The sequence below is a fragment of the Rhodococcus sp. RD6.2 genome (assembly GCF_001040705.1).
GTDB lineage: Bacteria > Actinomycetota > Actinomycetes > Mycobacteriales > Mycobacteriaceae > Rhodococcus_G.
The window spans coordinates 170,036-226,770 of sequence record NZ_CVQP01000009.1 but is presented as its reverse complement, the minus strand read 5'-3'; the positions used below and the strand labels follow the sequence as shown (position 1 = coordinate 226,770).

The following is a 56,735-nucleotide window of genomic DNA, read 5'->3' as shown; positions in this document are numbered from 1 at the left end:
GAGGACAGCGGTTTCGGAGTATCGGGCCGCCGCCTCGGCGCCCGCCGCCTCGGCCAGGCGAGCGGACCTGGCCGCCAGCGCGGGCGCGAGGACGCCGGAGACGGCGAGCGCGACCGCGAGGACCAGCGCCGCGGCGGGCGAGATCAACGCGAGGCCGACGACGGCCGTCAGCGCCATCACTACGGCGACGGCCATCGGGACCAGCGCCCGGATCACGACGTCACCGAGCGCGTCGACGTCCGCACCCGTGCGGGCGAGGAGGTCGCCGCGGCGCAACCCCGCGGGCGCGGCCGGATCGCCGGTGGCGAGCCTGCGATACAGGTTCTCCCTGGCCGAGACCGTGCCGCGAAGTGCGGCGTCGTGGGTGGCGAGACGCTCCAGATAGCGGAACAGGCCGCGGGAGATGCCGAGGGCACGAACGGCGACGACGGCGACGGTCAGGTCGAGCACCGGGGGCATCTGCCAGGCGCGCGTGATGAGCCACGCGGACAGCGCCGCCAACGCGAGCGCACTGCCGAGCGTCGCGACGCCCGCGAGGACGGCGTACAGGACGCGGCGCGGATCGAGGTCGAGGAGCGCCAGTGCGCGGCGCAGCGGGTCGCGGCTCACACCGTCACCTCCGCGGCGACGGTGACGACGCTGTCGGCGGCGGCGAGCACCGACGCGCGGTGCCCGACGAGGAGCACGGCCGGACCCGACGCGGCGAGCGTGCGGATCGCCGCGAGGACCCGTGCCTCGGACGCGGCGTCGAGGTGTGCGGTCGGCTCGTCGAGCAGGACCACGGATGCGTCGGTGAGCAGCACTCGGGTCAGGGCGAGCCGCTGCCGCTGCCCGAGCGACAGGCCGAGGCCACCCGCGCCGACGACGGTGTCCCAGCCGTCCGGGACGTCGCGCAGCACCTCGTCGAATCCCGTTGCGCGGCACGCGGCATCGAGCTCGTTCGGGTCGGCGTCGACGGGTCCGGTGAGTTCGAGGTTCTCGCGCAGCGTGCCGGGGACGAGGACCGGATGCTGAGGGAGCCACGCGACCGTCTTCCACCACGCCGCCGGGTCCAGGTCCCGCACGTCGGTGTCCCCCATCACCACCATCCCCTCGTCCGGATCGGCCAGTGCGAGGATCGCCTGCAGCGCGGACGACTTCCCGACCCCGTTGGGTCCGGTCAGACCGGTCACCCGACGCGGCTCCAATGCGAGATCGAGACCTCGTGGGGCCCAGCCCGATCGGCTGCGCATCCCGAGTCCGCGGACGGTGACCGTCCCGTCCGGTACGGCGGCGCTGCCGCGCCGGACCGCGTCACCACGATCGTCCAACACGCCGAACGCCTTGTCCGCAGCGGCCATTCCGTCCTCCGCGGCGTGGAACTGCGCACCGACGGCACGCAGCGGGAAGTACACCTCCGGTGCCAGCACCAGCGCGATCACGCCGGCCTGCAACGGCATCTCGCCGAACACCAGACGCAGACCGATGCTGACGGCGATCAACGCGACCGACAGCGTCGCGAGGAGTTCGAGCACCATCGACGACAGGAACGCGATGCGGAGCGAGGCCATCGTCGTGCGGCGATGATCGTCGCCGAGTTTCCGGACCCGATCCTGCGGGCCACTTTCCCGGCCCAGTGCGCGCAGCGTCGGCAGGCCCGCGATCAGGTCGAGCAACTGGGCGGAGAGCGCAGTCATGGTGCGCAGCGACGCGGCCGCCTTCCCGCGGGTCAGCAGACCGATCAGGATCATGAAGATCGGAATCAGCGGCAGGGTGATGACCACGATCACCGCCGACGTCAGGTCGGTCAGCACGATGACCAGCAGTGTCAGCGGCGTGACGGTCACCGCCAGGAGCAGCGCGGGCAGGTAGCCAGTGAGATACGCCCGCAGACCCTCGATTCCCCGCGTCAGAACGGTGGCCGTCTCGTCGCGTCGGGGGTCGAGGTCGCGGGGCGTCATCTCGGTCGCCGCCCCGAGCACCTCGGCGCGCAGTTCACCGATCACGCGCGACGCGGACCGGTGGGCGTACCTCGAGTGCACCCAGGTCGCCCCCACGCGTACCGCGACCGCGGTGGCGAGAACCGTGAGCTCACCGGACCAGTGTCCGATGGTGCGGGAGTCGGATTCGGTGATCACCCCGGCGAGGACGGTGCCGATCATGATCGCGGAGACGATGACGGCGGCCGCGACCACCAGCGACAACGTCACCGTGAGCAGCAGGTAGCCACGCGCGGACCGCGAGTACCGCCACAGCCGGGGATCTACCGGGCCGCGCCTGCTGCGGGCAGACGCGGCCGGGGTGTCGGTCTCCATTCAGCTGGTCTTGATCGGCAGCCCGATCGACGGCGGAATGTGCTTGGTGGAGATCCGCTGCCGGAACACCCAGTACGTCCAGCCCTGGTAGAGCAGCACGACCGGGGTCACGATCACCGCCGCCCAGGTCATCACCTTCAGGGTGTACGGACTCGACGACGCATTGTGGATGGTCAGGCTGTAGGCATCGTTGATCGTCGACGGCATCACGTTCGGGTAGAGGCACGCGAACAGCAGGACCACCGCCCCGACCACGGCGACCGTGGTGAGTACGAACGCCCACCCTTCCCGTGCGACCGCGGTCAGCGCGACGACGCCGAGCAGAGCGGCCGCCGCGATGCCGACGAGGATCCAGGTCCAGCCCTTGCCGTAGGCGAGCTGGGTCCATAGCACGAACGCGCCCGCGACGACGACGGTCGGGATCGACAGCCGGGAGGCAAGCTTCACGGCGTCCTCGTGCACCTCGTCGGAGGTCTTGAGCGCGATGAAGACGGCACCGTGCAGCGCGAACACGATGGCGGTGGTGGCGCCGCCGAGCAGTGCGTACGGGTTCAGCAGGTCGAAGAACCCGGACACCACCTGACGGTTCTCGTCGATCGCGACGCCGCGGACGATGTTCGCGAACGCGACACCCCACAGGATCGCAGGCACCCAGGAGCCGAGGATGATCCCCCAGTCCCACCTGGACCTCCACGTCGCATCGTCGATCTTGCCGCGGTACTCGATCGCGCAGACGCGGACGATCAGGGCCACGAGGATCAGCAGCAGCGGCAGGTAGAAGCCGGAGAACAGCGTTGCGTACCACTCGGGGAAGGCCGCGAACATCGCGCCGCCCGCGGTGAGGAGCCACACCTCGTTGCCGTCCCAGACGGGTCCGATGGTGTTGAGCACGACGCGACGCCGGGTGTCGTTGTCTGCGGATCCGTTCTTGCTGCGGCCGAGCACCGGCATCAGCATGCCGACACCGAAGTCGAAGCCTTCCAGGACGAAGTACCCGGTGAACAGAACCGCGATGAGGATGAACCAGAGTTCCTGAAGTCCCATGTCGCCTCTCCTAGTACGCGAACGACAGCTGCTCGGGCTTGCCGGTGTCGTCCGGCTCGTCGGGCTTGTCGCCCGGCGGGTGCGCGTCGTGCGGGAGCGGTCCCTCGATCGTGTAGCGCCGGATGAGCCAGAACCAGACGACGCCGAGCGCCGCGTAGAGCAGGGTGAACACGATCAGCGACGTCCAGACGGTGACCACCGAATGGTTGGACACGCCCTGGTCCACGGTGAGCCGGATCATGTCCACGCCAGTCGGATTCGGGTGCACGACCCACGGCTGGCGGCCCATCTCGGTGAAGATCCAGCCGGCACTGTTCGCGAGGAACGGAGTCGGGATCGCGATCAGGCTCAGCCAGGAGTACCACTTCTGGTCGGGGACGCGTCCGCCTCGGGTGACCCAGAGCCCGACGACGGCCAGCAGGGCCGAACCGGCGGCCAAGCCGATCATGGCGCGGAACGACCAGTAGGTCACGAAGAGGTTGGGCCGGTAGTTGCCGGGCCCGAACTGCTCCGAGTACTGCACCTGCAGGTCCTCGACACCCTGCAGGGTCACACCCGAGAAACTGCCTTCCGCAAGGTAGGACAGGATTCCCGGCACCTCGAGGACGCGGGTGACGCTGTCGCAGTTGTTCTGGGTACCGATCGTGAGGATCGAGAAGTCGGGGTCGGTTTCGGTGTGGCACAACGATTCCGCGGACGCCATCTTCATCGGCTGCTGTTCGAACATGAGCTTGGCCTGGATGTCGCCGGTCACGATGAGTCCGACGCCGGAGATGATCATCACCCACAGGCCGAGTCTGGCGGCGGGCCGGAACATGGTGCGGGCCTCTGTCTCCATCCGCTCCGCCTCGACGGGCTCGGCAGCCTTGGCGCGGCGCATGTTCCGGACCATCCACCAGCCGGCGATACCCGCGACGAAGGTGGCCGCGGTGAGCAGCGCACCCGCGATGACGTGCGGGAAAGCGGCGAGCGCAGTGTTGTTCGTGAGCAAGGTCCATATGCTGGTCAGCTCGGCACGGCCGGTTTCCTCGTTGTAGACGGCACCGACCGGGTGCTGCATGAACGAGTTGGCCGAGATGATGAAGAACGCAGAGGCGTTGACGCCGATCGCGACCAGCCAGATGGTGGCGAGGTGAACGAGTTTCGGGAGCCTGCCCCATCCGAAGATCCACAGGCCGAGGAAGGTGGATTCGAGGAAGAAGGCGACGAGCCCCTCGAGCGCGAGTGGTGCACCGAACACATCGCCGACGAAGCGGGAGTACTCGCTCCAGTTCATGCCGAACTGGAACTCCTGCACGATGCCCGTCGCCACGCCTAGGGCGAAGTTGATCAGGAACAACTTCCCGAAGAACTTGGTGAGCCGGTACCAGTGGTCCTTCTTCGTGACCACCCACATCGTCTGCATGATCGCGATCAGCGGTGCGAGACCGATGGTCAGCGGGACGAGAATGAAGTGGTAGACCGTCGTGATTCCGAATTGCCAGCGCGACACATCGAGTGCGTCCATGTCATCTCCCGGTCCGGGCCCGTGGGGCAGGCTTACCGGAACTGCAGGTGTGGGCTGACACATGCAGTCCGTTCAAAAGGTAACCCCCGCAGCACGAAACCGCAGGCCTTCGTCTACTACGAACAGTAGTAAAGAAGTTCCCAAGCGCCTACCCGTGACACGCAACCGTGCGGGGCATCACATTTCAGTCACGCGGCGTCTTCCTCGACTCCGACCGTTCCGACTGCGAGATCCACCAGCTCGGACAACTCGTCGGCGATCGCAGGCACCGGCAGAACCAACCCGTCGAGCGTGTGAACCCGCGCAGCCAGAGTAACGCTGGACAGCAGCCAAATACCGTCCGCGGCAATCAGATCCACCGGACGCAGCGCGGCCATCTCGCATCGGAACCGATGCGCGCCCGCCACCTCGAACAGCGCCTGCTGCGTCGTGCCGGGGAGGATGCCGTGCTCGACCGGAGGAGTGATCAGGGTGCGACCGCGCGCGATCAGCACCGTCGACCGCGGCCCCTCGAGCACCCGGCCCTCACTGCTGGTGAAGATCACGTCGTCGAAATCCCGGGCCTGCGCGTACCGCAGCGCCGCCATGTTCGTCGCGTACGAGAGCGTCTTGGCGCCGAGCAGCAACCACGGCGCCTTCTCGACGACATCCACTGAGAACCCGCGGTCGAGCGTGCACACCGACACCCCGTCGCGGCGGGCGACGGCGACCCGATCCGCGACCGGGCCGACCGAGACGTACGCGGTCGGCCCGCCACCCGACTCGCGGCCCCGGCTGAGCACCAACCGCATCGCACCCTCCCGCTCGGCGCCCCATTCGCCGAGCGCGATCGCGATCGCCGACCGCCAGGCAGCGAGGTCGGGACGCGGCAGATCCAGCATCGACGCGGAGTTCGCGAACCGGGACAGGTGTCGTTCGACCACGCACGCCGCGCCGTCGCGGACGAGGATCGTCTCGAAGATGCCGTCCCCCCGCACCGCGGCCAGGTCATCGGCACGCAGCAGCGGAGCGTCCGCGTCCCGCACCGCGCCGTCCAAGGTCACCAGCACCTGATCAGCCATGCCCCCACACTACGACGGGCCGCCCCACCCGCCCCGCGGCGGCGACGCGGCAGCACACCCACCCGGCCGTCACTCCTACACTGGGAGCGTGTCCGAGTCCGTGCGCACCACGTCGAGTCCACTTCTCACCACCGCCGGGGCGGTTCCCAACCCCGACGACGCCCCCGATGCGGGCGTCGCCTGGCATTACGGTGATCCGCTCCGAGAGCAACGCACCGCGGAACGCGCGGTCGCCGTCGTCGACCGGTCGAACCGGTTCGTGCTGTCCATCACCGGAGAAGAACGCCTGTCGTGGCTGCACACCATCTCCAGTCAGCACGTCGCGAACCTCGGCGACGGCCACAGTGCCGAGAACCTCAGCCTCGACCTCAACGGCCGCATCGAACACCACTTCGTCCAGACGGACCTCGACGGCGTCACGTGGATCGACACCGAAGCCACCTCCGGCGCCGACCTGCTCAGCTTCCTGCAGAAGATGGTGTTCTGGGCGAAGGCCGAACCGAAGCCCGCGCCCGACATGGCGGTTCTGACCCTGCTCGGACCCGACGCCAGGCGCCCCCGATTCCTCGAGGCCCTTGGCGTCGCGGAACTCCCGGGCACGTACGCCGCGACCGCGCTGCCCGGCGGCGGCTTCCTGCGCACGATGCCGTGGCCCGGCGAACACGCCTGGGACCTGGTCGTCCCCCGTGACCGTCTCGTGCACTGGTGGCAGGTCCTCACCGACGCGGGCGCCGCGCCCGCCGGAACGTGGGCGTTCGACGCCCTGCGCGTGACTGCCCTGCGCCCGCGCCTCGGGGTGGACACCGACGACCGCACCATCCCCCACGAGGTCGGGTGGATCGGCGGCGTCGCCGAGGAGGGTGCGGTCCACCTCGACAAGGGCTGCTACCGCGGCCAGGAGACCGTCGCCCGCGTGCACAACCTCGGCAAGCCGCCCCGTCACCTGGTGCTGCTGCACCTCGACGGTTCGGCGGACACCCGCCCCGCCCCCGGAGACGCCGTCACCGCGGGTGGTCGCGCAGTCGGCCGGGTCGGGACTGTGGTCGACCATCACGAGCTCGGCCCGATCGCGCTCGCCCTGGTCAAGCGGGCCGTTCCCGCCGACGCCACCCTCGAGGCCGGCAACACTCCCGCCGCGATCGACGCCGACTCGATGCCCCGGCACGACGAATACCAGCCCGGCCGCGCGGCCGTCGACCGTCTGCGCGGCCGATGAGCACACCCGGCACGGCGACCGGCCGCGTCGACGCCGTCTGCAGGCTGTTCGCCGAGCGGGATTCGGGGACGCGCCGCGTGACCCGCACCGCCATCGACAAACGAGCCGTCGACGGCCCCGTCGACGTCGACGCGACCGGGCTCGACGGCGACCGGGTCTGCGACACCGAACACCACGGCGGACCCTTCAAGGCGGTCTACGCCTACTCCGACGCCGAGGCCGAACGCTGGGCGACGGAACTGGGCCGCGAACTGCACGCCGGCTGGTTCGGCGAGAACCTGCGGGTGAGCGGCGTCGCGACGAGCGACGCCGTGATCGGCGAACGGTGGCGCCTCGGCGACACCCTCGAACTGGAGGTCACCGGGCCGCGAACCCCGTGCGGGACCTTCGGTGTCTGGGCCGCCGAACCCCAGTGGGTCAAGCGGTTCTCCGAGCGCGGCGACACCGGCGCCTACCTGAAGGTGGTCCGTCCCGGCCGCGTCGCGGCGGGCGACCCGATCACGGTCGTGCACATCCCGGAACACGGCGTGACGGTGCGGGATCTGTTCACAGGTCACGATCCGGCGCGGCTCGCAGTGCTCCTCGAGCAACAGCCCGGACTCTCGCCTACTGTCGAGGACAAGGCACGCAGGCGGATAGCCGGGCTGAAGGTGCAGGTGGGGTATTGAGCGTCGAGCTGGTCGAGGTCGTCCGATCCGGTTTCCGCGAGTGCGTACACCGCGGATCCCTGGTGGTGCTCGACCCCTCCGGTGAGACCCTCCTCGCGGTCGGCGAGGTGAACACCCCGATCTTCCCCCGCTCGGCGAACAAGCCGCTGCAGACCGTTGCGATGCTGCGCAACGGCTTCGTCCCGGCCGACTCCCGCGAGGTCGCGCTCGCGAGCTCCTCACACGGCGGCGAACCCGAGCACGTCGCGGGGGTGCTCGGCCTGCTCGAGCGCAACGGCCTCACCGAACGCGACCTGCGCTGCCCTCCCGATCTGCCGTGGAACGACATCGCCCGGGCCCGCGTGCTGGCCGTGGGCGGATCACCCCGGCGCGTGTTCATGAACTGCTCGGGCAAGCACGCCGCGATGGTGGCGGTCTGTGCGGCCCGCGACTGGCCGCTCGAGAGCTACCTGGACGCGGCGCACCCGCTGCAGCAGGAGATCCAGGAGACCATCGCGGACCTGTCGGGTGAGGACGAGTACGAACTCGGCATCGACGGGTGCGGACTGCCGATCGTGCCCCTGTCGCTGACCGCGCTGGCCCGGGCCTTCGCCAGGCTCGTCACGGGTGGGCCGGCCACCGCCGAACGCGCGGTCGCCGACGCCGTCCGCGAGCACCCGTGGCAGGTGTCGGGAACCGGGCTCGACGACGAACGCCTGATGTCGACGGTCCCCGGCCTGCTGTGCAAGGTCGGCGCCGACGGCGTCCACGCCGGTGCCCTGCCCGACGGACGGGCGTTCGCACTGAAGATCGACGACGGCAGCGAACGCGCGCGGATTCCCCTGACCGCGGCGATCCTGCACCGGATCGGGGTGGAGTGGACCGAGGATCTCGCCGAGCTGGCGTCCGCGCCGGTGCTCGGCGGAGGCGTCCGAGTCGGCACCGTCCGGGCGATTCCCGAGGTGCTGAGATGAACGAAACACCACTCCTGGGCAGGGGAAGGAGCGCTCGCCCCGTTCTCAGGCTAGAGTGTCAGTCAGGAAGACACACACACTCAAAACGGGGCCGCCAAAAATTCCCAGGCCGCCCCGCTTAAAGCGCGAGGGGGTTGGCCATGGGCCGCGGCCGGGCTAAGGCAAAGCAGACCAAGGTTGCACGCGAGCTCAAGTACAGCTCGCCGTCCACTAACTTCGACAGCCTCCAACGTGAGCTGTCGGGTGCGCCGTCCAACTCCCACCGGAACGGGTCCTACAGCGACCAGCGTTCCGAGGACAGCGCGTCGTCGCGCTGGGACGACGAAGACAACGACGACTGGCGTCGTTGACGCCCGCCGTCACCGGCACACACTTGCGCAGCACCGAATGAGGGGGAGCCCTACCGGCTCCCCCTCATTCTCCGCGTGCGCACCACACGTGCGCCAGGGCAGCAACCGAAAGACGAACCGCCCGAACCCCTGAGGGGCTCGGGCGGTTCGTCTTGTGTTCGGAAGTCCTAGAAGCGCGGGTGCTCGCCGACCATGCGAACCGTATCGGCGCCGTCGTGCTTGTCCGACGCCTTCGCCACGGTCCCGAGGGTCCAGCAGTCGATGTGCCGGGCCGTGAGCACGGCGAGCGCGCGGTCCACGTCCTCGGGCGCGACGATCGCGACCATGCCGACGCCCATGTTGAACGTCGCCTCCAACTCGGCGCGCTCGACGCGGCCGCGCTGACCGATCATGGTGAACACCGGTGCAGGGGTCCACGTTCCGCGGTCCAGCTCGGCGACGAGGCCCTTCGGCATGACGCGGGCCAGGTTGTTGGCGAGGCCACCGCCGGTGACGTGGCAGAAGGTGCGCACATCGGTCTCGGCGATCAGCGCGAGGCAGTCCTTCGCGTAGATCTTCGTCGGCTCGAGCAGTTCCTCACCGAGGGTGCGGCCGAACTCTTCGACGTGCCCGGTCAGCGACATCCGGTCGATCTCGAGCAGCACCTTGCGGGCCAGCGAGTAGCCGTTCGAGTGCAGACCCGACGAGCCCATCGCGATCACGACGTCGCCCGGACGCACCCGATCCGGCCCGAGCAGGGCGTCCGCCTCGACGACACCGACACCGGTCGCGGAGAGGTCGTAGTCGCCGTCCGCCATCACGCCGGGATGCTCGGCGGTCTCGCCGCCCAGCAAGGCACAACCAGCCAGGATGCAGCCCTGCGCAATGCCGCCGACGATCTCCGCGACACGCTCCGGGACAACCTTGCCGACTGCGATGTAGTCCTGCAGGAACAGCGGCTCCGCGCCGCACACCACGAGGTCGTCAACGACCATCGCGACGAGGTCGAGGCCGACGGTGTCGTGCTTGTCGAGGGCCTGCGCGACCGCGAGCTTGGTGCCGACGCCGTCGGTGGACGCCGCCAGCAGCGGCTCCTTGTATCCGCCCTTGAGGGCGAACACTCCGGCGAAGCCGCCCAGTCCGCCGAGCACCTCGGGACGGCTGGCCTTCTTCGCGAGCGGGGCGAACAGCTCCACTGCCCGGTCGCCTGCAGCGATGTCGACCCCCGCCGCAGCGTAGGACGCGCCGGCGGCGTGGGGCTTCTGGTCGTCGGTCATCGGGTTACTCAGCTCCAGCTGTGATCTCGTCAGTGCACCTGGCACTGCCTGGGTCTACGTGGTGTCGAAGTCATCGACACGAGTATGGGTCCTCGCGCGGCCGCTCAGGGCCGACTCAGCGCACTCGCGTTGTCGTTGTCCTGCTTCGTCGCCGTGCCTGCGGTCTGCTCGAGCATCCCCTCGAGCACGTTCTTGCCGATCTCCGTCGGCAACTCGATCGGGTACTCGCCGTCGAAGCAGGCCATGCACAAGCGCGACGCCGGCTGTTCGGTCGCCGCGACCATCCCGTCGACCGAGATGTAGCCGAGCGAGTCCGCCCCGATCGAGCGGCGCACCCCCTCGATCATCTCCTCGACGTTGCCCGGCTCGTGGTTCGTTCCGCCCGCGCCGTTGGCGATCAGCTCCGCGGGCGACGCGAAGTCGATGCCGTAGAAGCACGGCCACTTCACCGGCGGCGATGCGATCCGCACGTGAATCTCGAGCGCACCGGCCTCGCGCAGCATGCGGATCAGCGCGCGCTGCGTGTTGCCGCGGACGATGGAGTCGTCGACGACGATCAGCCGCTTGCCTCGGATGACGTCACGCAGCGGGTTCAGCTTGAGCCGGATACCGAGCTGGCGGATGGTCTGCGACGGCTGGATGAACGTCCGGCCGACGTACGCGTTCTTCATCAGGCCCTGGCCGTACGGGATGCCCGAGCCCTGCGCGTAACCGACCGCGGCAGGGGTGCCGGACTCCGGAACCGGGATCACCAGATCGCCGTCGATCGGGTGCTCCTTGGCGAGTCGACGACCGATGTCGACGCGCGTCGCGTGCACCGACCGACCGGCGATGGTCGTGTCGGGCCGGGCCAGATAGACGTACTCGAAGACGCAGCCCTTCGGCGTCGGGTTCGCGAAACGCGAGGAGCGCACGCCGTCGGCGTCGATCGCAAGCAGCTCACCGGGCTCGATCTCCCGGACGAACGAGGCGCCGACGATGTCGAGGGCGGCGGTCTCGGACGCGACGACCCAGCCACGATCCAGTCGACCCAGAACCAGCGGGCGGACGCCGTGAGGGTCACGCGCCGCATACAGGGTGTGCTCGTCCATGAAGGTCAGGCAGAAGGCGCCGCGCAACGTCGGCAGCAGTTCCATCGCGGCCTGCTCGATGGTGCGGTCGGCCGCCGCGTGCGCGAGCAGCGCTCCGACGATGTCGGAGTCGGAGGTGGCGCCTCCCGGCCGCTTGCTGTTCATCAGGCCCGCGGCGCGTGCCCGCTCGGCGAGTTCGGCGGTGTTGACCAGGTTGCCGTTGTGGCCGAGCGCGATGCCCGTGCCCGCGGCGGTCGTGCGGAAGATCGGCTGGGCGTTCTCCCAGGTGGTGGACCCGGTGGTCGAGTAGCGACAGTGCCCGACGGCGACGTGGCCCGGCATCGCGCCGAGGGTCTGCTCGTCGAAGACCTGACTGACGAGACCGAGGTCCTTGAACACCAGTACCTGGGAGCCGTCGGCGACGGCGATACCCGCAGCTTCCTGCCCGCGATGCTGCAACGCGTAGAGCCCGTAGTACGTGAGCTTCGCCACATCCTCACCGGGGGCCCACACACCGAAGACGCCACATTCCTCGCGGGGCGGCTGCTCGTCCTGATCGGACATGTCTGCGGGTGCGAGAAGATTCGGGCTGCTGACCGAGAGATCGGCTGAAGTCACCGGGGTTGCTCCCTTTGAAGGGTGGGTGCGGGGGGCATGCTCAGTCTACGGCCAGTGAGGCAGTGCTCTCACCACGGGTCGCTGCGCCTGTCGTCGCGGTCACACCGCAGATCACACGGGCATCAGCGGCAGCCAGTGCGCGATCTCCCCCGCCCGGCTCCCCGACGCCGTCACAGTTCCCGCCGCGACCGCCCCGTCGAACGTGACGCGCCCGGTGACCAGCTCCAGCCAGGTGCGCGGGTCCGTCTCGACGACGTTCGGCGGGGTCCCACGCGTGTGCCGGGGTCCTTCGATGCACTGCACCGCCACGAATGGCGGCACCCGCACCTCCACGGACGACCCCGGTGCGACGTCTTCGAGGGTCCGGGCACTGAGCCGGACCGCGGCCGCGAGCTCGGCCCGCGCGGGGGCCGCGGCGTCCACGTCGGACAGCCACTCCCCCACGGCCGTCACCGCGGACCGCATCTGGGCGGGGTCGATTCTCTTCCGGGCAGGCACGCCGCCAACCTACCGGCCCAGGTCTGAGGGGATTCGTTCGATAGGCAGCCACAGCTCGCCACGGCCGGATTCCCCGCCCGGGTCCGGGTGGATGGTCAGCAATTCCGGTCCCTCGATCCACTCGTACGGATTCGCCGGGAACCATTCGGTCGCTGCATCGGCCCACAGATGTTGCAGTGCCTCCGGGAACTTTCCGTCCGCCTCGAACACCACCCACAGCCCGGCGGGAACGTCGATCCGGGCGAGATCTCCGCAGTCGGCGGCTGTGGTCGCCACCGCGCGCCAGTACTCGACCTCGACTCCTTCGGAACGCGATTCGGCCAGCCGCACCGTCACCGCCAGCGGGCCCGCCGGCTCGGTGTTCGACAGAGACAGCAGCAGGGCGCGAGCGTCGCCGTCGATGCTCTTCTCGAATTCGACGATCGCCGGATTCGGTCCCTCGTGGACGACCGGAACCGTGGTCCGGTAGCCGACCAGCGCGAACGCGTCCTTGTCGACGATGCGATGACGCATGTCGCTCCTTCCCTCCACACGCAGGTGGAATCTCAACGGGGGTTGGGAACGAAGGACCGAGCCGGGCTGTCGAGCCTGGCCGGGCGTCAACCCGTGCATCGATTTGAACGCGCGGGTGAACGCGGCAGCCGAGCCGTAGCCGAAGCGGACCGCCACATCGACGACCGGCTCACCGGCGAGGACGTCGGCCGTCGCGACGGTCATTCGACGCCGACGGACATACTCCGACAACGGCATTCCCGCCAACGTCGAGAACATGCGACGGAAGTGGTACTCGGACGTCAGAGCGACCCTCGCGACGTCCGAGATGTCGAGGTCGCCTTCCAGTCGCTGCTCGATCAGGTCGATCGCGCGGTTCCATTCCTGCACGTCTGCCTCCGTTCCGCGTGCGACGCTACGGGCCCGGCGATACCCGATGCGCACCGTTTCATGCCCGGAAATGTGCACTTCCGATACATCCGCGCGGCTTCGCCCGATGGCAGCTGTGCCGGCGATTCCCCCGTCGGCAACCGCAACCTCGGGTGCATCGGAAAACCCCTGATTCGTGCGGTCCGCCCGGAGCCAGGCGTCGTCCTCCATTCGACCGACAGCCGATGTGAGCTGGTAGAAACCAGCATTCGTCAGCCGGTGCCATCGATGGCCCGTCGAACCCGACCCACCGAGGTGTCTTCCGTGTCCGTGCCGTTCGATTCGAATCAGTCGTCCCAGGGTCTCCGCGGTCCTGTGGCTGCCGCCCCTGCCCCGAAGAAGCGCACGAAGCGGCTCTGGATCACCGGTGGGATGGTCGGCCTGCTGGTGCTCGTCGGGGCGTGCGGCGGCGAGAACGAGAAGACCTCGGAGCCGACGCCGTCGCATCCGACAACCACATCGACCGCCCGGACGACGACCCCGGTGCCGTCGACCACTCCCGCTGCGACCTCCCCGGCTTCGCTGCCGACATCGAACGTGGTCGCGCCTGCCTCGAATCCTCCGGTACCGCGGGCAACATCGGCGGTCGTTGCTCCTGCACCGGTCGATGTGTACACGCCGCCGCCGACGACGCCGTACGTGGCGCCCGCACCCGTCCCGTTCGTTGCTCCCGCACCCGCACCCGAGCCGGCTCCCGCACCCGAGGTTGTGGCGCCGAAGCCGCAGACCGGTGGCGCAAGCTACGGGAGCTGTGCCGCTGCCAGGGCGGCCGGTGCTGCACCGCTGTATGCCGGGTCGCCGGGCTACAGCTCCAAACTGGACCGGGACAACGACGGCGTGGCGTGCGAGAGCTGACGTAGCGAGGCACACCGAGGTTCGGCCTCGGGTGCCACGTCGGAACAGGTTCGGGCACCGACCACGCCACTGTCACCGCCGGGTCAACCGTCGGAGGACGCGGACATCGACCTTCCTCTCACCGTCCGCCCGGCAGCCGTCTCGGCCGCCACCGCCCCACCCGCGTTGACGGCCAGGTGCAGCAGCGCGGGTGCGAGCACGCTTCCGCTGCGGTCCCGCAACCCGTCGAAGAGCAGCGACGCCGCTGCGGTCAGTGCGACGGTTCCGACGATCGAGTCACCCGCATGCCGCGCGGGGGTCACGTGCCACAGACCGAACGCCGCCGCGCCGAGGACGGGCGCCCAGCGCGGCGATGCCCGTCTGGCCAGCGCGTAGAGCACCGAACGGAACACGACCTCTTCGGCGAGCACGGTCCCGAGGGGGATGTGCACGAACACCCATTCGGTGTGGTCGGCGCGACGCGCACCCGATGCCATCCGTGCGCGTACCGGTGGGATCGCGAGCATCGCCGGGTACGCGAGCGTCGGCAGCGTCGACGCCGCCACACCGACGAGCAGCCCATGACGCCAGGCGGTCCATCCGAGTTCCGCGAAGGTCACGCCGCCCACGACGGCTGCTCCCCCGACGACGACCGCCGTCACGGTGTTCGCCGCGGCGCGGCCCCGCGCGCCCAACCCCAGCCGGGGCAGCACGACACCGTTCCACGCGACCAACGCCGCCGCGCATCCCACCGCTGCGGCGCCGGCCGTGCGCCTCATTTCTCGGGGCCCTGCGAGCCCGCGATGGCGTTCAGGGCCGCGCGGACGCGTTCGGTGTCGGTGGATGTCCAGCCGTCGGGTGCGCCCACCGCGGCGAAGCCGTCGACCATGACGGTGCCGTAGTTGTGCCCGTGCCCGTCGGGGACGCCCGCCGCGTTCGCGAGGTCGGCGGCGACCTGCCAGAACGTGACGAACGGGAACCAGCGCATCGACGGCAGGCGGTCGTAGCCGGGCGGCTCGGACAACCAGTCGGGGCGGTTGAAGATCAGGTCCGGGCTCCACCACACCACGGGGTCGGACGGGTGCTGGATGTACAGCACGCGCGGGTGCAACCACGGTCCCTGTTGGGCGTCGAGAGCGGCGGCGTCCTCGGCGAACCGGACGACGAGGCCGTCGGAGTACTCGGGTTGGACTTCGGGGCTGCCGGGGTCGCGGCGGTCTTCGAGGGTGCTCCACAACCGGTTCGAGTTGGGTGGCCCCACCCACAGCACCCCGTCGACCATGTCGCGGATGTCGGCGAGCCCGTCGAACGCTCCCTCACCGGCCTGCGTGCCGAGGGATTCGCCGTAGACGAGCAGTTTCGGGCGTGTTGCCTCGGGTTCCTGCAGCCACCGTTCGTGGACGCGGTGGACGAGGGCACGGCCCGCGTCGGCCGCCTTCCCGCGGTCCGCGAGGAACGACACCCAACTCGGCAGGTACGAGTACTGGCTGGCGACGAGGGCGGTGTCGCCGTTGTACATGAGCTCGATTGCGTTCGCGGCCGTCGGATTGACCCAGCCGGTGCCGGTCGTGGGGATCACGACGAGCGCCTTGCGTTGGAACGCCCCGGTGCGTTCGAGTTCGTCGATGACGATGTCGAGGCGAGCGTCGGTGTCCTCGGCCGTCTGCAGTCCGGCGTAGACGCGAATCGGTTCCTTCGCCGGGGCGCCGTTGTTGAACTCGGACAGTTGCTCGGCGTGCAGTCCGCGGTAGACGAAGTCGCGTCCCTCGTAGCCGAGGGTTTCCCACGGTGCGTACGACTCGGGACTCCCGGAGCGTTCGGCGCGCATGGGCCGCACCACCTCGGCGCGGGTTTCGTCGTTCTGCAGGCTGAAGGCCGAGTTCATGAACGAATACACGCCGTTGAACAGGACGTCGGTGACGAGGGTGTAGCCGAGGAACGCCACGAGGACGGCACCGATCGGCGCGGCGGCGGAGCGGGGAACGCGCAGCCACTTGTTCAGGTAGCGGGCGATGAGGAGCACGAGGTCGCGCAATACCCGCCACAGCGAAATGAGCAGTGCCGCAACGGCTGCACTCAACGCGAGGGTCCGGAGGTAGCCGGTCGTCGTCGTGCCCTCGGCACCCATGAGTGCGGCCAGTTCACGCTGCCAGCCGGCGGCGTACACGAGCATGATCAGCGCCGCGGCGAACGAGAGCACGGGCACCGCGATCTTCGTGATCTGCTGCAATCGCACCGGCGGCGGCCACCACGTGAGCCTGGAGAGCCAGTAGCGGTAGGTGGCCCAGCCGACGATGCATCCGAACGCGTAGCCGATGGCGGCGGTGATACCGCCGATCAGACCCTGGTACAGCCAGTCCCGGGGCAGCAGCGACGGCGTCAGCGACCAGCAGAAGAACAGGGCACCGAACGCGATACCGGTGAAGTCGAGGCTGAGCAGCCCCCACGCCCACGCGACGAACGGGTGCTTCTCCGCGAGTCGCTCCGAGGACCACGGGAGGTGCAGATCGTCCCCCTCGAACCAGAGGGCGATCTTGCGGCGCAGACCAGGCCCGTCCGTCTCTCCCGGCGCAGGCGATTCGGCGCCCGAACCCACCGGAACCCGGGACCGATCGGCGGAGGCCTGATCCGTCCCGGGTTCCGGGGTCGTGTCCGTGTGGGTCACATGGCTATCCAAACAGCGCGGGCAGCGTTCCCTCGGAGGTGGCGCGCAGCGTGTCGAGGGTGACCGAGAAGTGACCCTGGACCTCGACGGAGTCGGAGCCCTCGTCGACGACGCCGATCCGCACCCACGGCAGGTTGCGTGCGGTGCACATTCCGGTGAAGCGGGTCTCCTCGGTGCGCGGCACCGCGACGAGCACGCGGCCTGCGGACTCGGAGAACAGCGTCACGAACGGGTCCGCGCCCTCGGGAAGCAGGATGCGGCAACCGGTTTCGCCTGCCAGTGCCGCCTCGACGACGGCCTGCGCGAGGCCGCCCTCGGAGAGGTCGTGGGCTGCGGAGACCAGTCCGTCACGCGAACCGGCGAGCAGGATGTCGGCGAGCAGACGCTCACGCTCGAGATCGACCTTCGGCGGAACACCGCCGAGGTGGTCGTGCTCGACCTGCGCCCAGATGGAACCGTCGAACTCGTCGTGGGTGTCGCCGAGCAGGATCAGCGTCTCTCCGGGCTCGAGGCCGAGGCCGGTCGGGATGCGACGGTGCACGTCGTCGATGACACCGAGGACCGCGACGACCGGCGTCGGGAGGATCGCGGTGGCGCCGGTCTGGTTGTAGAAGCTAACGTTGCCGCCGGTGACCGGGATGCCGAGCTGCGCGCAGCCGTCGGCGAGGCCGCGAACCGCCTGCTGGAACTGCCACATGACACCCGGATCCTCCGGCGAACCGAAGTTGAGGCAGTTGGAGACGGCCTTCGGGGTGGCGCCGGTGACGGCGACGTTGCGGTACGCCTCGGCGAGCGCGAGCTGTGCGCCGGTGTACGGGTCGAGCGCGGTGTAGCGGCCGGACGCGTCCGTCGCGAGGGCGATGCCGCGGCCCGACTTCTCGTCGATGCGGATGACGCCGCCGTCGGCGTTCTCCGCGAGGACGGTGTTGCCGCGGACGTAGCGGTCGTACTGCTCGGTGATCCACTTGCGGCTGCACAGCGCGGGCGAGGCGATCATCTTGAGCAGGGTCGCCTCGAGCTCGGCGTCGGTCTCGGGACGCGTGAGGCCCGCGGTGGTGTTCGCGATCAGGGCGTCCTGGCTGTCGGGACGCTGGACGGGACGCTCGTAGACGGGGCCCTCGTGCGCGATCGTGCGGGCGGGCGCGTCGACGACGGTCTCGCCGTGCCAGTCGATGACGAGGTGCTCGCCGTCGGTGACCTCACCGATGACGGTGGCGAGGACGTCCCACTTCTTGCAGACGGCCATGAACGCGTCGACGTTCTCCGGTGTCACGACCGCGCACATGCGCTCCTGCGACTCGCTGGAGAGCACCTCGGCCGCCGTCATGCCCGTGGCGCGCATGGGGACGCGCTCGAGGTTGATGTGCATGCCGCCGTCACCGGCCGCGGCCAGCTCGGACGTGGCACAGGACAGACCGGCGCCGCCGAGGTCCTGGATGCCGACGACGAGCTTCTCGCGGTACAGGTCGAGACAGCACTCGATGAGCACCTTCTCGGTGAAGGGGTCGCCCACCTGCACGGCGGGGAGCTTCTTCGGGCGGCCGCCCGACGATTCGTCGAAGGTCTCCGACGCGAGGACGGACACGCCGCCGATGCCGTCGAGGCCGGTACGGGCACCGAACAGGATGATCTTGTTGCCGACGCCGGACGCGAACGCCAGGTGCAGGTCCTCGACGCGCATCGCGCCCGCGCACAGCGCGTTGACGAGCGGGTTGCCCTGGTAGGACGCGTCGAACACCGTCTCGCCGCCGACGTTCGGGAGGCCGAGAGAGTTGCCGTAGCCGCCGATGCCGCGCACGACGCCGTCGACGACGCGACGGGTGTCGGGGTGGTCGGCCGCGCCGAACCGCAACTGGTCCATGACCGCGATCGGGCGGGCGCCCATCGCCATGATGTCGCGGACGATGCCGCCGACGCCGGTCGCGGCGCCCTGGTACGGCTCGATGTACGACGGGTGGTTGTGGGATTCGACCTTGAAGGTGACGGCCCAGCCGTCGCCGATGTCGACGACGCCTGCGTTCTCACCGATGCCTGCGAGCATCGAGGACCGCATCTCGTCGGTGGTGGTCTCGCCGAAGTACTTCAGGTGCACCTTCGACGACTTGTACGAGCAGTGCTCGGACCACATCACCGAGTACATCGCCAGCTCGGCGTCCGTGGGACGGCGACCGAGGATCTCCCGGATACGGGCGTACTCGTCGTCCTTGAGTCCCAGTTCCCGGTAGGGCTGGGCGACATCGGGGGTCGCGGCGGCTTGGGTGACGGTATCGACCTGCGATGACACGAGGAGTCGGGTCCTTCCCTGGAGGATCGAATGGGCAGGCACGTAGGGCACTGCCAGCACAAAGTCTAGCCGGGCGGCGGCGACGTGGCCGCACTGGTCACCCCGGGTGGGCTCGGTCACTCACCACCCGGGGTCGGCGCCCTCGGTTCACCGCGTTCCGTCAGTCCCCGTCGCCCGGCAGCACGTCGAGCGCCTCGGTGAGCTGCCGCTCCAGGTCGGCGCCGATCTTCTCGAAGACGAGCTTGATCGCGGGGGAGGCGAGTTTCGCCATCCCCCGCATCTCCACCTCGTTGGTGTAGGTCAGTTCGGCACCCCGCGGATCGGGCCTGGCGACGATGGTTTCGGTCGACGTCGCGGTGTCGTTGTGGCCGACCAGGACCACGCGGTCGGCGGTCCACTCTTCGAGTGTGTAGGTCAGTTGGGTGCCCACGCCGGCGATCTTGGTCTCGTTGTGCCACTGCGATCCGACGCGGACCGGCCCCTCGTCGAGGCGGGTGCAGCGCACCGTGCCCGGATCCCACGTCTCCGCGTTCGAGAAGTCGGCCAGATAGCGGAGTGCCGGCGCGGGGGCGGCGGTCACGGTGAACGTGCGGGACACCCTGGTCATCGTGGTCTCCTTCGACGTCGTCGATCGGGGGCGACGGAATTCAGTTTGCCCGGTCGGCGAATCCGTCAAACGCGGATCCGGGCCCGCTGAGGCCGGATGGCCCCCCTTCTGCCGCGCCGAGTGGCACGTCAGGTGAGCACGAGCCCCTTGGTCTCCGGCACGGTGCGGGCAGTGAACACGAGCGCCGCGACGGCGAACGCGGTGTAGATCCCGTACGTGAGCGGCAGGCTCACGTCGGCGAGGGTCGGGAACGTGCGGGTGACCAGCCAGTTCGCCAGCCAGTTGACCATCACGGTCAGCGACAGTGCGACGGTGCGGGTGCGGGTGTCGAACAGTTCGCCGAGGACCACCCACATCAGCGGACCCCAGCTGACACCGAACGCGATGACGAACAGGTTGGCGGCGACGAGGGCGATCGTTCCTGCGGGCTGCGGAAGCGCAATCGCGTCGCCCTCCCCCGTCGCCGACGCGAAACACACGGCGAGGACACCGAGACTGACCGCCATACCCGCCGCACCGCCGAGCAGCAACGGGCGCCGACCGAGCCGGTCGACGAGGCCGATCGCGGCGACCGTCGCGGCGATGTTGACCAGCGCAGTGAGGAGGCTGGTGACGAAGGCGTCGTCCTCGGAGAAGCCGACGGACTTCCACAGGGTCGTCGAGTAGAAGAAGATCACGTTGATTCCGACGAACTGCTGCAACGCGGCCACGACGATGCCGACCCACACGATCGGCTTCAGGCCGAACACCGCGCCGCGCAGGACGACGAAACCGCCTCTGGGTGCACTGTCACCGGTGCGGATCGGCTCGGGCAGCCGCGACGCGATCAACAGTTGCACGATCGCGGCGAGCGCGATCACCACGAACATCCACCGCCATGCCGCGCCACCCCACAGCAACTCCGCGTCGGCGGCGCCCGCCCGTTCCCGCAGTAGGTAGTCGACGACGAGGCCGAGGAAGATCCCGAGCACGATCGCCAACTGCCACAGCGACGCCAGGCGGCCGCGGATACTCTCCGGCGAGATCTCGGTGATGTAGCCGGGCACGACGACGGACAGCAGTCCGATTCCGAACCCGACGACGAGCCTGCACACCGACAGTGGCAGCGCCGCGGGCACCAGCGCGGCCGCGACCGATCCCGCCGCGACGACGGCGCCACCGAGTCGCATCGTCCCGACGCTCCCGAACCGGGCGGCGATCCTGCCCGCGGTCAGCGCGCCGGCCGCGCAGCCGAGGATCGAGATCGCGACCACGAACCCGACAAGCGAGGTCTCCAACGCGAATTCGGGCCGGATTCCGTTGATCGCCCCGTTCATGGTGGAGGTGTCGGCACCGAACAGGAGACCTCCGACGGCCGCGCCCCCGGCGGCGAACGCGGCCGAGCGGTTCGCGGTCATCATCCGATCCTGCACCCAACCGCCGCGGCCCGCCTCACGGGCGGCACGGCGACCCGATGTCACTCGGCGATGGGGACGACCTCGCCGCTGGGGAGTTCGGTGCCGATGCGTTGCGCTTCACCGGTGGTCGCGGGGTCGGGGCGGTCCGCCTGGTCCCTGGCGGCCATCTGCAGCCCGTCGAGGTCGGTGCGGAAGTAGATGACGTTGTAGCGGTCCCAGGTGGTGCCGACGAATTCGAGGTAGCGGCCGCTGCTCCACGGGTGCATGAACCCGCCGTACAGCGCGGGCACCAGGATTCCGGACAGGATCGTCTGGGTGCCGCTCCACGGGCCCTCCAGGTTGTCGGCCTGCCGGATCACGAGCGAGTTCGTCTGGTCCGTGTACATCGCGACGTACTTGTTCAGGTACGAGTTCCACTGCACGGACAGCTCGCTGACCGGCGACTCGATCACCGCGGCCGCCGACGCCAGGTCGGGCGCCCACGCCGTGCCGTTCCAGTAGGTGTAGGCGCCGAGGTCGGCGATCTGCGCCTCGGGTACGCGGGCGAGCAGCGCGCTGCCGCTGCGTCCGGACCGGGTGCCGAACTCGTAGACGAATCCACCGTTCTTGACGAACGCGCTCTGCTGGAAATCCGCGTTGCGGGCGTCGAAGTTGGGGATGCCGGGGATGTCGAGGCCCGCGACGTTGGGGCGCGCGGTGAGCGGGTCGAGGGTCCAGTTCTCGCCGTTGTCGGTCGACGACGCGAGCGCCGAGTACAGGGTCGTCCAGTTGCCGGGGGTGTCCCACGACTGCACACCCATCACCCGCATGTACTGGACTCCGCCGACGGCGATGCCGGCAGTCGGGATGACGGTGTACTCACCGGGGATACCGAAGCCGGGAACGACCTCCTTCGAGACGTTCGCGGGACCGGGCGGCACCGGCATCAGCGGCGACGAGTCGATGCGCATGCCGGTGGCGAGATCGGTGTCGGCGCTGCGGAACAGGACGTTCGATCGCCAGTCGTCGCCCTCGGCACCGCAGTCGCCGACGGTGTCGCCGAACGCGATCATCGTCTGATGGGCGCCGCCCGCGTTGTCGTTGTCCCACATGATGCCGAGGTCGGTGCCCGAGACGTTGAATCGGTTGACGGTGTCGTTCGGGCTACCCGGCCCGGTGACCATCTCGATCGCGCGGGTTCGACCGGTCAGTATCGGCAGGCCACCGTCCGGGGAGCCGGTGATCCACGGTGTGAGCACCTTGCCGAGCGAGCCGGTGCTGTTTCCCGTCGACTGACCGCACGGACCTCCGGGGGCGGTGCCGGAATCCGAACCCGAGGAGCCGGAGGAACCCGAGGAGCCGAGCGACTGCCCGGTGGCCGGGGTCGCGGCGCTCGCGGCGAGGACGACGGCGACGCCTGCGGCGACGACGGCTCCGCTCGCGCGACGCACCGCGGTCATTCGGGGATGCGTGGACAGTTGTGTACGCATGGGCGTGGGCCCTCCTCGTCGACGGCAGATCGGTCGGCGGGGTCGTTACCGCCGCCGGACCCAGACAATCACGAGACGCATGTGACGGACGGGTCGAATGGGGAAATCGTTAACTAGAGTCACTGCTCCCCCGAACGAAATTCTCGCCGCACTCCACGCACCTCGCCATCCGACGATCGGCAGACGGCCCGTCAGTCCTCCGGGGTGAGGAACGCGGCGAGTGCCTCCGCGTACGAGGTGACGTCCGCGGCGCCCATCAACTCCCGTGCCGAGTGCATCGCCAACTGGGGCGCCCCGACGTCGACTGTGGACAACCCCGTCCGCGACGCGGTGATCGGTCCGATCGTCGACCCGCACGGCAGGTCGGCGCGGTGCACGTACCGCTGCAAGGGAACCCCGGCGCGGTCGCAGGCGAGCGCGAACTCCCCGGTTCCCGCCGCGTCGGTGGCGTACCGCAGGTTCTGGTTGACCTTGAGGACCGGGCCACCGTTGACGGTGATGCGGTGCGCGGGCTCGTGCCGGTCCGGGTAGTTCGGGTGGGTCGCGTGGGCCATGTCTCCGGACGCGCACACCGACCCTGCCATCGCCCGCAGGTAGTCCTCGCGGCCCCCGCCGCGGCCGAGGACGATCCGCTCCAGCACCGAGTTCAGCAGGTCCGAGAAGGCGCCGCGGTCGGACATCGACCCAACCTCCTCGTGGTCGAACAGGGCGAGCACCGGGATCGCTTCCCCAGGATTGTCGACGGCGCCGAGGAGCGCCTGGGTTCCGGCGTAGCAGGTGCCCTGGTTGTCGAGGCGCGGCGCGGACACCAGTTCCGCGTTCAGGCCGACAACGGCACTGGGCGCCAGGTCGTGGGTCATCAACTCCCAACCGAGAACGGCATCGGCGTCGACACCGGCCTCGCTTGCAATGAAGGAGATGAAGCTGCGCGGCGACGTCCCGACACCCCAGATCGCGTTGACGTGGCGTTGTGGGTCGAGGCTGACGCCCTTGCGTTCCTCGGACAGGTGGATCGCCAACTGTGGCACCCGCAGGATCGGTCGGTCGACGCGAACGAGCTGCTCCCGCAACCGGTTTCCGTCGCGGACGCTGATCCGGCCGGAGATGCCGAGGTCGCGGTCGAGCCACGAGTTCAGCCACGCCCCTCCGTACGGCTCGAGGCCGACCATCTGCCAGCCTGCGGACTCGAGATCGGGGTGCTGTTTGACTCTGAGGTTCGGGCTGTCCGTGTGCCCGCCGACGATCCGGAACGGCGCGGCCTCGTGCCCGAATCCCTCGGTGCTCCACGCGACGAGCGACCCGCCGCGCACGAGGAAGTACCGGCCCGCCGCGGTCGGCCAGCCGTCGGCCTCGCGCAACTTCACGAACCCCGCGGCGGTGAGCTCACCCGCGACCGTCGCACATACGTGGAACGGCGACGGCGACGCGTCGACGAACGAGCAGAGTCCGGGGGCGGTGGCGTCGGTCAGTGGGGACATGACCGAATCCTAGAGACTCGCCTTCAGAGCGGCTGCCCGGCGACGCAGAACCGGTTGCCGTCGGGGTCGGTGAGGGTGACCCATCGGAACCCGTCCATGTCGTGCCGCTCGTATTCCGCCGCGCCTGCGGCGACGAGCCGATCGACCTCGGCGTCGAGGTCGGGTGCCGACATGTCGAGATGGATGCGGTTCTTGCCCGGCGTCGGGTCCTCCACCTTCTGGAACGCCAGTTTGAACGGTGCGTCGGGGAGGCCGACGAGGTAGAACCAGCCGTCGTTGTCCTCCTCGATCCGGCCGCCGGTCTGCTCCGCCCACCACGTCGCGAGTGGCCCCGGTTCCGCGCTGTCGAACGTGATCATGCCCACGGTGATCGTCATGGGTGGACGGTAGCTCCTGGCACCGACAACTTCCGGGCTAGCGTTGCCGTGACACCGATCCTCGTTCCCGGAGCCCACATGCCCGACCATCCCCGTCCGCAGCCGGTACTCGGCGAGCAGTCGCCCATCGCGATCTTCCTCGTCGCGACCGTCGATGACGAGGTGGCCGTTGGGGTACTCCTGACCCGGATGACGGGTATGGCCCGGGCAGTCGGCCTGCAGTTCCCCGGCTCGGGACTCGAGCTCGTCGTCGGTGTGGGCTCGGACCTGTGGGACCGCATGTTCACTGGTCCGAGGCCGGCTCTGCTGCGCCCGTTCCGGGCGATCCACGGCGACCGGCACACCGCGCCCTCGACACCGGGTGACCTGCTCTTCCACATCCGGGCGACAAGTCAGGACGCGTGCTTCGAACTCGCCCACCGGATCGAGCGCGGATTGCGCGGTGCCGCGACGATCGAGGACGAGGTGCACGGCTTCCGGTACCGGGAGAGTCGCGACCTGATCGGATTCGTGGACGGTACCGGCAACCCCACCGGGCGGGCCGCCCACGAGGCCGTAACCGTCGGAGACGAGGATCCCGCGTTCGCCGGTGGGTCGTACGTGCACGTGCAGCGGTATCGCCACGACCTCGACGCCTGGGAGGCGCTGCCGGAGCCGGAGCAAGAACGGGCGATCGGGCGTACCAAACGCAACGACCGGGAGCTGGATCCGTCAGTGCGCCCGTCGAATTCGCACGTGGCGCTCACCTCGATCACCGACGAGAACGGCCGCGACCTCGAGATCGTGCGGGCCAACCTGGCGTACGGGAAGGTCGGCGGCGAGGTGGGCACCTATTTCATCGGGTACAGCCGCGACCCTGCGGTCACCGAGCGGATGCTGACGCACATGGTCGTCGGCAATCCGCCCGGCAATCACGATCGGCTGCTCGACTTCTCGACGGCGGTGACCGGCACGGCCTTCTTCGCACCGAGCGAAACCTTCCTCGATGACCCGACCGGCCTATGAGGTGGTGATGTCGCGGCGCCGGAACAGCGCGACACCGACCGCTCCCGCGACGAGGGCGATCAGCGTCAGCACGATCAGTGGTATCGCCGCGATGTCCTCGGCGGGCACGGCCGGGATGTGCGCGAAGGGTGACAGGTCGCGGACCGCGTCGGGAATCCCGAGCAGCGGCCCGAGCAGACCGAACACCAGACAGACTGCGAGCACACCCCAGGACAGTCCCACGGACCAGCCGGGCAGACCGCCGAACAGGAGGGCGGCCACTCCGACCACGACGAGGATCGCGGGCACGAACGCGAGCGCTGCGCCGGTCAGGCCGGTGACCTGGTCGGACACGTCGCCGATCACCACCCCGTAGGCCAGGCCCGCCGCCACCCCCGTCAGCAGCTGCAACACCACCACACCCGCTGTCACGAGGCCGACGTGCGCGACCATCCACCGCGATCTCGAGATCGCGGTCGACAGAACGGGCTCGAGCCGGCCGGCCACCTCCTCGGAGCGCATACGCAGCAGTGCCTGCACGGCGTACCCGGCCACCGCGATCGCCATCATCCCGAAGATCGCGGCGAAGTACGCGTTCACCAGATCCTCGACGCCGCCGCCGAGCTGCTGGAACAAGTCGGTGACCTGATCGCTGTCGCCGAGGAAGTCGTCGACCTGATCGCCGATCGCGCCGTACACCACCGCGAGGATCACAAGCCCGAATGCCCACCAGAACAGGGTCATCCGTTGGATCCGCCACGCCGACCCGAGGACAGTCGGCAGCGACCGCGAGGCGCGCGGCGGACCGGCCCGGGTCGGAACGAGCCCGGAGCCGAGGTCCCGATGCTCGGTGAGCACGTACGCGATCCACACCACAGCGACAGCGAACGCGGCCGGCAGCAGCAGTGCCCACCAGGCGTTGTCGTCGTACGGCCGAACCTGTTCGGCCCAGCCGATCGGCGACAACCACGTCGGCCAGGACGTCACGACCCGGGTTCCGCCCTCGGTGACGGTCCCGGTCATGTCACCGACGGCGCGGAGCAGGAACGCGACACCCAGTGCGGCACCGGCCAATCCGTTCGCGGTGCGAGCACTGTCGGTGACCTGCACGGCGACAGCGGCGATCGCAGCGAACGCGGTGCCCGCCGCGGCCACGCCGGCGGCCAACGCCAGCGACCCGTCGAACGGCAGGTCCGAGGCCAGCAGGACGAGCAGATTGAGCACACCGAACGCGACGTTGGCGCCCACCGCCACCACGAGAGCCGCGGTCAGCAGTGCCTTCCGGCCCACGACGGCGGCCCCGATCAGCTCGGCCCGTCCGGTCTCCTCGTTCTGCCGCGTGTGACGCACCACTATCAGAGTGGTCATGAGTCCCGTCGCGAGCGACAGCGGCATCACGATCTGTGACGCCAGGATCGCACCGATGCTGTAGCCGGAGACGATGCCGTTGGTCGCCAACGCCACCGGCGAGGCTGCCGTCACCGCCGCGAACGACTGCCGTTCCGCGTCGGTCGGATACAGCCCGATCACGCTCGCGGCCGAGAACCACTGAAGGAGGGTGAGCGCGAGAAGCCAGACCGGCAGCTGAATCCGGTCGCGGCGCAGGGCGAGCCGCACCAGCCGCGCGGTCCCCGCGAACTGCGCCGCCGTCCCCGACCCGGGTGCCGTGACCACCGTCATCAGACCCGCCGCCCCTTCCGGGTGGGCTCGGGTTCGGCGGTGTCGTGAGCGAGTTCGCCCCCATAGTGCCGCAGGAACAATTCCTCCAGCGTCGGCGGCGCCGAGGTCAGTGACGTGACCCCGAACGCCAGAAGGTGGTGCAGGACACCGTCGATGGCGCTGCCGTCCACTTCACAGCGGGTGCGCAACGCGTCCACCTGCACGTCGTGCACGCCGGGGGCGTCGTCGAGTCCCGTCACCGGCCGCTCCGTGACGGCGGTGATCGACGTCCGCGTGAGGTGCCGCATCTCGGTGAGCGTGCCGGTCTCCACCGTCCGGCCCTCCCGGATGATGCTCACCCGGTCACACAACGCCTCGACCTCCGCGAGGATGTGGCTGGACAGCAGCACCGTCTTCCCGGCGTCGGCGATCGCCCGGACGTACTCCCGGAAAACCGATTCCATGAGCGGGTCGAGCCCGGACGTGGGTTCGTCGAAGATGTAGAGGTCGACGTCCGACGCGAGCGCCGCGACGAGGGCGACCTTCTGCCGGTTGCCCTTGGAGTAGGTACGCGCCTTCTTCGCAGGGTCGAGTTCGAAACGGTCGAGGAGCTCCGCGCGGCGCGTTTCGTCCAGGCCGCCGCGCAGCCCGGCGAGCAGGTCGATCGCCTCCCCGCCGGTCATGTTCGGCCACAGGTTCACGTCACCGGGGACGTACGCGAGGCGGCGGTGCAGCGACACCGAGTTGCTCCACGGATCGCCACCGAGCAGGCTCACCCGCCCGGCGTCCGCGCGCAGCAGCCCCAGCAGGATCCTGATGGTCGTCGACTTGCCCGATCCGTTCGGCCCGAGGAACCCGTGCACCTCCCCCGCTGCCACCTCGAGGTCGAGGCCGTCCAGTGCGCGCGTGGGCCCGAAGGTCTTGACGAGACTCTCGATCGAGATCGCAGCCATGCCAGCGACGGTACGCCCGCACCGGGCGGCACACAGGTTTTCGGTCCCGCACACGCGTTCCGAACGAGGAAATCCCGTGTGCACCATCGAAAGGGGGTGTGCACACGGGATTTCTGGGAGAGCGGATCAGTGACCCGGCAGCACGCAGGCGGTATCGAGCCCGAGGACGCGGTTGAGACGGCCGAACGCCAACCACGACCCGATGCTCATCGACAGTTCGACGATCTCCGCATCGGTGTAGTGCGCCTTCATCCGATCCCAGAACTCGTCGTCGAGACCGTGGTGGTCGAGCGCGTACCTCTCGGCGTACTCGGCGGCGAGACGGGTGCGGTCGTCGAAGTTCTCGGTGGTGCGCCAGTTCTCGACGTCCTCGTCGAAGCCGAGTTCGACCTTCACGCCATCGCGTTCGGTCCGCCAGTCCTGGCAGAAGATGCAGCCGTTGATCTGCGCGATCCGCAGCCGCGCCGCCTCGAACGCGGGCAGGTCGATCGTGGAGTGCTCGTAGACGGACAGCGAGAACTGGGAGGCGGGGAGCCCGATGCCGGGCACCATCTCCCCCCACACGTAGCCGATCGGGTCCTTGCCCTCGGGAAGGTCGATGATCATGCCGGGGTCCTCTCGAAAGTGGTGGCGGTGAGCTTCCCGACCGCGGGCCGGATCGGGACGTCGAGCGCGTCGTACATGGCCGGCTCGTTCTCGACGAGCCAGTCGATGGCGCCGACCAGCCGGCCGACGGCGGTGGCGTTGCCGCCCGCGGACCTGTTGCCGCCCTCGTCGGTCGCCTCGATGGACACCTCGATGCGGGGCCTGCCCTCGATTATCACCCGGTGTGCGCCCGCGCCGCCGTCAGCGGGAGTGGGCCAGTCGGGTGCGCAGGACGGATGGATTCGGGTGACGTGCTCGATGACGATGCGCGGCTCGCCGTCGACGATGCCCTGCACCTCGAACCGCAGCGCACCCTGGGTGCCCTCCTCGAAGTCACCCATGGTCGCGGTGGTGACGGTGGTTTCCAGCGGCCTGCGCAGGAGCGTCTCGCGGATCTCGTCGAGTTCGACGCCGAGAGCCCGCGCCATCAGCCGGACCTGACCACCCCACACCATCGACGGGATACCCGGCGCGACCATCGGTGGCGCATAGTCCATCGGCTGGCCCATTCCGACGAGCCACCGGACGGAGTCGGGCTGGTCGTAGGTGGAGTAGTCGAAGATCTCCTGGCAGCGAATCACGTCGACGGTCGTCGCGAGACCGCTGAGCAGCAGCGGCAGCACGTCGTTGCCCCAGCCGGGGTCGATGCCGGACGCGAACAGCGATCCGCCGCCCTCGTCGATCGCGTCCTGAATCGCCTGACGCATCTCGGCGGGTGCGCTGCGGTGGTCGTACAGCGGGTACAGCGACGTGGTCACGACGACGGCGCCGGCCCGGATCGCCGCGACGATGTCGGCGAGCGCGTCGTCCGGCCGGATGTCGCCGGACGCCGCGTACACCACGGCGTCCGGCTTGGACGCGAGAACAGTGTCGATGTCGGAGGTGGCGGCGACACCGAGATCGCGGCCGACATCTCCGAGGTCACCGGCGTCGCGGCCGACCTTGTCCGGGTTGTGCACGATCACGGCGGAGAGCTGGAGCGCGGGGTGCGCGTCCACCGCCCTGATCGCTGCCCGCCCGACGTTTCCCGTGCCCCAGACGACCGTTGTGATCATGACCGGGGACGGTACCGAACTGGAACACGTTCCCGTGGCGGATCAGGGCATTTCGGCGCTGCGCTCGAACAACACCGGGCCGAACGAACACCGGATCGACGGGGCTCACCGACGAAGCAGATCCACCTCGTCGTAGATGCCGGGCTCGTGGCCCGCGAGCGTCTCGATCCTGCCGACGAGGCGGTCGACGGCCGTTTCACCACCGCTTCGCGGGCCCGGTTCGACGATCACCGCGATCCGCGGATCGCCGTCGACGAGAACGGTGTGCCCCGCTCCCCCGGCGGGTGGATGCGGCCACTCGGGTGCGACATCCGGGTCGATGCGCCCGACGTGTTCGACGACGACGGTCGGCACCCCGGCGACCCAGCCCTGCACCTCGACCCGCACGGCCCCCATGCCACCGGCCTCGAACTTGCCCATCGTCGCGGTCTCCACCGTGACGTCCAACTCGACCCGCTCGACGACCTCGCGGATCTCGTCGAGTTCGACGCCGAGGGCCCGCGCCAGCTGCCGGACACGATCGCCCCACACCATCGTCGGCATCCGCGGGGCGAGCATCGGCGGCACGAAGGACAGCGGCTCGCCCATCCCCATGAGGTAGCGGACCGAGCCCGGCAGGTCGTACCCCGAGTAGTCGACCGTCTCGGTGACGCGGATGGACGTCGCACGGTCCCCGACGCTGCGCAGCGCGAGCGGCAGGACGTGCTCGGCCCAGTCGGAGTCGACGTCACCGATGTGTAGTCGGCCGCCGCCGTCGCGAACGGCCGATCGAATTTCCTCTCGCACAACGGGTTCGGATTTCCGGTGATCGTAGAGGGGATAGATCGGTGGCGTCACCACGACCGCGCCCGCCGACAGTGCCGCGACGACGTCGGCGCGTGCATCCGCGGACCGCGTGGTTCCGGACCCCGCGTAGACGACGGCGCCGGGCCGCGTCGCGAGAACCGCCGCCGCGTCGTCGGTGGCGGCGACACCGAGCACCCGACCCAGCGCCGCGAGGTCACCCGCGTCGCGTCCCACCCGGTCCGCGGCGGTCGCCACGACCGCCGTCAGCGTGAGCGCGGGGTGCGCGTCGACGGCACGGATCGCGGCCCGCGCGACACTGCCGTCACCCCACACGATCGTCGAGATCATTGCCGGACGGTAGCAAAACGGCGCACCCCCGTCCGCCCGGGGAACGCAGAAGGCCCCGGAACCGAACACTTCTCGATTCCGGGGCCTGCCGACCGTGCGATGTCAGGCGGAGACGACGCTCTCGAGCACGGAGTAGAACATGCCGAGTCCGTCGTCACTGGGGCCGGTGAGGGCCTCGGTGGCGTGCTCGGGGTGCGGCATCAGTCCGACGACGCGACCGTTCGCCGATGCGATGCCCGCGATGCCGCGCTGCGATCCGTTGGGGTTGCCGCCTGCGTAGCGGAACACGACGCGGCCTTCGCCCTCGAGCTCGTCGAGCACGGCCTCCGACGCCTGGTAGCGACCTTCGCCCGACTTGAGCGGGATCAGGATCTCGGCGCCCGACTCGTAGCGGGAGGTCCACGCCGTCGAGTTGGCCTCGACCTTGAGCCACTCGTCGCGGCAGATGAAGTGCAGGCCCTCGTTTCGGGTCAGCGCGCCGGGAAGCAGGCCCGCCTCGCAGAGGACCTGGAAGCCGTTGCAGATGCCGAGGACGGGCATGCCGCCCTTCGCAGCCTCGACGACCTTGCCCATGACGGGCGCGAACCGGGCGATGGCACCACAGCGCAGGTAGTCGCCGTAGGAGAAGCCGCCGGGGACGATGACGGCGTCGACGCCCTTGAGGTCGGCGTCGCCGTGCCAGAGGCTGACGGCCTCGCCGCCGGCGAGGTTCACAGCACGCGCGGCGTCGACGTCGTCGAGAGTGCCGGGGAAGGTGATGACTCCGACGCGGGCGCTCATGCCTCGACGTCGATTCGGCGCACCGCCCAGTCCTCGATCACCGTGTTGGCCAGCAGGCCCTCGGCGATCTTCTCGAGCTCGGAGTCCTCGACGCTTCCGTCGATCTCGAGCTCGAAGCGCTTGCCCTGCCGGACATCGGACACGCCGGCGAAGCCGAGTCGGGCCAGCGCCCCGACGATGGCCTGTCCCTGCGGGTCGAGAATCTCGGCCTTCGGCATGACTTCGACAACGACACGGGCCACGTGCTGCTCCTCGGTTGGTGCGGGTGTGCCCGGGAGAATCACGCCGGGCAACTGGCAGTTTACCGGTCGGGCCCGGCGCGCCGCGCACTCGGGCGACGCCCCTCCCTCGGGGGTGTGAGTCAGCGCATACTCGACGTCATGCAGCTCACACATTTCGGCCATTCCTGCCTGCTCGTGGAGCACCTCGGAACGAGGGTCCTGTTCGATCCCGGGACCTTCTCGCACGGCTTCGAGGGCATCACGGATCTGGATGCGATCGCGATCACCCATCAGCATCCCGATCACGCGGACGCCGCCCGTCTGCCCGCGTTGGTGGAGGCGAATCCGGGGGCGGCGTTGTTCGCGGACCCTCAGACGACGGACCGGTTCGGCGACGCCTGGACGGCGGTGCGACTGGGTGATGCATTCGACGTCGGGCGCCTGCACCTGCGCGGCACCGGCGGCAGGCACGCGGTGATCCATCCCGAGCTCGCGGTCATCGACAACACCGCGTTCCTGCTCGGTGACGACGAGAATCCGGCTCGACTGCTGCACCCGGGCGATTCGCTGTACATCCCGTACGAGGACGTCGACGTCCTGGCACTTCCTGCGGCGGCGCCGTGGCTGAAGATCTCCGAGGCCATCGACTATCTGCGCGCGGTGAATCCGCGGGTCGCCGTGCCGATCCACCAGGGAATTCTCGCGAACGAGGGGACGGGCATCTTCTACGGTCGCTACTCCGAAATGGCTCCCGACGGCACCGAGTTCCGGGTCCTCCCGTCGGAGGAATCCGCCGAAGTGTGACCCGCCGACTCGTTACTTCGTTCCGCTAGTTTGGCGGGATGCCGAAAGTGATCGATCTCGACCAACGTCAGCAGGACATCGCGGAAGCGGTGTGGCGGGTCCTGCTCCGCGACGGGATCACTGCGGTGTCGGTCCGGGACGTCGCCGCCGAGGCAGGGCTGTCGCCGGGATCGTTGCGGCACACGTTCGCCAGCAAGGCGGAGTTGCTCGCGTATTCGATGAAGTTGGTGCACCGGCGGGCGGAGGAGCGCGCCTACTCGCACGTCGACATCGAGGATCCGCGCGCCCGCGTGATCGCCATCATCTCCGAGGTGTTGCCACTGGACGAGACACGTCGTTCCGAGTTCGAGGTGAACCTGGCGCTGGTCGCCGAGGCCCCGGCCCATCCCGAGCTCGGCGAGATCGCCCGCAACGCTCAACGGGCACTGCGGGAGGGCCTGACGATTCTCGTCACCGACATGAAGCGCCACGGGCTGTGCGCCGAGCATCGGAACGCATCGGACGAGGCGCGGCACCTGCACGCCCTGCTCACGGGATCGGCGATGCACGCGTTGGTCGGCGATCAGGACAGTCCCGCATGCGCCCTGAAGATGGTCACCGACCACATCGATTCGTTGGCCGGATAGTCGGTCACGCGACGTCGCGGTTGCCCCGCCGCGGCGTCCACACATAGGTGCCGGGACGCGCCTCGTGATGCAGGGCCAGGTCGACGGCATCGATCAGTGCCTGCCGCGGTCCGGGCAGCGAGAGCTTCTTCGCGCTGATCGCGAGCCGGACGGTTCCACCGCGTCGGGCGGTACGACCGGTACCGAGGACCATGGCGCGGCACCACCACGGTTCGGTGCGGAACCCGTCCCCGACGCCGAGAATCCGGGCGCGCACAACGGTGTCCCGCTCGAGGTCGTGGATGCCGGTCATTCCGGCGAGAAGCCGAAATCCGGTGCGCGGCAGCGCGTTCACCGCACCCGGCGACGCCAGCCACCGGGGTGCCGCGAAGACGCGGGTCCGGAGGCCGACCTCCTCCATGACCCGGTCGGCGGCGGTGAGCCGGAGCATCGCCTCGTGTTGCGGCAGCGCCGCGAATTCGGCGCGGCGCTTCTTGGTCGCGGCCTGGTCGTAGCCGTGCAGCACGATGGCGTCACCCTTGCTCTGCCGGTTCCGCAGCCAGTCCTGAGTGCCCTCGTCCCGCACGAGGCGGTACTTGTCCTTCAGACGGGGGGCGACGAGCAGCGACAGCGGGACGCCGCGGGCGTCCATCTCGCTCGCGAACTCGGCGGCGAGGTCTCGGGTCTCGTCCCTGATGCCCGACACCGACACGATCAGCGTTGCGGTCATGGCCCCAGCGTGGCATCCGAAGGTGAACGTGCGCTGACGCCCGTGAGTCCTTTCGGCGCGCATGCGGACCACAAGGACTCACGGGCAGCGGAGCCGCCTATCGGGGAAGGACGGCCTCGATCGCGGCGACGACCTCGGGGGCGTCGGGCTCGGTGCGGGGACGGAAGCGGTTGACGACGGTGCCGTCGGGCGCGACGAGGAACTTCTCGAAGTTCCACTGGATGTCGCCTGCTTCGCCGTCGGCATCGGCGGTCTTGGTGAGCTCGGCGTAAATCGGGTGCCTACCCTCGCCGTTGACCTCGACCTTCTCCGTCAACGGGAAGGTGACGCCGTAGGTGGCCGAGCAGAACGTCTGGATCTCCTCGGCGGTGCCCGGCTCCTGGCCCATGAACTGGTTGCAGGGGATGCCGACGACGGTGAGGCCGCGGTCGGCGTACCCGGAGGCGAGCTTCTCCAGCGCCGTGTACTGCGGGGTGAGACCGCACTTGGAGGCCACGTTCACTACGAGCACTGCCCGTCCGTCGAATGCGCCGAGGGAGGTCGGCACGCCGCCGAGTGTGTTGATCTCGATGTCCTGAAGCTGCGGGTTCGTCATGACATCGACCGTACGGGAACCGAAGCGGCAGCGGCATTGTCGGCAACCGGACGGGAGCGGTCCTCGGGGAGGTCGTCGTCGATCATCGTCGTCTCGTCGAACGGGAGCTGCCCGGACAGCACCTCACGGACGCGACCGCGGTCGACGCTGTTCGTCCAGGTGCCGATCAGCAGGGTGGCGATGGCGTTGCCGGAGAAGTTGGTGACGGCGCGGGCCTCGGACATGAACCGGTCGATGCCGACGATGAGGCCGACGCCGTCGAGCAGTTCGGGGCGATGACTCTGCAGGCCGCCCGCGAGCGTCGCGAGGCCGGCTCCGCTGACCCCGGCGGCGCCCTTGGAGGCGATGATCATGAACACGAGCAGCGAGATCTGCTCGGTGAGCGAGAGGGGCATGTCCATGGCGTCGGCAACGAAGATCGAGGCCATCGTCAGGTAGATGGCGGTGCCGTCGAGGTTGAACGAGTAGCCGGTGGGTACGACGATGCCGACCGTGGACCGCTGCACGCCGAGGTGTTCCATCTTCGCGATCAGCCGGGGCAGTGCTGACTCGGACGACGAGGTTGCGAAGATCAGCAGGTACTCGCGGGCCAGGTACTTCACGAGGGCGAACACGGAGAATCCGGTGACGAGACGCAGCAACAGGCCGAGGACGCCGAACACGAAGATCGCGCAGGTGACGTAGAAGCCGACCATCAGGGTGCCGAGCGCGGTGACGGCACCGAGGCCCGTCTGCCCGACGACGCTCGCGATCGCGCCGAAGGCGCCGATCGGGGCGAGCCACAGGATCATCGCGAGGATGCGGAACACGAGTTTCTGCACGTAGCCGATGCCGGTGAGGACGGGTTCGCCCTGCTTCCCCATCGCCTGCAGCCCGAACCCGACGAGAAGCGCGACGAACAGCGTCTGCAGGACGTTGCCTTCGGTGAGCGCCGACAGCAGCGAGGTCGGGATGATGCTCGCGACGAAGTCCATGGTGCCGCCCGCGCCGTGCGCCTTCTCCGCCAGTCCGGCGCCGACCGCGGCGTCACCGGGGGTGAGTTGCAGGCCCGAACCGGGGTCGAGGAGATTACCGACAACGAGTCCGATGCCGAGCGCGATGGTGGACATGCCGAGGAAGTAGACGAGGGAGAGCCCGCCGACCTTGCCGACCTTCGCGGCGGCCTTCACCGATCCGATGCCGAGCACGATCGTGCAGAAGATGACCGGAGAGATCATCATCTTGATGAGGCTGATGAACAGTGTTCCGAGCACGCCGAGGTCCTTGCCGACGCCGGGTGCGAGCCAGCCGACGAGGACGCCTGCGACCACCGCGACGATCACCGCAAGGTAGAGCCAGTGGGTGCGGTCGCGCTTGCGCCGCGTCCCGGGGGCCGGGGTACGGTCCCGCCTCGTGTCTGTGGTCATGACCTGTCCTGTCCTCTCGACTGACGTTCGTCGGATCGGCTGCAGTGACCGCCGTCACGTCCACCTCGGGAAGAATGGTGGTATGCGCCGGGGCCTCCGGTCACGGTTGCGTGCATTTCGTTCATGAAAGGCACGGTGTTCACGGGAGTGCGGGAGAGGACACGGGTGTTCGGGTCTGCGCGTCGCGCGTCGCTTGCACGGCAGGTGCTGGTGCTGCAACTGCTGGTGCTGGCCGTCGTCGTGCTGGTGGGCGGCGCGTTCACCGTCCTCGACGAGCGCCGGGACGCGGACGCCGCCGCCAGCCGCGAAGTCGTCGCGGTCGCGGAAACGCTCGCCGCGGCCGACGGGACGGCGCAGGCGTTGCGCTCCCCCGACCCCACCGCAACGCTGCAGCCGCAGGCCGACCGGATCAGCGCGGCGACCGGCACCGACTTCGTCGTGGTGATGGCACCGGACCGAACGCGGTACACGCACCCCGATCGGACGCTGATCGGCGGCAAGTTCACCGGCACCATCGACCGCGCGCTGGCCGGGGAGACGTTCACGGAGACCTATGCCGGTTCACTCGGTCCGTCCGTCCGGGCGGTGGCCCCGGTCGTCGATGACGGGCAGGTCGTCGGGCTGGTGTCGGTCGGGGAGACGCGGGAGCGGATCAGCGACCAGTTCGTGCGCGGACTGCCGCTGATCCTGATGCTGACGGCGGGCGCCCTCGTCCTCGCGGCGCTGGGCTCGGTCCTGCTCGGCAGTCGGGTACGGCGGCAGACCCTCGGCCTCGCACCGGACGAACTACGCACCCTGTACGAGCACCACGACGCCGTCCTGCACTCCATCCGCGAGGGTCTGCTCGTGTTCGACGCCGACTCCGACACCGCCGACGTCGTCAACGACGAGGCCAGACGCCTGCTCACGCTGCCCGCCGGTCCCGTTGCACGCGAGGATCTTCCGCCGTCGCTGCGCGACCTCGGCGCGGGACGGGTGCAGGACGAGGTGCACGTGACCGGGGACCGGGTGCTGGTCGTGAACCAGGCTCCGGTCCGGTTCGAGGGACGCCGAATCGGTACCGTCCTCACCGTGCGGGACCAGACCGAACTGCAGTCCGTGACAGGTGAACTCGATTCGATGCGCCTGTTCATCGAGTCGCTGCGAGCGCAGGCCCACGAGTCCGCAAACCGCCTGCACACCGTCGTCACGATGGTCGAACTGGGACGCACGGAGGAGGCGGTGGCGTTCGCGACGGCGGAACTGGAGCTGTCGCAACACCTGATCGACCGCCTCACCGCGACGGTCCACGAACCGGCGGTGCTCGCGTTGCTGCTCGGCAAGGTCAACCAGGCCGCGGAACGGGGCGTCGACCTCACCGTCACCGACGACACCACGCTGCCGTCCGCCGCTCCCCTGACGCAGCGCGAACTCGTCACGGTGGTGGGCAATCTCGTCGACAACGCCATCGACGCCGCGGCCGGCTCCCAGGGAGGCAACGACAATCCGTGGGTGGAGGTGACACTGACCGCGGGCGACGCCGCACTCGACGTCCGCGTCGCCGACAGCGGACCGGGCATGTCGGCCGACAAGTTCGCCGCCGCATCGCGTCGCGGCTACTCGACGAAGTCCGACCATCACGGCCTCGGTCTCGCTCTGGTCGCACAGGTGGTGTCCCGCCACGGGGGCCACATCGAATCCGAGAACACCTACGGTGCAGTTGTTTCCGTGCACGTACCGAAGGAGGGGAACGCATGATCCGGGTGCTGGTGGTCGAGGACGAGAAGCTGATCGCCGAGGCGCACCGCAGCTACGTCGAGCGGGTCCCCGGGTTCGAGGTCGTGGGCGTCGCGCACACGGTCGTCGACGCGATGCGGGCGGCGGTGTCCGCATCGGCGACCGACGCACCCGTGGACCTGGTGCTGCTCGATCTCGGACTGCCCGACGGCAGCGGGCTGGACGTGGCCGCGGCGCTGGGCGGATTGCGTCCGACACCCGACGTCATCGCGATCTCCTCGGCCCGCGAGATGGCGACGGTGCGCGCGGCCGTGAGTCAGGGTGTCGTGCTGTACCTGCTCAAGCCGTTCACGTTCGCGGCGTTCCGGGACAGGCTCGAACGCTACCTCGACTATCGCAGTGCGCTGCCATCCGGCGAGTACGCACTCAGCCAACGCGACGTGGACCGGGCGATGGCCGTGTTACGTAGCACGGACTCCCGCGCGACGACACCGAAAGGTGTTGCGCCGCAAACCCTCGACGAAATCTCGGCGGTCGTACGCGACGCCGGTGACGCCGGAACTTCCGCGGCCGAGGCGGCCTCGGCGGTCGGCGTCTCCCGCGTCACCGCGTGGCGCTACCTCGAACGCCTCGCCGACGATGCGGTCGCCGACCGGCGCACCGTGTACGGGCGCGCCGGTCGGCCGCAGGTGCGGTACGTCTGGCGTTAGGCGCTCAGACGCCTGCCGTGTCGAGAATCCACGCGTACTCGAACGCCACTTCCCGCCACCTCTCGTAACGCCCACTGACGCCGGCGTGACCTGCGGTCATCTCGGTCTTGAGCAGCAGCGACGAGTCGCCGGTCTTCGTGTCCCGAAGCTTCGCGACCCATTTGGCGGGCTCGACGTAGAGAACGCGCGTGTCGTTGAGACCCGTGATCGCGAGGATCGCCGGGTAGTCGTGGGCGCCGACGTTCTCGTACGGAGAGTACGAGCGCATGTAGTCGTAGACATCCTTGTCCGCCAACGGGTTGCCCCACTCGCCCCATTCGATGATGGTCAGCGGCAGCGACGGGTCGAGGATCGAGGTGAGCGGGTCGACGAACGGCACGTTGGTGATGATGCCGGCGAACAGTTCCGGCGCGAGGTTCGCGACGGCACCCATGAGCAGTCCGCCCGCGCTACCGCCGTCGGCGATCATCTGCTGCGGTGTGGTGTGGCCGGTGTCGACGAGATGCCGTGCGCAGGAGACGAAGTCGGTGAAAGTGTTCTTCTTCGACAGCATCTTCCCCGTGTCGTACCAGTGCCTGCCCATCTCGCCGCCGCCGCGGACGTGTGCGACCGCGAAGACCATGCCACGGTCGAGCAGGGACAGGCGTGACACCGAGAACTCCGGGTCGATGCTCGCCTCGTAGGAGCCGTATCCGTACAGGAGCAGCGGCGCGGGACCAGCGGGGTCGGCGACCCCGGTCTTGCGGACGATGGAGATCGGGATGCGGGTGCCGTCCGCGGCGACCGCCCAGTCGCGGTGCTGCTCGTAGTCAGCAGGTTCGTATCCGCCGAGAACCGGCGTTTCCTTGCGCAGCAGCAGTGCGCCACTGGCGATCTCGTAGTCGTATACGCGGATGGGCGTGATGAACGACGTGAATCCCAGACGCAAGAGGGGGCTGTGCCACTCGGGGGTGGAACCCGCCCCGACGGAGTACAGTTCCTCGTTGAACTCGAGCTCGCGAAGCTCGCCGTACCCGGATTCGGTCAGCGGCCACACGGCCAGCCGGGTCAGCGCCTCGCGGCGGTAGCCGACCACCAGGTGCCCCGCGAACGCGGCGATGTACTCGAGTCGGGCGTCGGCGCGGTGCGCGATCAGCGTGCGCTGATCCGTCGGGTCACCGACAGGAGTGTCGACGAGGGTGAAGTTCTCGGCCTTCACACCGTCCACGACGCCGTTGTGCAGGATGAGGAACCGGTCCTCGCCGCCGACGACGGCGTGTTCGATGCCGTACTCGACGCCCTCCTCACGCGGCCAGACGACGGTGAACTCGCCCTCGGGATCGGAGGATTCGAGGTAGTGGACCTCGGAGGTGATCTTCGATCCGATCACGATGGCCAGGTACTTCTCGCTGCGCGTCAAGTCGAAGTCGACCCAGAACCGCTCGTCGGGTTCGTGGAACACCTGTACGTCGGCGGACCGCTCGGTGCCGAGTTCGTGACGCCACACGGTGTCGGGCCGCCACGCCTCGTCAACGGTCACGTAGAAGACATGCGTGCCGTCCAACGACCACGTCGCGCCGGCGCCGATGCCCGGGATCTCGTCGTCGAGCAACTCACCCGTCTCGAGGTTCTTGAACCGCAGCGTGTACCGCTCGTCACCCTTGGTGTCGACGGAATACGCGAGCATCGTTCCGTCGCGGGTCACCGACATCGCTCCGAGCGAAAGAAAGTCGTGCCCCTCGGCGAGCTCGTTGCCGTCGATCAGCACCTGCTCGCCCGGGATGTCGACGTCGGCGGACAGCACGGGCGGCGTCCAGTCGTCGGGCGAGTCGATCGGGCACCGGCAGTGCACGCCGTACTGCTTGCCCTCGAAGGAACGCGAGTAGTACCACCACTGCCCCATCCGGGACGGCACCGACAGATCGGTCTCCTGGGTGCGGGATTTGATCTCGCCGAAGATCGCCTCCCGCAGCGGCCCGAGATGCTCGGTGGCGGCGGTGGTGTACGCGTTCTCCGCCTCGAGGTACGCAATCACCTCGGGGTCGTTCTTGTCTCGCAACCACTCGTAGTCGTCGACGAACGTGTCGCCGTGGTGGGTGCGCTCCTGGGGAACCTTCTTCGCGACCGGGGCCGCAGTGACGGGCGAACTCATGTCGCCCACCCTAGGCGGTCAGCCGATCCAGTCGTCGAAGGACAGTCCGGAGATCCGCTCGTACGCCTCGATGTAGCGGGCCCGGGTGGCGTCGACGATCTCCTGCGGCAGCGGCGGCGGCGGAGTGTCGGACGCCCGGTCCCAGCCGGACTCGGGGCTCGTGAGCCAGTTGCGGACGAACTGCTTGTCGAAACTCGGCTGCACCTTGCCCGCCTCGTAGCCGTCGGCCGGCCAGTAGCGCGAGGAGTCCGGAGTGAGGACCTCGTCGGCGAGCACCAGGTTGCCGTCGTCGTCGACACCGAACTCGAACTTGGTGTCCGCCAGGATGATTCCGCGCTCGGACGCGTAGATCGCTGCGCGGCCGTAGATGTCGAGGGTGTCCTGGCGGAGCTTCACCGCGAGGGCCTGACCGACCTGGTCGACGACAGCCGCGAAGTCGACGTTCTCGTCGTGGTCGCCGAGGGCGGCCTTCGTGGCGGGCGTGAAGATCGGCTCCGGAAGCTGCGACGACTCCACCAGACCCTCCGGCAGCGCCACCCCGCACACCGCACCGGTGCGCTGGTAATCCGACAGGCCCGAACCCGTCAGGTAGCCGCGCGCCACGCACTCCACCGGCACCATCTTCAGCTTCTTCACGACCAGTGCCCGACCGAGGACCTCCTCGGGGATGCGCTCGTCGTCCGGCGGTCCGGCCAGATGGTTCTGCGCCGTCAACCGGGTGAAGAAGAACACGCTCATCGCCGTCAGCACCCGGCCCTTGTCGGGGATCGGGGTGCTCAGGATGTGGTCGTACGCGGAGATCCGGTCGCTCGCGACGAGCAGGAGGTGCTCGTCGTCGATCGTGTACAGGTCGCGGACCTTGCCGCCTGCGAGGTGGGCGTAGTCGGAGAGTGAGGGGCGCACGGTCCAACCCTATCGGGTGGGGTCGATACTCGATCAGGTGGCAATCGAGATCGACAGACGCAGCATCGGCCTGCGTTCGGAGCGCGGACCGGTGCTCGCGTCGCTGATGCTCACCACCGCGCTGGTCGCGCTCGACTCGACGGTCATCGCGACAGCGGTGCTGACCATCGTCCGTGACCTGGGCGGCTTCGGTCAGTTTCCGTGGTTGTTCTCGATCTATCTGCTCGCCCAGGCCGTGTCGGTGCCGATCTACGGCAAGCTCGCCGACCTGTTCGGACGCAAGCCGGTGATGCTGTTCGGCATCGCGACATTCTGTCTCGGATCGGTGCTCTGCGGGGTGGCGTGGTCGATGCCCGCGCTGATCGCGTTCCGCGCGATCCAGGGCCTCGGCGCGGGCGCGGTGCAGCCGATGAGCCTGACCATCGCGGGCGACATCTACACACTCGCCGAGCGCGCCAAGGCGCAGGGATACCTCGCGAGCGTGTGGGGTATGTCCGCCGTGGTCGGCCCGACCCTCGGCGGCGTGTTCTCCGAGTACCTGTCGTGGCGCTGGATCTTCCTGATCAACGTGCCGCTGTGCGCGGTCGCGGCGTGGGCGCTGATGCGGCACTTCCACGAGAGTCCGCGACGCGACCGACCTCGCGTCGACTACCTCGGCGCGGCGCTCCTGACCTGCGGCGCCGCGCTGGTCATCCTCGGCCTGCTCGAAGGTGGGCAAGCGTGGGCGTGGAACTCCCCCGCATCGCTCGCCGTGTTCGGTGCCGGAGCGGCTCTGCTCCTCGCATTCGCCTTCGTCGAACGACGCGCCCACGACCCGATCCTGCCGCCGTGGGTGCTCACCCGCCGCGTCCTGGCCGTCAGCAGCATCATCTCCGCCGCCGTCGGCGCGATCATCATGGGCGTCACCTCGTACATCCCGACCTTCGTGCAGGGCGTGCTCGGGACCGGCGCGCTGGTCGCCGGGTTCGCGCTCGCCACCCTCACCATCGGCTGGCCGATCAGCGCGTCGCTCGCCGGACGCCTCTACCTGCGGGTGGGATTCAGGATCACCGCGCTCCTCGGCGCGTCCGCGGCCGTCACCGGGACCGCGCTGACCCTCACCCTGGACGCCGGATCGGCTGTCTGGCAGGTGGCCGTGTTCTGCTTCGTGATCGGCGTCGGGATGGGACTGGTATCGAGCCCCACCCTGATCGCCGCGCAGTCCAGCGTCGACTGGTCCCAGCGCGGCGTCGTCACGTCGACGAACATGTTCGCCCGGTCGATCGGCAGCGCGGTCGGGGTCGCGGCGTTCGGAGCGATCGTCAATGCGCACATCGGCGGCACGGATACCCCGACGCCGGAGCAGCTGTCGGGAGCGCTACACCTGGTCTTCCTGGCGGTGGTCGGGACCACCGCAGTGATCCTCGCTGCCGCCGCCTTCATGCCGAGCCGGGTGCACTCCCCCGTGGACGCCGGCCCGGGGCCCGGCTGATCCACTCCCGAAGCGGACAAGCCGGACGGGCCGCGATCGGCCGTGGTTTATCCTTCGACCTGGTGACACGGTGAACGGGAAGTCCGGTGCGAATCCGGCGCGGTACTCGCCACTGTGAGCAGGTACGTCGACCACACGGGGCACTGCCCCAGCCACTGGACGTGAAGTGTCCGGGAAGGCGTGGCCGGCGGTCAGCCCTGCCGAGCCAGGAGACCGGCCGTGACACCTGCCTGCACGTTTTCCACGAGTCATGGAAGGCGGGTCGCCGTGCGCACCCACACATCGACGCGACGCCGTTCGCGCATATCCCTGCCCACCGCTGCCGTCACCGTCGCGGCCGCACTCACACTGACCGCCTGCGGGTCGTCCGGCGACGGTGCCGACGACGCCGCGTCGATCTCCCTCGACAACTGCGGCCGCACCGTCACCCTGGACGGACCGGCGCAACGCGCGGTCACCCTCAACCAGGGCGCCACCGAGTCCGCGTTGGCTCTCGGCGCCGAGAGCCAGATGGTCGGCACGGCCTACCTCGACGACACCGTCGCGCCGCAGTGGCAGTCCGCGTACCGGACGGTTCCGGTACTGAACGAGTCCGACTACCCCAGTCGCGAAGCGGTGCTGGAGGTCCGACCCGACCTGGTGCTCGCGTCGTACGCGAGCGCTTTCGACGACAAGGCCGTCGGGACGCGGGAGTCGTTCGACGATCTGGGCGTCGCCACCTACATCTCACCGTTCGGCTGCCCCGACAAGTCGATGCGACCTCCGGTGGCGTGGGATTCGATCGCCGCCGAGATCACCGACAACGGCGTCCTGTTCGGCCGCGAATCCGAGGCCGACACCGAGGTGACGCACCTTCGGGAAACCCTGGCGGGAATTGAGTCCGCGGCAGCGGGGCGCGGCCGGAGCTTCTTCTGGTACGACAGCAACACCGACGTCCCGTACGTCGGCGCCAATGCGGGAGGACCGCAGCTGATCATCGACGCGGTCGGCGGCACCAACATCTTCTCGGGCCTCGACGGTTCCTGGGCCGACGGCAGCTGGGAAACGGTCCTGAAGGCGAACCCGGACGTCATCGTCCTCGCCGACGCCTCGTGGGACACCGCGGAGGAGAAGAAGGCGTATCTGCGGGCCGACCCGGCGCTCCGCGACCTGACGGCGGTCCGCGAGAACGCGTTCGTCGTCGTGCCGTTCTCCGCGAGTACCCCCGGTCCGCGGCTGATCGAGGGCGCCGCCCTCGTCGGCGAACAACTCGGCAGCAGCCGGGGATGAGCGTCACGACCCGGGCGCCCGCCCGGGTGCGCTCGAGCACCACCACCGGATGGGTGGTGGCGCTCGCCGCGCTGCTCGTGGTGAGTTGCGCGGCGGGCGTTGCGATCGGCGCGGCCGACCTGTCGGTCGGCACCGTCGTCGACTCGGTGGCCGGGCGCCTCGGCATCGGTTCCGGAACCGACCTGCTGACCACGCACATCGTCGTCGACCTGCGCCTCCCTCGGGTGCTGGCGGCGGCACTCGTCGGCGCCGGGCTGGCGTTGTGCGGGGCGGTGCTGCAGTCGCTGACCGGCAACGCGCTCGCCGACCCGTACCTGCTCGGTATGTCCGGCGGCGCGTCCCTCGGCGCGGTTCTCGCACTGACGGCGGGCGCGGGCACTGTCGGGGTGCTCGGCATCGGCGCGACGTCGGCGGCCGCATTCATCGCGGCACTGGGTTCTCTGCTGTTGGTCTTCGTCATCTCGACGTCGCGGTCGGGTGCGCTGGTGCCGGGACGTCTGGTCCTCGCGGGTATCGCGGTCGGCCAGTTCGCCGCCGCCGTCACCTCCGCGCTCGTGTTGCTCGGCGACCGCGACGCCGCCCACCGCGTGCTGCAGTGGACGCTCGGCTCGGTCGCCGGGGTCCGCTGGCCGGGCCTGCTCACCATCGCCGCCGTCGTCGCGGCCACCGCCGCCGTGATGCTCACGCACGCCCGGGTGCTGGATTCGTTCGCGTTCGGCGAGCGGGCCGCATCGAGTCTCGGCACCGACGTCGAACGCTCCCGCTGGGTGCTCTACGGCGTCGCATCGCTGTGCACCGCGGCGCTGGTCGCGCAGGCCGGGGTGATCGGGTTCGTCGGCCTCGTCGTCCCGCATGCCGCCCGCCTACTCGTCGGTCCCCTGCACGCCCGACTGCTCCCGGTCGTGGCGCTCGTCGGCGCCGTCCTGCTGGTGTGGGCCGACATCGTCGCGCGGACCGTCATGCCGGGACGCGAACTGCCGATCAGCATCGTCACCGCCGTCGTGGGCGTGCCGGTGTTCGTGATGATCCTGCGACGCCGGGGAGCCCGCGCATGAGCCACCACTCCCCCGAGATCCTCGTCGAGGACGTCACCTGGTCGGTGGGCGGAACCACCATCCTCGACGGCGTGACGTGCCGGGCACCGTCGCGGGCGTTCACCGGGCTGATCGGGCCCAACGGCTCGGGCAAGACCTCGCTGCTGTCGGCGGCCGCGCGACTCGTCCGCCCCGACTGTGGTCGCGTGATGATCGGCGACGACCCCGCCGCCACGATGCCGCGCCGCGAATTCGCCCGGACCGTCGCACTGGTGGAACAACATTCGTCGACCGAGCTGGAACTGACGGTCGAGCAGATCGTCGAACTCGGAGTGATCCCGCACCGCGGCGGGTGGGCGCGTCCGGCGGCTGTCGGTGCCGCCGAGGTGGTCACCGAGAGCCTCGCGATGGCGGGCATCACCGATCTCCGACACCGGTTGTGGCAGAGTCTGTCCGGCGGCGAGAAGCAGAAGACACAGCTCGCCCGCGCCTTCGCGCAGCGGCCCTGCGTCCTGCTGCTCGACGAGCCCACCAACCACCTCGACGTCTCGGCGTCGCTCGAACTGCTGGATCTGATCCGCCGCCGCGGACTCACGACCGTCGCGGCGATGCACGACCTGAATCTGGCGGCGATGTACTGCGATCACCTCGTGGTGCTCCGCGAGGGTCGCGTCGTCACGGAGGGACCGACAGAGTCGGTGCTGACCGAGGAACTGCTCGCCGATGTCTACGGACTCGACGCGATCGTGACCCCGCACCCCCGGACGGGCCGTCCGACGGTGACGCTGTGCGGAGTGACGTCGAACACCGAAAGGTCCATCCTGTGAACACGACTCGCGGCGGTCGGTGGCTGATCGTCACCGCCCCCACCGACCGCGGGGACGATCCGCGGGATGTCCTGGTCTCCGCGCTGGCGACCCTGCGAGAACGCCACCCCGACACCGTGTTCCGCACCGCGGTGCTCGGCGGGTCCGGCCCGACGATCACCGACGCCCTCGACGAGGCCGCGGCATCGGAGGCCACCGAGGTGATCGTGGTCTCCGGGCAGACCCTGCACGACCGCAAGATGGATGCCTGGTTCCGGCGCGTGATCGGGCACTGGCTGCGCGAGCACGCCTCAGAGGACCCGCTGCGTGAGCGTCCTCCCGGCCACGTCCCCGCGGTGCGTCTCGCGGCGAACCTGACGGACGCCGCGACCTACGCCGACCTGCTGGGCGCCGCCGTCACCGGTCCGACAACCCCGGCCCGGGACACCACCGCGCCGTTGTCGTCGCCCGCCTGGGACGAGGTGCCCGGCTTCGCGCGGCACGTGCTCGTCTGTCGCGGCCCGCGATGCTCCGCCCGTGGCGGACCGGAAACCGCACGGGCGCTGGACGACACCCTCGCCGACCGCGGTCTCGGAGACGACGACGTGCTCGTCACCCAGACCGGATGCCTGTACCCGTGCTCGCAGGGACCTGTGGTCGCGGTGTATCCCGACGACACCTGGTACGCGTCCCTGACCGCGGACCGCGTCGAGAGGTTCGTCGACGAGCACCTCGTCGACGGGCGTCCGATCACCGCCTGGGCCGGTGCGCGCCGCGCCCGCGTGAGCGAATCCGGTCCGGGGCTGGCAGGCTGACGCCATGGCGGCGCCTCGTATCCGAATCACGTACTGCACGCAGTGCCAGTGGCTGCTGCGTGCGGCGTGGATGGCGCAGGAACTCCTCAGCACGTTCGGCACCGATCTCGGCGAGGTCGCGCTGGTGCCCGGAACGGGCGGCGTCTACCTGATCGAGGTCGACGACACGCTGGTGTGGGACCGCGCCCGCGACGGCGGGTTCCCCGATCCGAAGGCACTCAAGCAGCGCGTTCGGGACGTCGTCGCACCGGGCCGCGACCTCGGGCACACAGACCGGCCGCGCGATCCGCGCACCGGGCGCCCCGCGACCGGCCTGACCTGATCAGCTGCCGGTGGTGGTGGACTGCGCCTCGCGGGCCCAGCGCGGCAGGATGAAGATGCCCTCGGCCTCCACGCAGATTCCCTCGGCGTCGGCGATGTGACCCTTCACGATGGCCTTGACGCCGTCCAAGCGATCGAACCGGGCCTCGGCGTGCAGGTCGCCGAGCGGCGTCGGCTTGCGATAGCGCAACGACAGGGTGCCTGTCATACCCGGGTTGCCGGACGCGACCGCGCAGTCGCCGAGCACCTGATCGAGGATCAGCGCGGACACTCCGCCGTGGGTGAGGCCTGCGGGACCCTCGTACTGCGGACCCAGATGGAAGTCGGCCCAGGTCCGACCGTCGGGGTCGGTGTGCACGTTCAGCGGCGGTGCGACGGCGTTGCGGAAACCGTCGGCGGCATTGCCCCAGCCGCGCTTCCAGCCCGACGCACCCCACCGCACCCCGTAGGGACCGGGGATTGCCCGCGCCTGCAGCAGCGACGCGGCCTCCTCGATGAGGGCCTTCGCGCGCCGCACGTCCGGCTCCCCGACCTCGGTCTGCAACGTGGCCGCGATCAGCTCGCGGACGCTGTCGGTGAGCGGTCCGTACAGGTCGGCTTCCCGCTGGATCTCGGCGTCGGGGAGCTGATCGTGGATGTACAGAAGCCGCTGGTCGGTGATGGGATCGGACACGGTACCTCGCTTGTCGTTCTGTACTTCACGCAAAATTGCATGGTACACAGACACGAATTACGGTCAGACCGCGTCCAGCCGCCTGCGGAGCGATCCGGCCAGGTAGTCCAGGTCGGGGCGGCGCGCGGACACCGGCCTGCCCCGCAACCCGAAACCGTCTCCCTGCGTCCGGGGAACGACGTGCAGATGCACGTGAAACACCTCCTGCCCCGCGACGGCGCCGTCGGCGAGGAACAGGTTCACCCCGTCGGCGCGCGGGCCGTCCCGGAGTTCCGCGGGCACCCCGCCGTCGGACCGCAGGGCGGCCGCCATCCGCTGACCGACGGCGAACACTCGCCTGCCGTCGTCGGGGTCGAGGTCCGCCAGGCCCGACGCGTGGGTCTTCGGCACCACCAGTAGGTGCCCGGGAGTGAAGGGACGGATGTCCATGAACGCCAGGGTGTGCTCGTCCTCGTGGACGATGCTGGCCTCGGCGGTGCCGGCGACGATGGCGCAGAAGACGCAGTTCATGCGCGCCAGTATGCGCTCCGCGTCCGTGAGTCCATTCGGTCCACAGGGTGGGCCGACGCGCTCACGGCACCCGAATCGCCTCTCCCCGCCGCTCCAGCTGCGCATACCGCCCGCCGCGGTCGACCAGCTCGTCGTGGGTGCCGGACTCCACGATGCGACCGTGGTCGAGGACGACGATGCGGTCGGCGTCGCGGATGGTGGACAGCCGGTGCGCGATGGTGATGGTCGTGCGGCCCCGGCTGACTGCGTCGAGTGCTCGCTGGACGGCGGCCTCGGTGTCGTTGTCGAGAGCACTGGTCGCCTCGTCGAAGACCAGAATCCTGGGGTCCCGCAACAGGGTTCGAGCGATCGCGATGCGCTGCTTCTCACCGCCGGAGAACCGGTGCCCGCGGGCACCCACGACGGTGTCGTAGCCGTCGGGCAGCGAGGTGATCAGGTCGTGCACCTGCGCGGCGCGGGCGGCCTGCTCGATCTGCGCGTCGGTGGCGCCGGGATGGGCGTAGCGGAGGTTCTCCCGAATCGTGTTGTGCAGCAGGTAGGTTTCCTGCGAGACGACGCCGACGAGTTCGGACAGTTCGGCGAGCGTGATGTCGCGCAGGTCGACGCCGTCGATGCTGACACGACCTGACGTCGGGTCGTGGAGCCGGGCGACCAGCGAGGCGAGAGTGGTCTTCCCGGAGCCTGTTTCACCGACCAGCGCCAGTGACGACCCGGCGGGCACCGTGACGCTCACGTGGTCGACGGCGTCGCGGTGGGCGCCGTCGTAGCGGAACACCACGTCGTCGAACCGGACCGTGCCCGCGACCGTCTCGCGCAGCATCGGCACCGGCCGCGCGGGATCGTCGATGTCGACGGGCAGATCGAGGTACTCGAAGATGCGGCTGAACAGGGCGAGCGACGAGGTCACGGTGACGCCGACGTCGAGCAGGCTCATCAGCGGCCGGAACAGCGCGCCCTGCAGTCCGGTGAACGCGACGAGGGTGCCGATCGACATGCCACCCGACGTCGCGGGAAGGCCCGCGACCAGATAGAGCAGCGCGGGGATCGCGGCGAAGACGATATTCATGGTGGCCATCCGCCAGCGACCCGAGAGCTGCGAGCGCACCTCCAGGTCGGACAGGTACGCCGAAGTGTCGGCGAACCGCTGCGACATCGCGGGCCCGGCGCCGAGCGTCTTGCCGAGCTGAATTCCGCTGACGGACAACGACTCCTCGATCTGCGTCTGCATGTCGGCGAGGGTCCGCTGCCGCTGGGCGGTGATCTCGCGGCGCATCTTCGCGACGCGCCGCGTCAGCCAGATCGCGGGCGGCAGCACGATCAGCGACAGCAGCGACAGGCGCCAGCTGAGGACACCCATCGCGACCGCGGTGCCGACGACGGTGGTGACGTTCGCGGCGACCGACGTCGCGGTCGAGGTGACGACGGTCTGCATGCCGCCGATGTCGTTGGTGAGGCGGGACTGCACCTCGCCGCCGCGGGTGCGGGTGAAGAATCCGAGGGACTGCCGCTGCAGGTGGGTGAACACCTGGGTGCGCAGTCCGTGCATGACCCGTTGTCCGACGGTGGTGGAGATCCACGTCTGGACGACGCCGAGCGCCGAGCCGGCGACGGTCACGGCGAGCATGCCGACGACCGACCACACCAGCAACGGGACGTTCTGGTCCGGGATGGCGTGGTCGATGACGGCGCGGACGAGGAACGGGTTGGCGAGGGTGATGAGCGAGGACGCGACGATCAGGACGACGACGACGCCGACCTGCGCGCGATAGGGGGCGAAGAGGGCGCCGATGCGGCGCAGGCTGACCGGCTTCTCGGCCAGTTGGACGCGATCGGCGGGGTCGATCTTCGCGGGGCGACCCGGTCCGGGTCCGCCGAAGTGGGGGCTTGCCATGCAACCACCCCTCTCGAAGTGTCGGGGTTGGACTTATTGAGGTTCCCTCACAATGAGGCAGCCGTCAAGTACCTGTAGGGTGCATCACCATGACCACCGATCGTCCCGACACCCTGCGGGACCTCGTGATGTCGACCGCCCGCGGCCTGCGTCGACGCTGGGTCGACGCACTCGAGCCGTGGCAGCTGAGCCCGCACGAATACCGGGCACTGCATGTTATCGGGCACGGGGACGGCCCGCGGCTCGGCGACGTCGCCAAGGCGCTGCGCATCGCGCCCCGCTCCGCGACGGAGGTTGTCGACCGACTCCAGGACCGCGGGCTCGTCGAACGCCTCCCGGACGCCGTCGACCGTCGCGCCACGTGTGTGCGACTCACCGACGCCGGCCGCCGGACCGTGCGCGAACTGGCGGACGCCCGCGAGGCCGACGCCGACGACTACTTCGCGGCACTCACCGACGACGACCGCGCCGAACTCCGCCGCATCCTCGGCAAACTGCGTTAGTCGCTGACGCGCTCGTGCGCGGTTCAGAGTCCAGAGACCAGTGAACCGCGCACGGGCGGCGAAGCGCCGCCTAGAGGATCGGGGACGGCGCGTACGCAGCGGCGTCGGGGTACGCCTCGACGAGCTTCTCGACCTGCGCCACGACGGCCGCGACCTGTGCTTCGGCGGCCCCGACGAACGCGGACTTGTCGGCCAGTGCCGCGTCGAGCGCGGCGCGGTCCAGCGGCAGCCGGTCGTCGGCGGCGAGACGATCCAGCAGATCCGGCTCCTTGCCCTGCTCACGCATCGCGAGCGCGACGGCGACGGCGTGCTCCTTGATGGCCTCGTGCGCGGTCTCACGTCCGACGCCCGCGCGGACTGCGGCCATGAGGACCTTGGTGGTCGCGAGGAACGGCAGGTAGCGAACCAGTTCCTTCTCGATGACGGCCGGGTAGGCGCCGAACTCGTCGAGGACGGTCAGGAACGTCTCGATCTGGCCGTCGATCGCGAAGAACGCGTCGGGCAGCGCGACCCGGCGCACGACGGAGCAGAACACGTCCCCCTCGTTCCACTGCGCACCCGCCAGCTCGGCGGCCATCGACGCGTAACCGCGCAGAACCACCTGCAGGCCGTTGACGCGCTCGCAGGAACGGGTGTTCATCTTGTGCGGCATCGCCGAGGAGCCGACCTGGCCGGGCTGGAAGCCCTCGGTGACCAGCTCGTGCCCGGCCATCAGCCGGATGGTGTGCGCGAAGGACGACGGTCCCGCACCGACCTGCACCAGCGCGGACAGCACGTCGTGGTCGAGCGAGCGCGGGTACACCTGGCCGACGCTGGTCAGCACGTGCGCGAAGCCGAGGTGCTCGGCGACCTTGCGCTCCAGGGTGTCGAGCTTGTCGGCGTCGCCGCCGAGGAGGTCGAGCATGTCCTGCGAGGTGCCCATCGGCCCCTTGACGCCGCGCAGCGGGTAGCGGTCGATCAGCTCCCGCAGCCGGGTCAACGCGACGAGCAGTTCGTCAGCGGCGGACGCGAACCGCTTGCCGAGCGTCGTGGCCTGCGCGGCGACGTTGTGCGAGCGGCCCGCCATCACCAGCGAGCCGTACTCGGCGGCCTTCTCCCCCAGCCGCGCCGCGACCGCGACGCCGTGCGCGTGCACGTGCTCGAGGGACCGCACGATCTGCAGCTGCTCGACGTTCTCGGTGAGGTCGCGGCTCGTCATGCCCTTGTGGACGTGCTCGTGGCCGGCGAGGGCGTTGAACTCCTCGATGCGAGCCTTCACGTCGTGCCGGGTGACGCGCTCACGCTCGGCGATGGAGTCGAGATCGACGTTCTCGATGACCCGCTCGTAGTCGGCGAGGGCCTCCGGGGGGACGTCGATGCCGAGCGCGGCCTGTGCACGCAGAACGGCCAGCCACAGCTGACGCTCGAGGACGATCTTGTACTCGGGTGACCACAGCGCCTTCAGCTCGGGGCTGGCGTAGCGGGTGGCAAGGACGTTCGGGATGCGGCTCACGGACGTCCAGTCTACGGCCAGCCGCAACGCGGCCTAGACAGTGATCGGCGGTGCCACGAGGTCGATCACCTGCAGCAGCATTTCCCGGGCGAGCGCCTTCGGATCCGGGTCACCCTCGCTGAGCGCCCCGACGGCGGCGCCGTCGACGACGTAGATCAGTCGACGCAGGCCGTCCTGGTGGACCTCGCGCCCCGACCGGCGGAGTACCGCGATGATCAGGGTGTCCAGTTCGGCACGCAACCGTTGCTGTACCTCCCGCATCTCCGGATGCCGGGCGAACGCGACGAATCGCTCGTATCGGTTGACGAGTTGGTCGCGCCCGGCCGGGTTCTCCTCGAAGACGCCGATCAGCATGTCGACGATCAACTCGACGGTCGATTCGACCCCGCATTCCCGACCGGCCGCCTCCTCGACGCGGGCGTGCATGACGTCGAGCTCACGCAGCCCGCATTGTTCGACGGCCGCCGCGGTGAGGTCCTCGAGTGACGCGAAGTAGTAGGTGGTCGACGCCAGCGGCACCCCGGCGCGAGCGGCGACAGCGCGGTGCCGCACGGCCTCGAATCCGCCCTCGAGCAATAGGTCGGCCGCGGCGTCGACGAGGGCCAGCCGTCGACGCTCGCCTTTGGGAGTCGAGGCAGCACACACCGCGTCATCTTTGCAGCGATAACGAAACCGTGCGCCGAAATCCCCAATTCGCGTGACTGGGCGGGTCCGTGTCAGCGTCGCAACGCCTCGCTGCGGGCAAGACGGGCAAGCGCTTCCTCGACGTCGGCGGTGCTGCCCGCGAAGGACATTCGCAGAGTGCGGTCGCCGTGGACCGTGTCGAAGTCGACGCCGGGCGCGACGGCGACGCCGGTCTCCCGCAACAGGTCCGCACACCACCCGGTGGAGTCGTCGGTCAGGTGCCCGATCCCCGCGTACACGTAGAACGCACCGTCCGCCGGGGCGAGTTCGGTGATCCCGAGCCGCGGCAACCCGTCGAGCAGGATGTCGCGGTTGACGGCGTAGCGGCGCACGTGTCCGTCCAGTTCGGCGATCGACTCGTCGGTGAACGCTGCGACCGCCGCGTACTGCGAGATGGCGGGCGGGCACACGGTCATGTTCGAGGCGAGCCGCTGGATGACGGGCACCATCGCGTCGGGTACCAACGCCCACCCGAGCCGCCAGCCGGTCATCGAGAAGTACTTCGACACCGAGCCGATGACAACCGATTCCCGTGACGTCTCCCAGGCGCTGGACGTGCGCACGGACCCGTTCGTGTCGAACTCGATTCCGTGATAGATCTCGTCGGAGATCAGCAGGGTGCCGTGGTCGTCGCACCAGCGCGCGAGGGCGGCAAGTTCGGCGGGGTCGATGACGGTGCCAGTCGGGTTGGCGGGGCTCGCCACGATCAGTCCCGCGGGTGGCTCGGGCAGTTCGTCGAGCATCGCGACGGTCGGCTGGTAGCGGGTCTGCGGGCCGCAGTCGAGTTCGACGACACGGCAGCCGAGTGCCGCGAGGGTGTTGCGGTAGGCGGGATAGCCGGGCCGGGCCACGACGACGGTGTCGCCCGCGTCGAACGCGGCGAGGAACAGCAACGTGAACGCACCGGACGAGCCGGTGGTGACGACGACGTTCTCCGCGTCGACGTCGATCCCCGATTCCCGCGAGTGGTAACCGGCGATCGCCTCCCGCAGCTCCGTGATGCCGAGCGTTTCGGTGTAGCCGAGGACGTGCCGGTCGATCGCCTCGCGTGCCGCACGCAGGACGGGTGCGGGCGCGGGCGTCGACGGCTGCCCCGCGGCGAGGGTCAGGACGTCGCCGTGGGTACGGGCCCGTTCGGTCGCGGCCTTCCACACGTCCATGACGTGGAAGGTGGGGACTCGGGACCGTTGGGAGTCTGCGCGCACGACTCGACGTTAGGGCATTCGGCGCGTCGCTCCCCCTCCGAGAGCGGCCCGGTTGGCGTCGACTGTCTCCCGGAGGGCACCGATCACCGCGGCGACTTCGGGACGCCGCAGCCCTTCGGGCCTGGTCACCAGCCAGTACGCGAGCCGCGCCTCGACCCGGCCGGGCAGCACGCGCACCAGGTCGTCGTGACGGTCCGCCATGAATGCGGGCAGCAATCCGATGCCTGCGGCGGCGCGCGTCGCCTCGACGTGCACGAAGACGTTGGTGGAGGTGACGGATTCACGCATCGACAGGGTGAGCCGGCGGGCCAGGTCCAGTTCGTCGACCTGCAGCATGGAGTCGACGAAGTACACGAGGGTGTGGTCGGCGAGGTCGTGCACCGTGCGAGGTTCGCCGTGCTCGGCGAGGTAGACGCGGGATGCGTAGAGGCCGAGGGTGTAGTCGGCCAGCCACATCGCCTCGGCCCTGTGGACCTGCGGTTTCCCGACGACGACCTCGATGTCGAGGCCGGATCGCTGCTGCGAGGCGCGGCGGGTGACCGCGACGATCTCCACCGACACGTCGGGGTGCCGTCGGCGCAGCAACGCTCCGGCCGGGGCCGCGATGTAGGCGCTGAACCCGTCGGTGGCCGAGAGCCGGACGACGCCCTTGAGGTGATCGCCACCCTCCGGGTCCGCGACCAGGCCGTGCACGGCCGCCTCGACCCGTTCGGCGGCGGACAGTGCCTGCCTGCCGAGGCCGGTGAGTTCCCACCCTCCCGCGGCCTTCACGAGCACCCGTCCACCAAGGCTCTTCTCCAGGGCGGCGATGCGGCGGGAGATGGTGGTGTGGTTGACCCCGAGGTCGTCGGCGGCGGTGGTGAATCGCCCTGTTCGCGCGACTGCGAGCAGGACGAGCAGGTCGTCCGCGCTCGGTGCGGGTGGCGATGGCGTCATATCTGCACATTCGCACACCTGTACTGCACTTTGCGCCATTGTGAGCGCAGAAACATGCACCGATACTCGGCTGAGCAACAATGATGTGTCACCGGTCACATGAGGAGTTCACATGAGTGTCGACGAGACAACGCGGGTCGGGGACAACCCGCCTTCCGGCCTGAAGAAGGTGGTCGGCGCCTCGATGGCGGGGACGGTCGTCGAGTGGTACGAGTTCTTCCTCTACGGGACCGCGGCGACGCTGGTGTTCAGCAAGGTGTTCTTCCCGGCGGGCGGCAACGAACTCGACGCGATCATCGCGGCGTTCGTGACGTACGCCGTCGGCTTCGTCGCCCGCCCCCTCGGCGGCATCGTCTTCGGCCACTTCGGCGACAAGTTCGGACGCAAGCAGCTGCTGCAGTTCAGCCTCATCCTCGTCGGCGCGGCCACCTTCCTCATGGGCTGCCTGCCCACCTTCGGTGCGATCGGCTACTGGGCTCCCGCGCTGCTGGTGGCTCTGCGCTTCATCCAGGGCTTCGCCGTCGGCGGCGAATGGGGCGGCGCGGTGCTGCTCGTCGCCGAACACAGCCCGAACCGGTCCCGCGGATTCTGGGCATCGTGGCCGCAGGCCGGTGTCCCGGCGGGCAACCTGGCCGCGACCGTCGTCCTGCTGATCCTCACCACCACCCTCTCCGACGCCGCGTTCCTGAGCTGGGGATGGCGTGTCGCGTTCTGGCTCTCCGCCGTGATCGTGCTGGTCGGCTACTACATCCGCACCAAGGTCACCGACGCGCCGATCTTCATCCAGGCGCAGAAGGAGGCGGAGCAGGTCAAGGCGACGTCGTTCAGCGTCTTCGAGGTCGTCAAGCGGTACCCGCGCGGCGTGCTCACCGCGATGGGCCTGCGCTTCGGCGAGAACGTCATGTACTACCTCGTCGTCACCTTCTCCATCACCTACCTGAAGGTCGTGGTCAAGACGGACACGGCACAGATCCTGTGGTGGATGCTCGCGGCGCACGCAGTCCACTTCGCGGTGATCCCCCTCGTCGGGCGCCTGTCCGACACCATCGGACGCCGCCCGGTCTACATGATCGGCGCGGTCACCGCGGGCACGTGGGGCTTCTTCGCCTTCCCGATGATGAACAGCGGACACAACGCCGTCATCCTCGGTGCCATCGTCATCGGACTCGTCTTCCACGCGTTCATGTACGCCGGGCAGCCCGCCATCATGGCGGAGATGTTCCCGACCCGAATGCGGTACTCCGGTGTCTCGCTGGGCTACCAGGTGACGTCCATCGTCGCCGGATCGCTCGCCCCGATCATCGCAACGAGCCTGCTCAGCCGGTACGACTCCGCGTGGCCGATCGCGATCTACCTCGCCGCCGCCTGCCTCGTCACCGTGGTCGCGGTGCTCTTCGCCCGCGAGACGAAGGGCCTCGCCCTCGAGTCGATCGACGCGGCCGACGCGCGGATCCTCGCCACCGAGAAGGCCGCGGTCCCGGCATGACCGAGCAGACACTCGCCGGGCGCCGGGCCCTCGTCACCGGC

Annotated in this window: 55 protein-coding genes and 1 riboswitch (2 of these 56 running past the window's edge); of the genes, 19 read left to right on the top strand and 36 right to left on the bottom strand. The window is 69.4% G+C overall.

Translation table 11 applies throughout. The annotated features are described in order from the left end of the window. From cydC to RHCRD62_RS19860, 5 genes are all read right to left on the bottom strand, one after another. Positions 1-609: the 5' end (the start) of a thiol reductant ABC exporter subunit CydC gene (cydC, locus tag RHCRD62_RS19880; RefSeq protein ID WP_050066473.1), read on the bottom strand. It extends 1,107 nt beyond the left edge of the window; only the first 609 of its 1,716 coding nucleotides appear in the window; it begins with the start codon at positions 607-609; its stop codon lies off the left edge, out of view. Next, on the bottom strand, positions 606-2,294 hold the full coding sequence (cydD, locus tag RHCRD62_RS19875; RefSeq protein WP_050066472.1) for a thiol reductant ABC exporter subunit CydD: 1,689 nt from the start codon (positions 2,292-2,294) through the stop codon (positions 606-608). Before cydD ends, cydC begins: the two co-directional genes overlap by 4 nt. Continuing rightward, positions 2,295-3,338 (bottom strand): cytochrome d ubiquinol oxidase subunit II, encoded by a 1,044-nt coding sequence (cydB, locus tag RHCRD62_RS19870; protein WP_050066471.1) that lies wholly within the window; start codon positions 3,336-3,338, stop codon positions 2,295-2,297. 10 nt (positions 3,339-3,348) lie between these two features. After that, positions 3,349-4,845 (bottom strand): cytochrome ubiquinol oxidase subunit I, encoded by a 1,497-nt coding sequence (locus tag RHCRD62_RS19865; RefSeq protein ID WP_050066470.1) that lies wholly within the window; start codon positions 4,843-4,845, stop codon positions 3,349-3,351. 188 nt (positions 4,846-5,033) lie between these two features. Then, a complete protein-coding gene (locus RHCRD62_RS19860; protein WP_050066469.1) occupies positions 5,034-5,906 on the bottom strand; it encodes an aminodeoxychorismate lyase in 873 nt (290 codons plus the stop codon). Between the two features lie 88 nt (positions 5,907-5,994). Here RHCRD62_RS19860 and RHCRD62_RS19855 point away from each other — a divergent pair, with 88 nt between their 5' ends. The 4 genes from RHCRD62_RS19855 (at position 5,995) to RHCRD62_RS19840 (ending at position 9,093) form a co-directional block, all read left to right on the top strand. Further along, positions 5,995-7,122: a CAF17-like 4Fe-4S cluster assembly/insertion protein YgfZ gene (locus RHCRD62_RS19855; RefSeq protein WP_050066468.1), complete on the top strand. Its 1,128-nt coding sequence runs from the start codon at positions 5,995-5,997 to the stop codon at positions 7,120-7,122. Then, positions 7,119-7,790 carry an MOSC domain-containing protein gene (locus RHCRD62_RS19850; RefSeq protein WP_050066467.1) on the top strand — a complete coding sequence of 224 codons (672 nt, stop codon included), beginning with the start codon at positions 7,119-7,121 and terminating at the stop codon, positions 7,788-7,790. Before RHCRD62_RS19855 ends, RHCRD62_RS19850 begins: the two co-directional genes overlap by 4 nt. Then, on the top strand, positions 7,787-8,743 hold the full coding sequence (locus tag RHCRD62_RS19845) for an asparaginase (RefSeq protein ID WP_050066466.1): 957 nt from the start codon (positions 7,787-7,789) through the stop codon (positions 8,741-8,743). Before RHCRD62_RS19850 ends, RHCRD62_RS19845 begins: the two co-directional genes overlap by 4 nt. 140 nt (positions 8,744-8,883) lie before the next feature. Next, positions 8,884-9,093 carry a DUF3073 domain-containing protein gene (locus RHCRD62_RS19840; protein WP_050066465.1) on the top strand — a complete coding sequence of 70 codons (210 nt, stop codon included), beginning with the start codon at positions 8,884-8,886 and terminating at the stop codon, positions 9,091-9,093. A 167-nt stretch (positions 9,094-9,260) separates the two neighbouring features. Here the strand turns inward: RHCRD62_RS19840 and purM are convergent, their stop codons facing one another. The 4 genes from purM to RHCRD62_RS19820 form a co-directional block, all read right to left on the bottom strand. After that, positions 9,261-10,349: a phosphoribosylformylglycinamidine cyclo-ligase gene (purM, locus tag RHCRD62_RS19835; RefSeq protein WP_050066464.1), complete on the bottom strand. Its 1,089-nt coding sequence runs from the start codon at positions 10,347-10,349 to the stop codon at positions 9,261-9,263. Positions 10,350-10,453: 104 nt separating this feature from the next. Then, positions 10,454-12,037, bottom strand: coding sequence for an amidophosphoribosyltransferase (gene purF, locus RHCRD62_RS19830; RefSeq protein WP_050066463.1), 1,584 nt, complete (start codon positions 12,035-12,037; stop codon positions 10,454-10,456). A 111-nt stretch (positions 12,038-12,148) separates the two neighbouring features. Next, on the bottom strand, positions 12,149-12,535 hold the full coding sequence (locus tag RHCRD62_RS19825) for a sterol carrier family protein (protein ID WP_050066462.1): 387 nt from the start codon (positions 12,533-12,535) through the stop codon (positions 12,149-12,151). 9 nt (positions 12,536-12,544) lie between these two features. After that, positions 12,545-13,417: an AraC family transcriptional regulator gene (locus tag RHCRD62_RS19820; protein WP_050066680.1), complete on the bottom strand. Its 873-nt coding sequence runs from the start codon at positions 13,415-13,417 to the stop codon at positions 12,545-12,547. A 354-nt stretch (positions 13,418-13,771) separates the two neighbouring features. Between RHCRD62_RS19820 and RHCRD62_RS25590 the strand changes: the two genes are divergently transcribed. After that, positions 13,772-14,311 carry an excalibur calcium-binding domain-containing protein gene (locus tag RHCRD62_RS25590; protein ID WP_253277397.1) on the top strand — a complete coding sequence of 180 codons (540 nt, stop codon included), beginning with the start codon at positions 13,772-13,774 and terminating at the stop codon, positions 14,309-14,311. 83 nt (positions 14,312-14,394) lie between these two features. On the opposite strand, the gene RHCRD62_RS19810 is transcribed toward RHCRD62_RS25590, so the two are convergent. The 8 genes from RHCRD62_RS19810 to RHCRD62_RS19775 form a co-directional block, all read right to left on the bottom strand. Beyond that, entirely contained in the window at positions 14,395-15,069 is a 675-nt protein-coding gene (locus RHCRD62_RS19810) for a CPBP family intramembrane glutamic endopeptidase (RefSeq protein ID WP_050066460.1), read from the bottom strand. Continuing rightward, positions 15,066-16,796, bottom strand: coding sequence for an alpha/beta hydrolase (locus tag RHCRD62_RS19805; RefSeq protein ID WP_253277417.1), 1,731 nt, complete (start codon positions 16,794-16,796; stop codon positions 15,066-15,068). The genes RHCRD62_RS19810 and RHCRD62_RS19805 overlap by 4 nt, the downstream gene beginning before the upstream one ends. A 163-nt stretch (positions 16,797-16,959) precedes the next feature. After that, positions 16,960-19,239, bottom strand: a complete 2,280-nt coding sequence (gene purL / locus RHCRD62_RS19800; protein ID WP_050066459.1) for a phosphoribosylformylglycinamidine synthase subunit PurL — start codon at positions 19,237-19,239, stop codon at positions 16,960-16,962. Positions 19,240-19,399: 160 nt separating this feature from the next. Beyond that, a complete protein-coding gene (locus RHCRD62_RS19795) occupies positions 19,400-19,846 on the bottom strand; it encodes an SRPBCC family protein (RefSeq protein ID WP_050066458.1) in 447 nt (148 codons plus the stop codon). 128 nt (positions 19,847-19,974) lie between these two features. Next, a complete protein-coding gene (locus RHCRD62_RS19790) occupies positions 19,975-21,243 on the bottom strand; it encodes an MFS transporter (protein ID WP_050066678.1) in 1,269 nt (422 codons plus the stop codon). Between the two features lie 59 nt (positions 21,244-21,302). Further along, positions 21,303-22,712, bottom strand: a complete 1,410-nt coding sequence (locus tag RHCRD62_RS19785) for a glycoside hydrolase family 183 protein (RefSeq protein ID WP_084734386.1) — start codon at positions 22,710-22,712, stop codon at positions 21,303-21,305. A 191-nt stretch (positions 22,713-22,903) separates the two neighbouring features. Further along, a complete protein-coding gene (locus RHCRD62_RS19780; protein WP_050066456.1) occupies positions 22,904-24,190 on the bottom strand; it encodes a M18 family aminopeptidase in 1,287 nt (428 codons plus the stop codon). A gap of 23 nt (positions 24,191-24,213) precedes the next feature. Further along, positions 24,214-24,567, bottom strand: a complete 354-nt coding sequence (locus RHCRD62_RS19775; protein WP_050066455.1) for a VOC family protein — start codon at positions 24,565-24,567, stop codon at positions 24,214-24,216. A gap of 78 nt (positions 24,568-24,645) precedes the next feature. On the opposite strand from RHCRD62_RS19775, the gene RHCRD62_RS19770 reads away from it, so the two are divergent. Further along, on the top strand, positions 24,646-25,572 hold the full coding sequence (locus tag RHCRD62_RS19770) for a Dyp-type peroxidase (RefSeq protein ID WP_050066677.1): 927 nt from the start codon (positions 24,646-24,648) through the stop codon (positions 25,570-25,572). Here the strand turns inward: RHCRD62_RS19770 and RHCRD62_RS19765 are convergent. The 7 genes from RHCRD62_RS19765 to purS all read right to left on the bottom strand — a co-directional run bounded on the left by RHCRD62_RS19765 (position 25,567) and on the right by purS (position 32,019). Further along, positions 25,567-27,231 carry an ABC transporter permease gene (locus RHCRD62_RS19765; RefSeq protein ID WP_050066454.1) on the bottom strand — a complete coding sequence of 555 codons (1,665 nt, stop codon included), beginning with the start codon at positions 27,229-27,231 and terminating at the stop codon, positions 25,567-25,569. The genes RHCRD62_RS19770 and RHCRD62_RS19765 overlap by 6 nt on opposite strands. Further along, on the bottom strand, positions 27,231-28,163 hold the full coding sequence (locus RHCRD62_RS19760; RefSeq protein ID WP_050066453.1) for an ABC transporter ATP-binding protein: 933 nt from the start codon (positions 28,161-28,163) through the stop codon (positions 27,231-27,233). Before RHCRD62_RS19760 ends, RHCRD62_RS19765 begins: the two co-directional genes overlap by 1 nt. A gap of 126 nt (positions 28,164-28,289) precedes the next feature. After that, positions 28,290-28,769 carry a carboxymuconolactone decarboxylase family protein gene (locus tag RHCRD62_RS19755; RefSeq protein WP_050066452.1) on the bottom strand — a complete coding sequence of 160 codons (480 nt, stop codon included), beginning with the start codon at positions 28,767-28,769 and terminating at the stop codon, positions 28,290-28,292. After that, entirely contained in the window at positions 28,766-29,863 is a 1,098-nt protein-coding gene (locus RHCRD62_RS19750) for an NAD(P)H-dependent amine dehydrogenase family protein (RefSeq protein ID WP_050066451.1), read from the bottom strand. The genes RHCRD62_RS19755 and RHCRD62_RS19750 overlap by 4 nt, the downstream gene beginning before the upstream one ends. Before the next feature lie 105 nt (positions 29,864-29,968). After that, on the bottom strand, positions 29,969-30,997 hold the full coding sequence (locus tag RHCRD62_RS19745; RefSeq protein ID WP_050066450.1) for a dihydrodipicolinate reductase: 1,029 nt from the start codon (positions 30,995-30,997) through the stop codon (positions 29,969-29,971). Positions 30,998-31,099: 102 nt separating this feature from the next. Further along, entirely contained in the window at positions 31,100-31,777 is a 678-nt protein-coding gene (purQ, locus tag RHCRD62_RS19740; protein WP_050066449.1) for a phosphoribosylformylglycinamidine synthase subunit PurQ, read from the bottom strand. Continuing rightward, a complete protein-coding gene (purS, locus tag RHCRD62_RS19735) occupies positions 31,774-32,019 on the bottom strand; it encodes a phosphoribosylformylglycinamidine synthase subunit PurS (RefSeq protein WP_050066448.1) in 246 nt (81 codons plus the stop codon). The genes purQ and purS overlap by 4 nt, the downstream gene beginning before the upstream one ends. A 138-nt stretch (positions 32,020-32,157) precedes the next feature. Between purS and RHCRD62_RS19730 the strand changes: the two genes are divergently transcribed. Both RHCRD62_RS19730 and RHCRD62_RS19725 read left to right on the top strand, forming a co-directional pair. Next, positions 32,158-32,802, top strand: coding sequence for an MBL fold metallo-hydrolase (locus RHCRD62_RS19730; RefSeq protein ID WP_050066447.1), 645 nt, complete (start codon positions 32,158-32,160; stop codon positions 32,800-32,802). 38 nt (positions 32,803-32,840) lie between these two features. After that, positions 32,841-33,428: a TetR/AcrR family transcriptional regulator gene (locus RHCRD62_RS19725; protein WP_050066446.1), complete on the top strand. Its 588-nt coding sequence runs from the start codon at positions 32,841-32,843 to the stop codon at positions 33,426-33,428. A 4-nt stretch (positions 33,429-33,432) separates the two neighbouring features. Here the strand turns inward: RHCRD62_RS19725 and RHCRD62_RS19720 are convergent, their stop codons facing one another. From RHCRD62_RS19720 to RHCRD62_RS19710, 3 genes are all read right to left on the bottom strand, one after another. Beyond that, a complete protein-coding gene (locus RHCRD62_RS19720; protein ID WP_050066445.1) occupies positions 33,433-34,137 on the bottom strand; it encodes a DUF2334 domain-containing protein in 705 nt (234 codons plus the stop codon). A gap of 97 nt (positions 34,138-34,234) precedes the next feature. After that, the gene (locus tag RHCRD62_RS19715) at positions 34,235-34,732 is read right to left on the bottom strand and encodes a glutathione peroxidase (protein WP_050066444.1); all 498 of its coding nucleotides are present in this window, start codon (positions 34,730-34,732) and stop codon (positions 34,235-34,237) included. Further along, positions 34,729-36,138 carry a cation:dicarboxylate symporter family transporter gene (locus tag RHCRD62_RS19710; RefSeq protein WP_050066443.1) on the bottom strand — a complete coding sequence of 470 codons (1,410 nt, stop codon included), beginning with the start codon at positions 36,136-36,138 and terminating at the stop codon, positions 34,729-34,731. The genes RHCRD62_RS19715 and RHCRD62_RS19710 overlap by 4 nt, the downstream gene beginning before the upstream one ends. A gap of 123 nt (positions 36,139-36,261) precedes the next feature. Between RHCRD62_RS19710 and RHCRD62_RS19705 the strand changes: the two genes are divergently transcribed. Together RHCRD62_RS19705 and RHCRD62_RS19700 are read left to right on the top strand one after the other, a co-directional pair. Next, complete coding sequence (locus RHCRD62_RS19705) at positions 36,262-37,875, top strand: sensor histidine kinase (RefSeq protein ID WP_050066442.1); 1,614 nt, start codon at positions 36,262-36,264, stop codon at positions 37,873-37,875. Continuing rightward, the gene (locus tag RHCRD62_RS19700; RefSeq protein WP_050066441.1) at positions 37,872-38,564 is read left to right on the top strand and encodes a response regulator; all 693 of its coding nucleotides are present in this window, start codon (positions 37,872-37,874) and stop codon (positions 38,562-38,564) included. The genes RHCRD62_RS19705 and RHCRD62_RS19700 overlap by 4 nt, the downstream gene beginning before the upstream one ends. A gap of 4 nt (positions 38,565-38,568) precedes the next feature. On the opposite strand, the gene RHCRD62_RS19695 is transcribed toward RHCRD62_RS19700, so the two are convergent. Beyond that, positions 38,569-40,695, bottom strand: coding sequence for a S9 family peptidase (locus tag RHCRD62_RS19695; RefSeq protein WP_050066676.1), 2,127 nt, complete (start codon positions 40,693-40,695; stop codon positions 38,569-38,571). Positions 40,696-40,713: 18 nt separating this feature from the next. Further along, positions 40,714-41,598 (bottom strand): phosphoribosylaminoimidazolesuccinocarboxamide synthase, encoded by an 885-nt coding sequence (locus RHCRD62_RS19690; RefSeq protein WP_050066440.1) that lies wholly within the window; start codon positions 41,596-41,598, stop codon positions 40,714-40,716. Between the two features lie 37 nt (positions 41,599-41,635). On the opposite strand from RHCRD62_RS19690, the gene RHCRD62_RS19685 reads away from it, so the two are divergent. From RHCRD62_RS19685 to RHCRD62_RS19660, 6 genes are all read left to right on the top strand, one after another. Then, positions 41,636-43,069 (top strand): MDR family MFS transporter, encoded by a 1,434-nt coding sequence (locus RHCRD62_RS19685; protein WP_253277396.1) that lies wholly within the window; start codon positions 41,636-41,638, stop codon positions 43,067-43,069. Between the two features lie 43 nt (positions 43,070-43,112). Then, positions 43,113-43,306: riboswitch (cobalamin riboswitch) on the top strand. 30 nt (positions 43,307-43,336) lie between these two features. Further along, on the top strand, positions 43,337-44,338 hold the full coding sequence (locus tag RHCRD62_RS19680; RefSeq protein WP_084734385.1) for an ABC transporter substrate-binding protein: 1,002 nt from the start codon (positions 43,337-43,339) through the stop codon (positions 44,336-44,338). Then, on the top strand, positions 44,335-45,393 hold the full coding sequence (locus RHCRD62_RS19675; RefSeq protein WP_050066439.1) for a FecCD family ABC transporter permease: 1,059 nt from the start codon (positions 44,335-44,337) through the stop codon (positions 45,391-45,393). Before RHCRD62_RS19680 ends, RHCRD62_RS19675 begins: the two co-directional genes overlap by 4 nt. After that, positions 45,390-46,199 (top strand): ABC transporter ATP-binding protein, encoded by an 810-nt coding sequence (locus RHCRD62_RS19670; RefSeq protein WP_050066438.1) that lies wholly within the window; start codon positions 45,390-45,392, stop codon positions 46,197-46,199. The genes RHCRD62_RS19675 and RHCRD62_RS19670 overlap by 4 nt, the downstream gene beginning before the upstream one ends. Continuing rightward, positions 46,196-46,993: a (2Fe-2S) ferredoxin domain-containing protein gene (locus RHCRD62_RS19665; RefSeq protein ID WP_050066437.1), complete on the top strand. Its 798-nt coding sequence runs from the start codon at positions 46,196-46,198 to the stop codon at positions 46,991-46,993. Before RHCRD62_RS19670 ends, RHCRD62_RS19665 begins: the two co-directional genes overlap by 4 nt. Positions 46,994-46,997: 4 nt before the next feature. Continuing rightward, the gene (locus tag RHCRD62_RS19660; RefSeq protein ID WP_050066436.1) at positions 46,998-47,315 is read left to right on the top strand and encodes an Rdx family protein; all 318 of its coding nucleotides are present in this window, start codon (positions 46,998-47,000) and stop codon (positions 47,313-47,315) included. Here the strand turns inward: RHCRD62_RS19660 and RHCRD62_RS19655 are convergent, their stop codons facing one another. The 3 genes from RHCRD62_RS19655 to RHCRD62_RS19645 form a co-directional block, all read right to left on the bottom strand. Next, positions 47,316-47,987: a PaaI family thioesterase gene (locus tag RHCRD62_RS19655; protein WP_172671104.1), complete on the bottom strand. Its 672-nt coding sequence runs from the start codon at positions 47,985-47,987 to the stop codon at positions 47,316-47,318. A gap of 63 nt (positions 47,988-48,050) precedes the next feature. Continuing rightward, positions 48,051-48,497 (bottom strand): HIT family protein, encoded by a 447-nt coding sequence (locus RHCRD62_RS19650; RefSeq protein WP_050066435.1) that lies wholly within the window; start codon positions 48,495-48,497, stop codon positions 48,051-48,053. Positions 48,498-48,558: 61 nt separating this feature from the next. Beyond that, positions 48,559-50,388: an ABC transporter ATP-binding protein gene (locus tag RHCRD62_RS19645; protein ID WP_050066434.1), complete on the bottom strand. Its 1,830-nt coding sequence runs from the start codon at positions 50,386-50,388 to the stop codon at positions 48,559-48,561. Between the two features lie 89 nt (positions 50,389-50,477). On the opposite strand from RHCRD62_RS19645, the gene RHCRD62_RS19640 reads away from it, so the two are divergent. Next, positions 50,478-50,891: a MarR family winged helix-turn-helix transcriptional regulator gene (locus tag RHCRD62_RS19640; RefSeq protein ID WP_050066433.1), complete on the top strand. Its 414-nt coding sequence runs from the start codon at positions 50,478-50,480 to the stop codon at positions 50,889-50,891. Between the two features lie 70 nt (positions 50,892-50,961). Here the strand turns inward: RHCRD62_RS19640 and purB are convergent, their stop codons facing one another. The 4 genes from purB to RHCRD62_RS19620 all read right to left on the bottom strand — a co-directional run bounded on the left by purB (position 50,962) and on the right by RHCRD62_RS19620 (position 55,208). Continuing rightward, positions 50,962-52,383, bottom strand: coding sequence for an adenylosuccinate lyase (gene purB, locus RHCRD62_RS19635; protein WP_050066432.1), 1,422 nt, complete (start codon positions 52,381-52,383; stop codon positions 50,962-50,964). 33 nt (positions 52,384-52,416) lie between these two features. Beyond that, positions 52,417-53,028 carry a TetR/AcrR family transcriptional regulator gene (locus tag RHCRD62_RS19630; RefSeq protein WP_050066431.1) on the bottom strand — a complete coding sequence of 204 codons (612 nt, stop codon included), beginning with the start codon at positions 53,026-53,028 and terminating at the stop codon, positions 52,417-52,419. A 71-nt stretch (positions 53,029-53,099) separates the two neighbouring features. Next, positions 53,100-54,272 (bottom strand): pyridoxal phosphate-dependent aminotransferase, encoded by a 1,173-nt coding sequence (locus RHCRD62_RS19625; RefSeq protein ID WP_050066430.1) that lies wholly within the window; start codon positions 54,270-54,272, stop codon positions 53,100-53,102. A 9-nt stretch (positions 54,273-54,281) separates the two neighbouring features. After that, positions 54,282-55,208, bottom strand: coding sequence for a LysR family transcriptional regulator (locus RHCRD62_RS19620; protein ID WP_050066429.1), 927 nt, complete (start codon positions 55,206-55,208; stop codon positions 54,282-54,284). Positions 55,209-55,320: 112 nt separating this feature from the next. Here RHCRD62_RS19620 and RHCRD62_RS19615 point away from each other — a divergent pair, with 112 nt between their 5' ends. Continuing rightward, positions 55,321-56,694 carry an MFS transporter gene (locus RHCRD62_RS19615; protein ID WP_050066428.1) on the top strand — a complete coding sequence of 458 codons (1,374 nt, stop codon included), beginning with the start codon at positions 55,321-55,323 and terminating at the stop codon, positions 56,692-56,694. After that, positions 56,691-56,735: the 5' end (the start) of a 3-hydroxybutyrate dehydrogenase gene (locus RHCRD62_RS19610; RefSeq protein ID WP_050066427.1), read on the top strand. The gene runs 708 nt beyond the window's last position; only the first 45 of its 753 coding nucleotides appear in the window; it begins with the start codon at positions 56,691-56,693; the stop codon falls past the right edge of the window. Before RHCRD62_RS19615 ends, RHCRD62_RS19610 begins: the two co-directional genes overlap by 4 nt.

Coding starts and splice junctions, on each gene's coding strand:
- cydD (WP_050066472.1), bottom strand. CDS start 2,294: ATGGAGACCGACACCCCGGCCGCGTCTGCCCGCAGCAGGCGCGGCCCG.
- cydB (WP_050066471.1), bottom strand. CDS start 3,338: ATGGGACTTCAGGAACTCTGGTTCATCCTCATCGCGGTTCTGTTCACC.
- RHCRD62_RS19865 (WP_050066470.1), bottom strand. CDS start 4,845: ATGGACGCACTCGATGTGTCGCGCTGGCAATTCGGAATCACGACGGTC.
- RHCRD62_RS19860 (WP_050066469.1), bottom strand. CDS start 5,906: ATGGCTGATCAGGTGCTGGTGACCTTGGACGGCGCGGTGCGGGACGCG.
- RHCRD62_RS19850 (WP_050066467.1), top strand. CDS start 7,119: ATGAGCACACCCGGCACGGCGACCGGCCGCGTCGACGCCGTCTGCAGG.
- RHCRD62_RS19840 (WP_050066465.1), top strand. CDS start 8,884: ATGGGCCGCGGCCGGGCTAAGGCAAAGCAGACCAAGGTTGCACGCGAG.
- purM (WP_050066464.1), bottom strand. CDS start 10,349: ATGACCGACGACCAGAAGCCCCACGCCGCCGGCGCGTCCTACGCTGCG.
- RHCRD62_RS19810 (WP_050066460.1), bottom strand. CDS start 15,069: ATGAGGCGCACGGCCGGCGCCGCAGCGGTGGGATGCGCGGCGGCGTTG.
- RHCRD62_RS19795 (WP_050066458.1), bottom strand. CDS start 19,846: ATGACCAGGGTGTCCCGCACGTTCACCGTGACCGCCGCCCCCGCGCCG.
- RHCRD62_RS19790 (WP_050066678.1), bottom strand. CDS start 21,243: ATGACCGCGAACCGCTCGGCCGCGTTCGCCGCCGGGGGCGCGGCCGTC.
- RHCRD62_RS19785 (WP_084734386.1), bottom strand. CDS start 22,712: ATGCGTACACAACTGTCCACGCATCCCCGAATGACCGCGGTGCGTCGC.
- RHCRD62_RS19780 (WP_050066456.1), bottom strand. CDS start 24,190: ATGTCCCCACTGACCGACGCCACCGCCCCCGGACTCTGCTCGTTCGTC.
- RHCRD62_RS19775 (WP_050066455.1), bottom strand. CDS start 24,567: ATGACGATCACCGTGGGCATGATCACGTTCGACAGCGCGGAACCGGGG.
- RHCRD62_RS19770 (WP_050066677.1), top strand. CDS start 24,646: ATGCCCGACCATCCCCGTCCGCAGCCGGTACTCGGCGAGCAGTCGCCC.
- RHCRD62_RS19765 (WP_050066454.1), bottom strand. CDS start 27,231: ATGACGGTGGTCACGGCACCCGGGTCGGGGACGGCGGCGCAGTTCGCG.
- RHCRD62_RS19760 (WP_050066453.1), bottom strand. CDS start 28,163: ATGGCTGCGATCTCGATCGAGAGTCTCGTCAAGACCTTCGGGCCCACG.
- RHCRD62_RS19755 (WP_050066452.1), bottom strand. CDS start 28,769: ATGATCATCGACCTTCCCGAGGGCAAGGACCCGATCGGCTACGTGTGG.
- RHCRD62_RS19750 (WP_050066451.1), bottom strand. CDS start 29,863: ATGATCACAACGGTCGTCTGGGGCACGGGAAACGTCGGGCGGGCAGCG.
- RHCRD62_RS19745 (WP_050066450.1), bottom strand. CDS start 30,997: ATGATCTCGACGATCGTGTGGGGTGACGGCAGTGTCGCGCGGGCCGCG.
- purQ (WP_050066449.1), bottom strand. CDS start 31,777: ATGAGCGCCCGCGTCGGAGTCATCACCTTCCCCGGCACTCTCGACGAC.
- RHCRD62_RS19730 (WP_050066447.1), top strand. CDS start 32,158: ATGCAGCTCACACATTTCGGCCATTCCTGCCTGCTCGTGGAGCACCTC.
- RHCRD62_RS19725 (WP_050066446.1), top strand. CDS start 32,841: ATGCCGAAAGTGATCGATCTCGACCAACGTCAGCAGGACATCGCGGAA.
- RHCRD62_RS19720 (WP_050066445.1), bottom strand. CDS start 34,137: ATGACCGCAACGCTGATCGTGTCGGTGTCGGGCATCAGGGACGAGACC.
- RHCRD62_RS19715 (WP_050066444.1), bottom strand. CDS start 34,732: ATGACGAACCCGCAGCTTCAGGACATCGAGATCAACACACTCGGCGGC.
- RHCRD62_RS19710 (WP_050066443.1), bottom strand. CDS start 36,138: ATGACCACAGACACGAGGCGGGACCGTACCCCGGCCCCCGGGACGCGG.
- RHCRD62_RS19705 (WP_050066442.1), top strand. CDS start 36,262: ATGAAAGGCACGGTGTTCACGGGAGTGCGGGAGAGGACACGGGTGTTC.
- RHCRD62_RS19700 (WP_050066441.1), top strand. CDS start 37,872: ATGATCCGGGTGCTGGTGGTCGAGGACGAGAAGCTGATCGCCGAGGCG.
- RHCRD62_RS19695 (WP_050066676.1), bottom strand. CDS start 40,695: ATGAGTTCGCCCGTCACTGCGGCCCCGGTCGCGAAGAAGGTTCCCCAG.
- RHCRD62_RS19675 (WP_050066439.1), top strand. CDS start 44,335: ATGAGCGTCACGACCCGGGCGCCCGCCCGGGTGCGCTCGAGCACCACC.
- RHCRD62_RS19670 (WP_050066438.1), top strand. CDS start 45,390: ATGAGCCACCACTCCCCCGAGATCCTCGTCGAGGACGTCACCTGGTCG.
- RHCRD62_RS19660 (WP_050066436.1), top strand. CDS start 46,998: ATGGCGGCGCCTCGTATCCGAATCACGTACTGCACGCAGTGCCAGTGG.
- RHCRD62_RS19650 (WP_050066435.1), bottom strand. CDS start 48,497: ATGAACTGCGTCTTCTGCGCCATCGTCGCCGGCACCGCCGAGGCCAGC.
- RHCRD62_RS19645 (WP_050066434.1), bottom strand. CDS start 50,388: ATGGCAAGCCCCCACTTCGGCGGACCCGGACCGGGTCGCCCCGCGAAG.
- RHCRD62_RS19640 (WP_050066433.1), top strand. CDS start 50,478: ATGACCACCGATCGTCCCGACACCCTGCGGGACCTCGTGATGTCGACC.
- RHCRD62_RS19620 (WP_050066429.1), bottom strand. CDS start 55,208: ATGACGCCATCGCCACCCGCACCGAGCGCGGACGACCTGCTCGTCCTG.
- RHCRD62_RS19615 (WP_050066428.1), top strand. CDS start 55,321: ATGAGTGTCGACGAGACAACGCGGGTCGGGGACAACCCGCCTTCCGGC.